Source organism: Devosia sp. (assembly GCF_965229025.1).
In the GTDB taxonomy this organism is placed as follows: Bacteria; Pseudomonadota; Alphaproteobacteria; order Rhizobiales; family Devosiaceae; genus Devosia_A.
This window is the reverse complement of record NZ_OZ245853.1, coordinates 179032-233354: the sequence shown is the minus strand read 5'-3', so window position 1 is coordinate 233354 and position 54323 is coordinate 179032. Positions and strand designations below refer to the sequence as shown.

59 protein-coding genes (2 of these 59 only partly in view) are annotated in these 54323 nt (G+C 63.3%); 27 read left to right on the top strand and 32 right to left on the bottom strand.

Annotated elements, in window-relative coordinates; translation table 11 throughout:
- A protein-coding gene (locus ACO06J_RS01165) for a peptidoglycan -binding protein (RefSeq protein ID WP_421758868.1) crosses the window boundary here: on the top strand, window positions 1–888 show its 3' portion. The gene continues 141 nt to the left of window position 1, outside the view; 888 of the gene's 1029 nt are visible here — the last part of the coding sequence; the start codon falls outside the window, past its left edge; its stop codon occupies window positions 886–888.
- A gap of 7 nt (window positions 889–895) precedes the next feature.
- On the opposite strand, the gene ACO06J_RS01160 is transcribed toward ACO06J_RS01165, so the two are convergent.
- The gene (locus ACO06J_RS01160) at window positions 896–1495 is read right to left on the bottom strand and encodes a GNAT family N-acetyltransferase (RefSeq protein WP_421758867.1); all 600 of its coding nucleotides are present in this window, start codon (window positions 1493–1495) and stop codon (window positions 896–898) included.
- Window positions 1496–1570: 75 nt separating this feature from the next.
- Window positions 1571–3385, bottom strand: a complete 1815-nt coding sequence (locus ACO06J_RS01155; RefSeq protein ID WP_421758866.1) for an ABC transporter transmembrane domain-containing protein — start codon at window positions 3383–3385, stop codon at window positions 1571–1573.
- Window positions 3386–3577: 192 nt separating this feature from the next.
- Between ACO06J_RS01155 and rpmE the strand changes: the two genes are divergently transcribed.
- The gene (rpmE, locus tag ACO06J_RS01150; protein ID WP_421758865.1) at window positions 3578–3799 is read left to right on the top strand and encodes a 50S ribosomal protein L31; all 222 of its coding nucleotides are present in this window, start codon (window positions 3578–3580) and stop codon (window positions 3797–3799) included.
- Between the two features lie 571 nt (window positions 3800–4370).
- Here rpmE and ACO06J_RS01145 read toward each other — a convergent pair.
- Together ACO06J_RS01145 and ACO06J_RS01140 are read right to left on the bottom strand one after the other, a co-directional pair.
- The gene (locus tag ACO06J_RS01145) at window positions 4371–4895 is read right to left on the bottom strand and encodes a DUF1465 family protein (RefSeq protein ID WP_421758864.1); all 525 of its coding nucleotides are present in this window, start codon (window positions 4893–4895) and stop codon (window positions 4371–4373) included.
- A gap of 294 nt (window positions 4896–5189) precedes the next feature.
- Complete coding sequence (locus tag ACO06J_RS01140) at window positions 5190–5372, bottom strand: DUF1192 domain-containing protein (protein WP_421758863.1); 183 nt, start codon at window positions 5370–5372, stop codon at window positions 5190–5192.
- A gap of 56 nt (window positions 5373–5428) precedes the next feature.
- Here ACO06J_RS01140 and ACO06J_RS01135 point away from each other — a divergent pair, with 56 nt between their 5' ends.
- The 5 genes from ACO06J_RS01135 (at window position 5429) to ACO06J_RS01115 (ending at window position 10482) form a co-directional block, all read left to right on the top strand.
- Window positions 5429–6532 carry an NAD(P)H-quinone oxidoreductase gene (locus ACO06J_RS01135; RefSeq protein ID WP_421758862.1) on the top strand — a complete coding sequence of 368 codons (1104 nt, stop codon included), beginning with the start codon at window positions 5429–5431 and terminating at the stop codon, window positions 6530–6532.
- Window positions 6533–6628: 96 nt separating this feature from the next.
- The gene (locus tag ACO06J_RS01130; protein ID WP_421758861.1) at window positions 6629–7345 is read left to right on the top strand and encodes a DUF1013 domain-containing protein; all 717 of its coding nucleotides are present in this window, start codon (window positions 6629–6631) and stop codon (window positions 7343–7345) included.
- A 47-nt stretch (window positions 7346–7392) separates the two neighbouring features.
- Entirely contained in the window at window positions 7393–9279 is a 1887-nt protein-coding gene (locus ACO06J_RS01125) for a monovalent cation:proton antiporter-2 (CPA2) family protein (protein WP_421758860.1), read from the top strand.
- 34 nt (window positions 9280–9313) lie between these two features.
- Window positions 9314–10084 carry a sulfite exporter TauE/SafE family protein gene (locus ACO06J_RS01120; protein WP_421758859.1) on the top strand — a complete coding sequence of 257 codons (771 nt, stop codon included), beginning with the start codon at window positions 9314–9316 and terminating at the stop codon, window positions 10082–10084.
- 8 nt (window positions 10085–10092) lie between these two features.
- Window positions 10093–10482, top strand: coding sequence for a VOC family protein (locus tag ACO06J_RS01115; RefSeq protein WP_421758858.1), 390 nt, complete (start codon window positions 10093–10095; stop codon window positions 10480–10482).
- An 84-nt stretch (window positions 10483–10566) separates the two neighbouring features.
- Here the strand turns inward: ACO06J_RS01115 and ACO06J_RS01110 are convergent, their stop codons facing one another.
- Entirely contained in the window at window positions 10567–10740 is a 174-nt protein-coding gene (locus ACO06J_RS01110; protein ID WP_421758857.1) for a YdcH family protein, read from the bottom strand.
- Between the two features lie 179 nt (window positions 10741–10919).
- Here ACO06J_RS01110 and ACO06J_RS01105 point away from each other — a divergent pair, with 179 nt between their 5' ends.
- The 5 genes from ACO06J_RS01105 (at window position 10920) to ACO06J_RS01085 (ending at window position 13870) form a co-directional block, all read left to right on the top strand.
- Window positions 10920–11135: a YdcH family protein gene (locus ACO06J_RS01105; protein ID WP_421762420.1), complete on the top strand. Its 216-nt coding sequence runs from the start codon at window positions 10920–10922 to the stop codon at window positions 11133–11135.
- 134 nt (window positions 11136–11269) lie between these two features.
- Window positions 11270–11731, top strand: coding sequence for a 5-(carboxyamino)imidazole ribonucleotide mutase (gene purE, locus ACO06J_RS01100; RefSeq protein WP_421762419.1), 462 nt, complete (start codon window positions 11270–11272; stop codon window positions 11729–11731).
- Window positions 11724–12812: a 5-(carboxyamino)imidazole ribonucleotide synthase gene (locus ACO06J_RS01095; RefSeq protein ID WP_421758856.1), complete on the top strand. Its 1089-nt coding sequence runs from the start codon at window positions 11724–11726 to the stop codon at window positions 12810–12812. Before purE ends, ACO06J_RS01095 begins: the two co-directional genes overlap by 8 nt.
- Before the next feature lie 154 nt (window positions 12813–12966).
- Complete coding sequence (gene rpsU / locus ACO06J_RS01090; protein ID WP_421758855.1) at window positions 12967–13209, top strand: 30S ribosomal protein S21; 243 nt, start codon at window positions 12967–12969, stop codon at window positions 13207–13209.
- A gap of 193 nt (window positions 13210–13402) precedes the next feature.
- On the top strand, window positions 13403–13870 hold the full coding sequence (locus ACO06J_RS01085) for a DUF992 domain-containing protein (protein WP_421758854.1): 468 nt from the start codon (window positions 13403–13405) through the stop codon (window positions 13868–13870).
- A gap of 247 nt (window positions 13871–14117) precedes the next feature.
- Here ACO06J_RS01085 and ACO06J_RS01080 read toward each other — a convergent pair whose 3' ends face one another.
- From ACO06J_RS01080 to ACO06J_RS01070, 3 genes are all read right to left on the bottom strand, one after another.
- A complete protein-coding gene (locus ACO06J_RS01080) occupies window positions 14118–14942 on the bottom strand; it encodes an alpha/beta hydrolase (protein ID WP_421758853.1) in 825 nt (274 codons plus the stop codon).
- Between the two features lie 70 nt (window positions 14943–15012).
- Entirely contained in the window at window positions 15013–15666 is a 654-nt protein-coding gene (locus ACO06J_RS01075; RefSeq protein WP_421758852.1) for a DsbA family oxidoreductase, read from the bottom strand.
- A gap of 77 nt (window positions 15667–15743) precedes the next feature.
- The gene (locus ACO06J_RS01070) at window positions 15744–16526 is read right to left on the bottom strand and encodes an alpha/beta fold hydrolase (RefSeq protein WP_421758851.1); all 783 of its coding nucleotides are present in this window, start codon (window positions 16524–16526) and stop codon (window positions 15744–15746) included.
- An 86-nt stretch (window positions 16527–16612) separates the two neighbouring features.
- Between ACO06J_RS01070 and ACO06J_RS01065 the strand changes: the two genes are divergently transcribed.
- On the top strand, window positions 16613–17029 hold the full coding sequence (locus ACO06J_RS01065) for a MarR family winged helix-turn-helix transcriptional regulator (protein ID WP_421758850.1): 417 nt from the start codon (window positions 16613–16615) through the stop codon (window positions 17027–17029).
- Here the strand turns inward: ACO06J_RS01065 and ACO06J_RS01060 are convergent, their stop codons facing one another.
- Complete coding sequence (locus ACO06J_RS01060; protein WP_421758849.1) at window positions 17030–17902, bottom strand: aldo/keto reductase family oxidoreductase; 873 nt, start codon at window positions 17900–17902, stop codon at window positions 17030–17032. It abuts the gene before it with no gap.
- A gap of 91 nt (window positions 17903–17993) precedes the next feature.
- On the opposite strand from ACO06J_RS01060, the gene ACO06J_RS01055 reads away from it, so the two are divergent.
- Entirely contained in the window at window positions 17994–18905 is a 912-nt protein-coding gene (locus tag ACO06J_RS01055) for a LysR family transcriptional regulator (protein ID WP_421758848.1), read from the top strand.
- 25 nt (window positions 18906–18930) lie between these two features.
- On the opposite strand, the gene ACO06J_RS01050 is transcribed toward ACO06J_RS01055, so the two are convergent.
- Complete coding sequence (locus ACO06J_RS01050) at window positions 18931–19515, bottom strand: TetR/AcrR family transcriptional regulator (RefSeq protein ID WP_421758847.1); 585 nt, start codon at window positions 19513–19515, stop codon at window positions 18931–18933.
- Window positions 19516–19640: 125 nt separating this feature from the next.
- Between ACO06J_RS01050 and ACO06J_RS01045 the strand changes: the two genes are divergently transcribed.
- The gene (locus ACO06J_RS01045) at window positions 19641–20672 is read left to right on the top strand and encodes an aldo/keto reductase (protein ID WP_421758846.1); all 1032 of its coding nucleotides are present in this window, start codon (window positions 19641–19643) and stop codon (window positions 20670–20672) included.
- Between the two features lie 53 nt (window positions 20673–20725).
- Here ACO06J_RS01045 and ACO06J_RS01040 read toward each other — a convergent pair whose 3' ends face one another.
- The 6 genes from ACO06J_RS01040 to ACO06J_RS01015 form a co-directional block, all read right to left on the bottom strand.
- Window positions 20726–22132, bottom strand: coding sequence for an NAD(P)(+) transhydrogenase (Re/Si-specific) subunit beta (locus ACO06J_RS01040; protein ID WP_421758845.1), 1407 nt, complete (start codon window positions 22130–22132; stop codon window positions 20726–20728).
- Window positions 22129–22698 carry a hypothetical protein gene (locus tag ACO06J_RS01035; protein WP_421758844.1) on the bottom strand — a complete coding sequence of 190 codons (570 nt, stop codon included), beginning with the start codon at window positions 22696–22698 and terminating at the stop codon, window positions 22129–22131. The genes ACO06J_RS01040 and ACO06J_RS01035 overlap by 4 nt, the downstream gene beginning before the upstream one ends.
- Window positions 22698–23027: a proton-translocating transhydrogenase family protein gene (locus ACO06J_RS01030; RefSeq protein ID WP_421758843.1), complete on the bottom strand. Its 330-nt coding sequence runs from the start codon at window positions 23025–23027 to the stop codon at window positions 22698–22700. The genes ACO06J_RS01035 and ACO06J_RS01030 overlap by 1 nt, the downstream gene beginning before the upstream one ends.
- A gap of 10 nt (window positions 23028–23037) precedes the next feature.
- On the bottom strand, window positions 23038–24192 hold the full coding sequence (locus ACO06J_RS01025) for a Re/Si-specific NAD(P)(+) transhydrogenase subunit alpha (RefSeq protein ID WP_421758842.1): 1155 nt from the start codon (window positions 24190–24192) through the stop codon (window positions 23038–23040).
- A gap of 78 nt (window positions 24193–24270) precedes the next feature.
- A complete protein-coding gene (locus tag ACO06J_RS01020; RefSeq protein WP_421758841.1) occupies window positions 24271–24519 on the bottom strand; it encodes an aa3-type cytochrome c oxidase subunit IV in 249 nt (82 codons plus the stop codon).
- Between the two features lie 23 nt (window positions 24520–24542).
- The gene (locus ACO06J_RS01015; protein ID WP_421758840.1) at window positions 24543–26375 is read right to left on the bottom strand and encodes a M3 family oligoendopeptidase; all 1833 of its coding nucleotides are present in this window, start codon (window positions 26373–26375) and stop codon (window positions 24543–24545) included.
- 120 nt (window positions 26376–26495) lie between these two features.
- Between ACO06J_RS01015 and ACO06J_RS01010 the strand changes: the two genes are divergently transcribed.
- From ACO06J_RS01010 to ACO06J_RS00975, 8 genes are all read left to right on the top strand, one after another.
- Window positions 26496–26780 (top strand): CopG family ribbon-helix-helix protein, encoded by a 285-nt coding sequence (locus ACO06J_RS01010; protein ID WP_421758839.1) that lies wholly within the window; start codon window positions 26496–26498, stop codon window positions 26778–26780.
- Window positions 26768–27055, top strand: a complete 288-nt coding sequence (locus tag ACO06J_RS01005) for a type II toxin-antitoxin system RelE/ParE family toxin (protein WP_421758838.1) — start codon at window positions 26768–26770, stop codon at window positions 27053–27055. The genes ACO06J_RS01010 and ACO06J_RS01005 overlap by 13 nt, the downstream gene beginning before the upstream one ends.
- Window positions 27056–27171: 116 nt before the next feature.
- Window positions 27172–28656 carry a sigma 54-interacting transcriptional regulator gene (locus tag ACO06J_RS01000; RefSeq protein ID WP_421758837.1) on the top strand — a complete coding sequence of 495 codons (1485 nt, stop codon included), beginning with the start codon at window positions 27172–27174 and terminating at the stop codon, window positions 28654–28656.
- Between the two features lie 172 nt (window positions 28657–28828).
- Window positions 28829–30502, top strand: a complete 1674-nt coding sequence (locus ACO06J_RS00995) for a L,D-transpeptidase family protein (protein WP_421758836.1) — start codon at window positions 28829–28831, stop codon at window positions 30500–30502.
- Between the two features lie 311 nt (window positions 30503–30813).
- The gene (locus ACO06J_RS00990; RefSeq protein WP_421758835.1) at window positions 30814–32394 is read left to right on the top strand and encodes a DUF882 domain-containing protein; all 1581 of its coding nucleotides are present in this window, start codon (window positions 30814–30816) and stop codon (window positions 32392–32394) included.
- A gap of 131 nt (window positions 32395–32525) precedes the next feature.
- Complete coding sequence (gene dxs, locus ACO06J_RS00985; RefSeq protein ID WP_421758834.1) at window positions 32526–34454, top strand: 1-deoxy-D-xylulose-5-phosphate synthase; 1929 nt, start codon at window positions 32526–32528, stop codon at window positions 34452–34454.
- Between the two features lie 70 nt (window positions 34455–34524).
- Complete coding sequence (locus ACO06J_RS00980; protein WP_421758833.1) at window positions 34525–36018, top strand: helicase HerA domain-containing protein; 1494 nt, start codon at window positions 34525–34527, stop codon at window positions 36016–36018.
- 128 nt (window positions 36019–36146) lie between these two features.
- Complete coding sequence (locus ACO06J_RS00975; protein ID WP_421758832.1) at window positions 36147–36929, top strand: SH3 domain-containing protein; 783 nt, start codon at window positions 36147–36149, stop codon at window positions 36927–36929.
- A gap of 40 nt (window positions 36930–36969) precedes the next feature.
- Here ACO06J_RS00975 and ACO06J_RS00970 read toward each other — a convergent pair whose 3' ends face one another.
- From ACO06J_RS00970 to ACO06J_RS00960, 3 genes are all read right to left on the bottom strand, one after another.
- Window positions 36970–37377 carry a MucR family transcriptional regulator gene (locus ACO06J_RS00970; protein ID WP_421758831.1) on the bottom strand — a complete coding sequence of 136 codons (408 nt, stop codon included), beginning with the start codon at window positions 37375–37377 and terminating at the stop codon, window positions 36970–36972.
- Between the two features lie 11 nt (window positions 37378–37388).
- Window positions 37389–37886 carry a cytochrome b gene (locus ACO06J_RS00965; protein ID WP_421758830.1) on the bottom strand — a complete coding sequence of 166 codons (498 nt, stop codon included), beginning with the start codon at window positions 37884–37886 and terminating at the stop codon, window positions 37389–37391.
- 203 nt (window positions 37887–38089) lie between these two features.
- Entirely contained in the window at window positions 38090–38365 is a 276-nt protein-coding gene (locus tag ACO06J_RS00960; RefSeq protein WP_421758829.1) for a DUF2312 domain-containing protein, read from the bottom strand.
- 201 nt (window positions 38366–38566) lie between these two features.
- Between ACO06J_RS00960 and ACO06J_RS00955 the strand changes: the two genes are divergently transcribed.
- The 3 genes from ACO06J_RS00955 to ACO06J_RS00945 all read left to right on the top strand — a co-directional run bounded on the left by ACO06J_RS00955 (window position 38567) and on the right by ACO06J_RS00945 (window position 42267).
- A complete protein-coding gene (locus ACO06J_RS00955; protein ID WP_421758828.1) occupies window positions 38567–39262 on the top strand; it encodes a DUF1036 domain-containing protein in 696 nt (231 codons plus the stop codon).
- Window positions 39259–40695: a pyruvate kinase gene (gene pyk / locus ACO06J_RS00950; protein ID WP_421758827.1), complete on the top strand. Its 1437-nt coding sequence runs from the start codon at window positions 39259–39261 to the stop codon at window positions 40693–40695. Before ACO06J_RS00955 ends, pyk begins: the two co-directional genes overlap by 4 nt.
- A 183-nt stretch (window positions 40696–40878) precedes the next feature.
- The gene (locus tag ACO06J_RS00945) at window positions 40879–42267 is read left to right on the top strand and encodes a M20/M25/M40 family metallo-hydrolase (RefSeq protein ID WP_421758826.1); all 1389 of its coding nucleotides are present in this window, start codon (window positions 40879–40881) and stop codon (window positions 42265–42267) included.
- 2 nt (window positions 42268–42269) lie between these two features.
- Here ACO06J_RS00945 and ACO06J_RS00940 read toward each other — a convergent pair whose 3' ends face one another.
- The 3 genes from ACO06J_RS00940 to ykgO form a co-directional block, all read right to left on the bottom strand.
- Window positions 42270–42677 carry an SRPBCC family protein gene (locus tag ACO06J_RS00940; RefSeq protein WP_421758825.1) on the bottom strand — a complete coding sequence of 136 codons (408 nt, stop codon included), beginning with the start codon at window positions 42675–42677 and terminating at the stop codon, window positions 42270–42272.
- Window positions 42678–42732: 55 nt separating this feature from the next.
- Window positions 42733–43545: a hypothetical protein gene (locus ACO06J_RS00935; RefSeq protein ID WP_421758824.1), complete on the bottom strand. Its 813-nt coding sequence runs from the start codon at window positions 43543–43545 to the stop codon at window positions 42733–42735.
- 167 nt (window positions 43546–43712) lie between these two features.
- Entirely contained in the window at window positions 43713–43838 is a 126-nt protein-coding gene (gene ykgO, locus ACO06J_RS00930; RefSeq protein WP_055046235.1) for a type B 50S ribosomal protein L36, read from the bottom strand.
- 211 nt (window positions 43839–44049) lie between these two features.
- Here ykgO and ACO06J_RS00925 point away from each other — a divergent pair, with 211 nt between their 5' ends.
- Window positions 44050–44532, top strand: coding sequence for a response regulator transcription factor (locus tag ACO06J_RS00925; RefSeq protein ID WP_421758823.1), 483 nt, complete (start codon window positions 44050–44052; stop codon window positions 44530–44532).
- Between the two features lie 9 nt (window positions 44533–44541).
- Here the strand turns inward: ACO06J_RS00925 and ACO06J_RS00920 are convergent, their stop codons facing one another.
- The 10 genes from ACO06J_RS00920 to ACO06J_RS00875 form a co-directional block, all read right to left on the bottom strand.
- A complete protein-coding gene (locus ACO06J_RS00920; protein ID WP_421758822.1) occupies window positions 44542–45582 on the bottom strand; it encodes an ABC transporter ATP-binding protein in 1041 nt (346 codons plus the stop codon).
- The gene (locus ACO06J_RS00915; RefSeq protein ID WP_421758821.1) at window positions 45579–46565 is read right to left on the bottom strand and encodes an ABC transporter ATP-binding protein; all 987 of its coding nucleotides are present in this window, start codon (window positions 46563–46565) and stop codon (window positions 45579–45581) included. The genes ACO06J_RS00920 and ACO06J_RS00915 overlap by 4 nt, the downstream gene beginning before the upstream one ends.
- Before the next feature lies 1 nt (window position 46566).
- Window positions 46567–47496, bottom strand: a complete 930-nt coding sequence (locus tag ACO06J_RS00910; protein ID WP_421762418.1) for an ABC transporter permease subunit — start codon at window positions 47494–47496, stop codon at window positions 46567–46569.
- Window positions 47497–47502: 6 nt separating this feature from the next.
- Entirely contained in the window at window positions 47503–48426 is a 924-nt protein-coding gene (gene oppB, locus ACO06J_RS00905; protein WP_421758820.1) for an oligopeptide ABC transporter permease OppB, read from the bottom strand.
- A gap of 111 nt (window positions 48427–48537) precedes the next feature.
- Window positions 48538–50172 carry a peptide ABC transporter substrate-binding protein gene (locus ACO06J_RS00900; RefSeq protein WP_421758819.1) on the bottom strand — a complete coding sequence of 545 codons (1635 nt, stop codon included), beginning with the start codon at window positions 50170–50172 and terminating at the stop codon, window positions 48538–48540.
- Window positions 50173–50358: 186 nt separating this feature from the next.
- The gene (locus ACO06J_RS00895; protein WP_421758818.1) at window positions 50359–50634 is read right to left on the bottom strand and encodes a type II toxin-antitoxin system RelE/ParE family toxin; all 276 of its coding nucleotides are present in this window, start codon (window positions 50632–50634) and stop codon (window positions 50359–50361) included.
- 1 nt (window position 50635) lies between these two features.
- Window positions 50636–50866, bottom strand: a complete 231-nt coding sequence (locus ACO06J_RS00890) for an antitoxin (RefSeq protein ID WP_421758817.1) — start codon at window positions 50864–50866, stop codon at window positions 50636–50638.
- 51 nt (window positions 50867–50917) lie between these two features.
- Window positions 50918–52201 carry an acetyl-CoA C-acetyltransferase gene (locus ACO06J_RS00885; RefSeq protein WP_421758816.1) on the bottom strand — a complete coding sequence of 428 codons (1284 nt, stop codon included), beginning with the start codon at window positions 52199–52201 and terminating at the stop codon, window positions 50918–50920.
- Between the two features lie 3 nt (window positions 52202–52204).
- Entirely contained in the window at window positions 52205–54175 is a 1971-nt protein-coding gene (locus ACO06J_RS00880) for a 3-hydroxyacyl-CoA dehydrogenase NAD-binding domain-containing protein (RefSeq protein WP_421758815.1), read from the bottom strand.
- A gap of 26 nt (window positions 54176–54201) precedes the next feature.
- Window positions 54202–54323 carry the end of an acyl-CoA dehydrogenase gene (locus tag ACO06J_RS00875; RefSeq protein WP_421758814.1) on the bottom strand. Its footprint extends 2362 nt past the window's final position, so only the last 122 of its 2484 coding nucleotides appear in the window; the start codon falls outside the window, past its right edge — the gene reads right to left on this strand; its stop codon occupies window positions 54202–54204.

Here is a 54323-nt window from a genome sequence, read left to right as displayed (position 1 = left end):
ATCACCGGCAAGGACACCGCGATGACGCGGCTCAATGCCCAGATCGCCGAGCTGACCGATCTGCTGCAGCTCGAAAAGGGCAAGTCCAGCGACCTCGAATCGACCATTTCTGGTCTGCAAGCGACGCTCTCCAGCACCAGCGGCGAGCGGGACAAGCTCGCGGCTGACCTCGCCGGTATTGGCGCAGGCGGCGCCGACAAGGACGCGCAGATCGCGGCGCTGAGCACCGAATTGCAAGGCAAGGACGACCTCTCAAAGGAAGCCGCCGCAGAGGTGAGTCTCCTCAACCAGCAGCTTTCGGCGCTGAGGACCCAGATCGCCGCGCTTGAGCAGGCGCTGCAGGCAACCGAAGCTAAGGATGCCGACAACCGCACGCAGATCACCGATCTCGGCCGCCGGCTGAACCTGGCGCTCGCCCAGCGCGTGCAGGACCTCTCAGCCTACCGCTCCGACTTCTTCGGCAAGCTGCGCAAGATCCTCGAAGGCCGCGCCGATGTGCGGGTGGTGGGCGACCGCTTCGTCTTCCAGTCCGAAGTGCTGTTCGGCGCCGGCGAGGCCGCGATATCGCCCGAGGGCGAGGCGCAGATGAGCAAGCTCGCCGAAGCCATCAAGGAACTGCAGACCCAGATCCCCGAGGACGTGAACTGGGTGCTGCGCATCGACGGCCACACGGACAAGCGCCCGATCAACACCCCCGAATTCCCCTCCAACTGGGAACTCTCGGCGGCGCGCGCCATCGCCGTGACCAAGTATTTCGTCGCCCAGGGCATCCCCGCCCAGCACCTCGTTGCCGCCGGCTTCGGCGACAGCCGCCCGATCGACACCGGCGACACCGAAGAGGCGTTCGCTAAGAACCGCCGGATCGAGTTCAAGCTGACGGATGGCTAGGCCACGGCTAGTTCGGCCGGAAGACGCACCACAAGGGCATTGCGTCCAGATATCCCTGGCCCCGGAGCTCGAAGCCGTTGCGGGTGTAGAACCGGAGGCTCTCGGGGTTCGCAGTGTCGAGATAGACGCCCGCTGATTCTGTATCCCTGTGCGAGAGATTGCAGAACGCCCCGAGCAGAGCCTGCCCAGCGCCTTTCCCTTGCGCCGAGGGGTGAATGCCGATCACACCGAGGTAGTAATGCGCGACAGTTGGGGCGCCCTCCTCACAGATCTTGTCATAAGCAGCGAGCCTTGCAGCAAGGCCGGGGACATCGGCTTCGAACTCCTGCCACTCCTCATCGTAGGGGGACGGCCAGGCAGGGCGCGATGAATTGTAGCCCATGGCCGCACCAAGCATTTCGTTGCCATCCTCAAGCACAAGCGCCGGCATACCGAGGGCGAGCCTCACCCTCATCAGGATGGAGAAGAATTCCATGACGCTGGCACGAACGCCCGCCGGGGCGTCAGCAAAGAGATAGGCCATCAGCGGGTCGCCGGCGAAGGCGTCACCGAGCACTGCAACTGCGGTGTCAACGTCCGCAGGTTCGGCAGGCCTGATTTGGAACATGACAAACACCACCCACGATGAAACTGGGTCTCAGCGGCAGAGAGTTCAGAAGTTGTAGCAATAGTCTGGCGATCCCTACTCCGCCACCGCCGGCACAACTTCATCCCTGAACTGCAGCCGTGCCAGTTCGGCGTAGCGGCCGCCTTTGCGGACCAGTTGGTCGTGAGTACCCTGGTCGATGAGCTTGCCCTTTTCGAGGACGAGAATGCGGTCGGCGTCGCGGATGGTGGCGAGGCGGTGGGCGATGACGAGGGTGGTCCGGCCCTTCATCAGCCGCTCGAGCGCCACCTGAACCAGCCGTTCGCTTTCCGCATCGAGGGCGGAGGTCGCCTCGTCGAGCAGCAGGATCGGAGCGTTCTTGAGCAGCGCCCGGGCGATGGCGAGGCGCTGCTTCTGCCCACCCGAGAGCATCACGCCGCGCTCGCCCACGATCGAGTCGTAACCGTTGGGCAACTCGCGCACATAGTCATCGACCAGCGCGGCGGTGGCGGCAGCTTCGATCTCTTCGAGCGAGGCCTCGGGTTTGCCGAAGCGGATATTGTCGGCAATGGTGCCGGCAAAGATCGTCGGTTCCTGCTCGACATAGGCAAACCGGCGCCTGAGATCGACCATCTCGGTCTGCCGTATATCGACGCCATCGACGACGATGCGGCCATCGGTGACGTCGTAGAACCGCTGCACCAGTGCAAAGATGGTCGACTTGCCGGCGCCTGAGCCGCCCACGAGAGCAACGGTTTCGCCGGTGCCGACGGAAAAGCTGACATTCTGCAGCACGCGCTCGTTGTCGCGGGTCTTGTACGCAAAGCTGACATCCTCGAACGCCACCGTGCCCGGAGACGGGATCGGCAGCGGTACGGGGTTGGCAGGCGAGCGGATGGCGGGTTCGGTATCAAGGATTTCAACCAGCCGTTCAGTCGCCCCGGCAACGGTCTGCAGCGTGCCCACCGTATCGGACAGCGAGGTCAGGGCGTTGCTGGCCATCAGGGCGTAGATCATGAACTGGGTCAGTTCGCCCGCCGTAATACTGCCGTCAAACACCAGCTTGGCGCCCCACCAGATGAGGAGCACCAGCGCCGCCGTGGCGAGGAACATCATACTCCCCAGCAGCGTCGCGCGGGCACCGAGGCGGGACATTTCCGCTTCGTAGGAACTTTCCGCCAGCGCGCCATAGAGCCGCGACTGCTCCGGCTCCTGGACAAAGCTCTTGATAGTCTTGGTGGCCCCCAGCGCCTCCGACGTCATTGCCGACATCTCGGCCAGCGCGTCCTGCGTCTTGCGCGACATGCGGCGGAGGCGCTTGGCAAGCAGCAGTACCGGCAAGATGATCGAGGGGACGATGACCACGACGGCCAGCGTCAGGTAGGGGCTGGTCAGCGCCATCAGCACCAGCGCACCGATCAGCGTGATGATGCCACGCAGCGTCATCGAGAGGTTGGTGCCGATAGCACCGCGGATGGTGGCGACGTCACCACTCAAGCGGGAGGTTAGCTCTCCGACACGGTTGAGGTCGTAGAACGAGGCGTCGAGCGTCAGCAGGTGATCGAACACGCCACGCCGGAGGTCGGTCAGGACGCGCTCACCGACGGTCGAAATGAAGTAGAAGCGCGCCGCGCTGGTCGCCGCCATGACCACCGCTACCAGCAGCGCCAGCCCGCCATACTGAGTGACCTGGTCGAGGTTCTTTTCGAGAAACCCCTTGTCGATAATCTTTCCCGCAATCGCCGGAATGCCGAGCGAGGAAAGCGATGCGATGACGAGAAACGCGATCGTCAGCGTCAGCCGCCACGGATACTTCAGCACAAACGGCAGCAATCGCCTGAGGGGCTGCAGGTTTCGGCTCTTGGCACCGTTCCGTCGCTTTTTGGCGTATGCCGGCTTATTGCCTGCCATGTACGTGCTTTCCGAACCGGTTTTCGCGTGTGCCCGATATAGGAGCCTCCCGCGCGCCCCGCAACTCAATTGCCCAGTTGGCAATGCATGAGGCCAGCACTTGCGGAGCCCGTGGTTTTTCTCTATGGAACCGCTCAATCCGAGTTCAGCTTGTCCGGGCGCCGAGGCGCCCGTTTGATTTGAGGCAGCGCCATGAAGAATGACATCCACCCCGACTACCACGTGATCAACGTGGCGATGACCGACGGCACCACCTATCAGACCCGTTCGACCTACGGCAAAGAAGGCGACACGCTGCAGCTCGACATCGACCCCAAGACCCATCCCGCCTGGACTGGCGTGACCGGCAACCTGCTCGACCGCGGTGGCCGTGTGTCGCGCTTCAAGGACAAGTTCAAGGGCCTCGGCCTCTAAGGCCAGTCCGTCTGGATTGCAAAAGCCCGGCCATTGTGCCGGGCTTTTTGTTTTTTGACACGCCCGAACGCCCGACTGGCTCGCGCCATCGAGGCTTGGAAGTAGACGGATCCGGCGTGGCGTTGGCCGACGCGGGTAGACCGCAATTTTGTAGTGACCGTCGCCACGCCGGATCATCGGGGTCTGAGTTAGGCGTTTGACATCGGGGAGCGTACTGGCAAGCACTCATCGCGACTTGTTACCAAGACGGATCCTGACTTGTCGGTCGGTTGCCAATGCCATCGGCCCGCTAGGGAACGACTTCCCTGGCTCCCGATATCCCCCACCGTTCGTTCGTCGCGACCGCGTCCGTGTGGGGGACGAGGCAAACATAGCACCGCTCAAGCGAGTGGGGATAAGTGGTGCCAAGTCACTGACCTAAAACACAAACTCGATGTCATCCCTGCGCAGGCAGGGACCCAACTCTCCATCTGCGCAAGCTGACTCTTGGGTCCCAGCCTTCGCTGGGATGACGTGCGGTGGGAAGGAAGAAGCGTGCCCGACCCACAAAAGGTCAGGTACTACGAAAACTCTACTCGCGCAGCTTACCGAACGCGGCCTTCAGCCTTGCCAATTGATCGGCGATACCGCCTTCGGGGGCAGTGGAATATTCCGGGACGCCGCCGCGTTCGAGCTTGTCGAACTGCTGGACACGGTCGAACAGGCGATCGCCCTTGCCGATGAAGCCGAGCAGCCGCGCCGGGAGCTGGTCGTAACCGGGGCCGCCACGATCGGATGGGGTGGCGGAAAAGCGCACCTTTTCCTTTTCGGTGCGGGCGTTCTCGGCAGTGAGCTCGCCTTCGTTCACCGCGCGCTGCAGCAGCAGCCACGATGCCAGTTGCATCAGGCGCGTGGTCAGCCGCATCGATTCCGTGGCGTAAACGAATGAGGCTTCGCGCGGCAATCCGCGGCTTTCGTCGCGTCCTTCGCCATCGAGATAGGCGGCGACTTCCTCGATCAGGCTCATGCCTTCGCGGTAGAGCATGTCGAACCCGCCCGACGCTACGATGCGCGGGCCGATCGCCACTGCCTGCCGCTTGTCTCTGAAATCGTCCACGCGCCTGCCCGGGCTGATGAGTTGAGGCCGGCACCGGCCGGTCCCTGCACCTTTTTGCGCCCGTCCTTGTTGCTGGAGGCTTAACACGGCCGCCAGCCTGTCGCACAAAAAGAAAAAAGAGCCGTCGAAACGGCTCTCGAAAGTTAACAGGGAGGCGTCAAACAGAGGGAAAACCACTCCGTCAAATCCAGAGAACTGGATAGGTTTTAAGTTAACGCCAACACCTTAATTGCAGGTTAACAGGACTCGTTTTCTTAACCTTGGCAAATAGTAACTACGGGCGACTTATAAGCCCTAGAATTTGAACAGAGATTCAGCGGCAGCTTTGGTTTTTTGCCGATCGGCAATTGCGCTTTCGAGCCGCGCGATCTCGTTGCGCAATAGCCCGATGCGCCGCTCCAGCTCTTCGATCGACATGGTGTCGATCGGCATGCCGACCTCGTGCGCCTTGGTCTTTTTCACTTCCTCGTCGAACATCCAGCGCCTCCTTTGCTTGCGCCAAAGTCTAGCCCTCCCCCGGCCCGGTGCAAGTGATGGCACGATCACGTCTTGCCTTCGAATGGCGCAGCCCCTTAGCTGGCCTGATGACCCAATCCACCATGACCGCAATCGCCATCATCGCGCCCGGCGGCCCGGACATGCTGCAGCCGGTACGGCTGCCGATGCCGCGCCCAGAACGTCACGAGGTTCTGATCCGCGTCGCGGCCGCCGGCCTCAATGGCGCGGACCTCGGCCAGCGGCGCGGCAATTATGCGCCACCCGCCGATGCTTCCCCCCTGCCCGGCCTGGAGGTCGGCGGCGAGATTGTCGAGTGCGGCGCCGATGTCGCCGGCTGGTCTGTGGGCGATCAGGTCGTCGCGCTGACCAATGGCGGTGGCTATGCCGAATATGTGGCGATCCCTACCGGCCAGGTGCTTCCCCTGCCAAGGGGCTGGACCATGGTCAGCGGCGCCGCCCTGCCCGAGACGTTCTTTACCATTGAGCAGACACTCATCAGACGCGCCGGGCTCGCCCGTGGCATGGTGGTGCTGATCCATGGCGCCGCCGGCGGCATCGGCGGCGCGGCCATTCAGTTGAGCCACCTCAATGGTGCGATACCCGTCGCCGTAGTGTCGAGCCCGGAAAAGGCCGCCTATGCCATGCGGTTGGGCGCAGGGCACGTGATTGACCGCTCCCGCGAGGACTTCGTGGCGCGCACATTGGAGCTGACCGGCGGGCGTGGCGCTGACCGGATCGTCGATGTGATCGGCGGCGATGTGCTGCAGGCCAATATCAATGCATCTGCGCGCGGCGGCCATATCGTCCTGGTATCCACCCAGGCGGGGGCAAAAGCCGAGATCAACGCCGCAGCGCTGATGATGAAGCAGCTGACGCTCTCGGGCTCGACGCTGAGGCCGCAATCGCCGGCCACCAAGGCAGCGATCGCGGCCCGCCTGCGTGATGAAGTATGGCCCGCGCTCAACGAAGGCCGCATTGGCCCGCCGCGTATCCGCCTGCTCCCGCTTGAGCGTGCGGCGGCAGCCCATGTGGCGCTCGAACGGCGCGACAATTACGGCAAATTGCTGCTGGTGACCGCGTGGGGAGAAAGCCTGCTGACAACCCCGCTGAATGGCGACAATCCGATTGAATTTGGCTGACCTCCCGCGTATATAGGGCGAAATTCCCCCTCATTTCAGGCTGATCGAGGCGGAGCGGACCGGTAAGACCGGCCGCGCCATAAGGAGAGATTTATCATGGCCACTGCGCTTCTGATGCCCAAGGCGACTGCCGTCTGGCTGGTCGATAACACCGCGCTCTCGTTCGAGCAGATCGCCGCGTTCTGCTCGCTGCACCCGCTTGAGGTTCAGGGCGTGGCCGATGGCGATGTGGCAACCGGCATCATGGGGGCCAACCCGATCCAGAACGGCCAGCTGACCCGCGAAGAGATCGAAAAGGCCGAGGCCGATCCGACCTATCGGTTGAAAATGAGCGAGCCGAAGGTTCGCGTCGCTGCGCCCAAGCGCAAGGGCCCGCGCTACACCCCGATCTCGCGCCGCAATGAGCGCCCCAACGCTATCAAGTGGCTGCTCCGCAACCACCCCGAAATGAAGGATGCGGGCCTGATGCGGCTCGTTGGCACCACCAAGTCGACCATCGACTCGGTGCGCGACGGCACACACTGGAACAACGCTAACATCACCCCGATGGATCCGGTCACGCTCGGGCTCTGCAGCCAGATCGACCTCGATCTCGAAGTGTCGCGCGCCTCGAAGGGCTCGACCCAGGTGGATGACACCGATCACGGCACGATGCTGCTGACCGCCGAGGAAGCCCTGGCGGGCGCCGGTGGCCGCGCCGGCATGGGCGTTGAGGATCAGGAACACAATCATCGTCCTGAACGCGAGGAAGAGCTTGACGCGGACTCCGTGTTCGCCAAGCTCAAGTCACTCAAAGCCGACCCCAACTCCTAACCCAACCCAGCCGCGCCAGGCGCGCGGAGAAATCGTGGGCAGCATCCATGCACGGCAATCTGCTGCTCGCGATCTTCGTGCTCCTCGCCGCCACCGTGCTGCTGGTGCCGCTCGCCAAATGGGCGGGCCTCGGCACCATCCTTGGCTACCTCGTCGCGGGGATCTTGATCGGCCCCTATGGGTTGGCGCTGGTCAGCGACACTGAAATCATCCGCCAGGTGGCAGAGTTCGGCGTCGTCATGATGCTGTTCCTCATCGGGCTTGAGGTCGATGCGGCCGAACTCTGGCGCATGCGCCACAAGATCCTCGGTCTCGGCCTTACGCAGATGGTGGCGACAAGTATCGCTATCGCGCTGCTGTTCAAGCTGATCGGCTTTGCCTGGCCCGCCGCGATCATCGTCGGCCTGGCGCTGGCCATGAGTTCGACCGCCATCGCCATGCAATCGGTGGCCCAGCGCTCGATCACCAAGACCGATACCGGCCGCGCCTCGCTCGCTGTTCTGCTGGTGCAGGACGTCGCGGTGATCCCCATCCTTGCCGCCATCCCGCTGCTGGCGGCGATGACCAGGACACCGGTTGGTGTCCTGGGGGAGCAGGTCGTCGAGGCAGTCGACAACCCGTTCGACTGGTGGCTGGCGCTGGTGGTGGTGGGCGCCTTCATCGCCGCCCTGGCCGGCAGCCGTTACGTCATCCGCCCGCTGATGAAATGGCTGGCCTGGACCAAGGTGCGCGAGGCCTTCACCGCCTTCGGGCTGATGCTGGTGATCGGCGCGGCGCTGTTGACCGAAAGCATCGGGCTGTCGCCGGCGCTCGGGGCCTTCCTCGGCGGCGTGCTGCTGGCCGATAGCGAATATCGCCATGAACTCGAGAGCAACCTCGAGCCGTTCAAGGGCCTGCTGCTCGGGCTGTTCTTTATCTCGGTGGGGATGTCGATCCCGTTCAGCGTCCTGCTGCAGAACCCGGTGCTGGTTTTTGCACTGGTGGTGGCGCTGATCGCCATCAAGATGGCAGTGTTGTTCGGCCTCGCGACGCTGTTCCGCATGCACACGGCTGAGCGCCTGCTGCTCGCCGTGCTGCTGAGCCAGGCCGGTGAGTTCGCCTTCGTCATCCTGCAGTTCGCCCGTACCGCAGGAAACCTGTCGAGCCAGGAAGTCGAGGTGCTGACCGTGGTGGTGGCGCTCTCCATGGCCGCTACGCCGCTCCTCATCTTCCTTTTCGACCGCTTCTGGATGTCGCGGCTCAACGCCACCGATTCGGGCGATGCCGGGATCGATGGGCCGGAAAACGTCGACCCGCGCGGCAAGGTGATCGTCCTCGGCTATGGCCGCTTCGGCCAGATCGTCACCCGCCTGCTGCGCGCTCAGGGCTTCGAGATGACGCTGATCGACGACGATCCGGCGCAGATCGAGCTGGTCAAGCGCTTTGGCGTCAAGGTGTTCTATGGCGACGGGGCGCGGATCGAGATCCTGCGCGCTGCCGGGGCAGATCAGGCACGGATGATCGTCATCGCCGTAGCCGGCGGCGACCGCATCCTCGCCATCGCCGAGTTGGTGCGACGGCACTATCCCGATGTGATCGTCGCCGCCCGTGCCGTCGACCGCTCGCATGCGCATGACCTGATGGCGCTGGGGGTGACGGTGTTCGAACGCGAGACCTTCCGTTCAGCCATCAACCTCGGCGAGCGGGCGCTCACCGCCCTTGGCCATACCCCGGAGGAGGCACACCGGGTGGCGGATGCGTTTGAACGGCATGACACCAAAATGCTCTACGACACCTACGACATGCGCCACGACCAGACCGCCTATATCGGCTATGTCCGCCGCTCGACCGAAATGCTGGATGCCGTGATGCAGGCCGACCGGCTCACGTCTCTTGCCGGCCGGGACGATACCGAAGGCGATATTGACAACAAGCGCCCGCAGGCGTCCGACTGACCGCCCTCACATTCCGCCCGGTTTTCCCCTGATCATGCCCGATATCTACTTCTGGACCGTCGCGGTCCTGGCCATCTTCATTGTCGCCCTGTCCAAATCCGGGCTGGTCGGCAGCCTCGGTATGGTTGGTGTGCCGCTCTTGAGCCTCGTGATGCCGGCGCGCGACGCCGCAGGCATGATGCTGCCGCTGCTGCTGGTGATGGACGCCATCGCGGTCTGGACCTACCGCAAGGACGCCGACTGGCGCATTTTGAAGATCATGCTTCCCGGCGCCATGGTGGGCACCATCATCGGCTGGGTGCTGTGGAGCTTTGTCTCCGACGACATGGTGCTGCTGTTTGTCGGTGTGCTGACCCTGCTGTTCATCCTCGATGCGCTGCTGCCGATCCGGAAGAAACTCCTCGGCCTGCCGCCGTCAAAGCCCTGGGGCACGTTCTGGGGCGGCTTTGCCGGTTTCACCAGCTTTATCAGCCACACCGGCGGCCCGCCGTTCCAGATCTATGTGCTGCCGCAAAAACTGTCCCCAGTGATCTTTTCGGGGACGACGGCGTTCTTTTTCGCCATCGTCAACTCCGCCAAGCTGGTGCCCTATTTCTTCCTCGGCCAGCTCAATGTCGCCAACCTGACTCACGCCGCGATCCTCGTGCCGGTGGCAATCGTGGGGGTGCTGCTGGGGGTTCTTCTGGTGCGCCGCATTTCAGTGAAGCGCTTCTACCAACTGACCTACTGGCTGGTCTTCCTCCTCGCCCTCAAGCTGATCTATGATGGCGCGATGGGGGTGTTCTTCACCTCGCATGTCGCCTGAGGCTCACCATGGCTGTCGCTTACCGGCTTGATCACATTGCCCTTCTCGTCCGCGATCTCGATCAGACGGCGGATTTCCTGACCCGCGTCTTGGGGATCGAGGAGATCCCCAACCCGATGGGCGGGGCGCATGTCCGCTGGTTCGAGATCGGCGGCAACAAGCGCTTTCATGTCCAGGCGGGCGATATCTCGAAGACGCACGTGGAAAAGCGCACCCATATTGCGCTCAGCGCCCCGGATTTCGATGCGGCGCTGCGCCATTTCCAGTCGGTCGGCGCGGTCTATTCCGACATGGCCGGGACGGTTGGCGCCGTCAATGTCCGGCCTGACGGCATGCGGGCGGTGTTTCTACAGGACCCCAACGGCTACTGGTTCGAAATCAACGACTTCACGGTCTAGCCGTCATCGTTCCCGGAAAATCGGCAACAAAAAAAGGCCGCGGTGAGAACCGTGGCCTTGCACCAATTGCAGCCGTTTGCCTGATCAGGCGTCGGCAGTCTGCAGTTTCTTCAGCTCGTCCTTGATCTCGAGCTTCTTGCGCTTGAGCGCAGCGATGTAGAGATCGTCGTGGCTTGGGTGGGTCAGTTCACTTTCGATCTTGCGATCGATTTCCCGGTGGCGTCGCGCCAGCGCTTCGATGTGGCCTTCAGTTGTCATGACAACTCCTCTCCAGCATTGTTCGGGCGAATCTATCGTCACAAAAAATTCACGCTCTGTCGACCCACAAGGGGTTCGCACGTAGTCACAAGTTGAAAAGCAGGTGCAATTCTTAGTGTCTTCAGTTAACCGTTCGTGACGCACAAGTGCACCTGAACTGGGACATTCCGAACGCTCCGATGCTGCCGCTCACCAAGGAACAGGAAGCCGCGTTCGGCCTCGAACTGGCTGCAAAGCGCCAGGAACACGCGGATCTCGACGCCGCCATCCACACGCTTTCAGCCTCCGGCTATGCGGACCAGATGCTGCTGCAGCGCATGAAAAAGCGAAAGCTGGCGCTCAAGGACCGCATCACGCAGCTGGAAAACATCCTGCTGCCCGACATCATCGCCTGACCGGAGAATTTTCCCGGCACGGCCGCAAAACCCTTGCACAATTCCTCCGTCACTCTAGGGATTGTCGCCTGACACGCCCGCGCTCTTTGTTGGGGACCTGCACCGTGCCGTCATCTCCGCCTGTCGCCATCATCATGGGCAGCCAGTCCGACTGGCCAAACCTCCGCCACGCTGCCGAAACGCTCGATGCGCTGAAGATCGACTACGAGGCGCGCATCATTTCCGCCCACCGTACGCCCGAGCGCATGTACGCCTTCGCCAAGGGCGCGCGCGCAGAGGGTTTCAAGGTGATCATCGCCTCCGCAGGTGGTGCCGCGCACCTGCCCGGCATGGTCGCCGCGCTGACGCCGCTGCCGGTCCTCGGCGTGCCGGCCGAGACCAAGGCACTGGGCGGCCAGGACAGCCTGCTGTCGATCGTCCAGATGCCGCCGGGCATCCCGGTCGGAACCCTCGCCATCGGTCGCGCCGGCGCGGTCAACGCCGCCCTCCTCGCTGCAGCGATTCTCGCCCTCAGCGACAACGATATCGCCGATGCACTGGATGACTTCCGCCGGAGCCAGACGGCCTCGATTGCAGATTTCCCCACCGATGAATGACATTTCTCCCCTCCCGCAAGGCAGCACCATTGGCATCCTCGGGGGTGGACAGCTGGGTCGCATGCTGGCGCTGGCCGCGGCGCGGCTGGGGATGAAGACCCATATCTTCTGCCCCGACCCCGAAAGCCCGGCCTTCGAGGTCACTCCGCACAAGACCGTCGCCGCTTATGATGACGAAGCGGCGCTTGCAGCGTTTGCTGCCGCGGTCGATGTTGTCACCTATGAATTCGAGAACGTGCCGGCGCGAACCGCACAGTTCCTCAGCCATCTGAAGCCGCTCCGCCCCGGCGCCAATGCACTGGCGATTTCGCAGGACCGGCTGGCTGAAAAGGCATTCCTCACCATCAACCGCATTCCGGTCGCGCCGTTTGCAGCGATATCCGACCTCGACCGGCTGGAGGCCGAGCTCGAAGAGATCGGCGCGCCCGCTGTGCTGAAGACCACGCGGCTCGGCTATGACGGCAAGGGCCAGCGCATCGTGCGCAACATGGAAGAAGCGGCGCACGCTTTCGAGGTCCTTGTCCCCCACCCGCTGGTGCTTGAAGGCTTTATCGCCTTCGATAAGGAAATATCGGTGGTGGTGGCGCGCAATGGCGCCGGGGAAGTCGCCGCCTTCGATCCTGCAGAGAACCTCCACCGCGACCATATCCTCAAGACCAGCACGGTTCCTGCCGCTATCAGCAAGAAGACCGCTGAAAAGGCGACCAGGATCGCCACCGCGATCGTTACCGCGCTCGACTATGTCGGGGTGCTCGGGGTCGAGTTCTTCGTGCTGCCGGACGGCAAGCTGCTGGTCAACGAGATCGCCCCCCGCGTCCACAATTCCGGCCACTGGACCGAGGCGGTGTGCATCACCGATCAGTTCGAGCAGCACATCCGCGCCGTGCTCGGCTGGCCGCTGGGCGACCCCACGCGCCTTGCCGACGTGGTGATGGAGAACCTCATCGGCGACGAAATCGGCGCCATCCCGCACAAGCTCGTCACCGGCATCCGGCCCCATGCCTATGGCAAGGCCGAGTCGCGCAAGGGCCGCAAGATGGGCCATATCAACCGCGTAGCCGTGAAAAAGCGCGCAAAGTAAGCGTTTTCTGGCGCCGCACAGTGTGGACAAGCCTTTCTGATTGGCCTATATAGCCGCACCAACGTGACCGGCTCGGTCGGTCGGCGCTTGGGTCCTATGGGCCAAGGCGTCTTCATCAAACAACATATGACGATTTTCCGAAGGGCGGTTGCGCTTGCAAGTAGTTGTTCGCGATAACAATGTGGATCAGGCGCTTCGCGCACTGAAAAAGAAGCTTCAGCGCGAAGGCGTCTTCCGCGAGATGAAGCTGCGCAATTACTACGAGAAGCCGTCCGAGAAGAAGGCCCGCCAGAAGGCGGAAGCCGTTCGCCGGGCTCGCAAGCTCGCTCGCAAGCGTGCGCAGCGCGAGGGTGGTCTGCCCGCCCCGACCGCAGTGGCGCGTCCCGCCAGGCCATAAGAGCCTAGCGTTCAGATTGAGTTCAGACACGCCGCCCTACAAGGCGGCGTTTTTGCATCACATCGCCGGAATATTGCCTGAATCTTGCGATTGGTCGGAACTTATACGGGTCTTGTTCCGTTGGCGGCAGCGGATACACTGAGACCCACGGGGTCAAACGAACTAACGTATCAACCGTTGAGGGAAGCTCTCCATGAATAAACTGTTCACCGCGGCTGTTGCCGCTATCTCGCTGCTCGCTATCGCTCCGGCCGCCCAGGCCGCCGCCCAGGTCAAGGTCGGCGTGCTGACCTGCACCGTCGAGCCGGGCATCGGCCTGATCATTGCCTCGTCCAAGGACATGAGCTGCTCGTTCCACCGCGATGGCCACAAGACCGAGCACTATGACGGCAACATCAAGAAGCTTGGCATCGATATCGGCGTGACCGGCGCCACCGAGATCGTCTGGCTGGTATTCTCCGGCTCCTCGACCAAGTACGGCCCCGGCTCGCTGGCTGGCACCTATGTCGGCGGTTCGGCTGAAGCCACCGTTGGCGTCGGCCTTGGCGGCAACTTCCTCGTTGGAGGTTCGAACAAGGGCTACGCTCTGCAGCCGTGGAGCATTCAGGGCCAGGTCGGCTTGAACTACTCCGTGGCCTTCGCTGGCCTGACGCTCAACTAATCTGACCAGAATCAGACTTCTGAAGCGCCGGTCCGCAAGGGCCGGCGCTTTCGTTTTGGGTGTTGGATTGCGGAACTGGGGTTTTTCCAGAGCGAGAGAAGGCCCCCTCACCCGACGCTACGCGTCGACCTCTCCCCAAGGGAGAGGTGAGCTGAGGCACGATCACGCCATCTCGTTACCTCTTCCTCTGGGGGAGAGGTCGGCCCGAAGGGCCGGGTGAGGGGGCCTTCTTTTGCCTTAGCCTACCCTACCGCCCCAGCTTCGCTTCCGAGCGGACAAAGAACGCTTCGGCCCGTTCCCAGATGCCGCGGGCCCAGAGGTCAGTGTGATCGGCACCCGGTTCGATCCAGAGCTCATCCTTGTTCGGCGCCAGCGCATAGACGCGCTCGCCATGCGCGACACCGATTGTGCGGTCGGCAGTGCCGTGCGCCACATAGACCGGCTCGGTCACGTCCTTGATCCACTGGTCGACATGGTACTGGTCGCTCATCAGCAGATCGACCGGCAGGAACCCATAACGGTCCCCCGCCACGGCCACTGCGGAATCAAACGGTGTCTCGAGTAGTAGGGCATCGGACTCACGCTGGCTCGCGACATAAGTGGCAGGGCCCGAACCGAGGGAACGTCCCCAGATCACGATGGGATAGCCCTTCGCCTTCACCCAGTCATACGCCGCAAGACCATCGGCCAGTACATGCGCCTCTGTCACTTCGCCGGGCGAGGCGGGAAAGCCGCGATAGTCGAAGGCGAGGAACCCATAGCCCGCCTGCACGAACGCCTCGTAGCGCTCATGCTCGCGCGAAAAGCTCTGCGCATTGCCGCGAAAGTAGAGGATCAGCAGTTTGCCGGCCGCCGGCGGCTGGTACCAGCCGGTAATGCTCGAGCCATCGAGATTGGGGATGGTGACGAGTTCGGCGCCACTCAGCTTGGTTTCGCTGAGTTCGAACACCCGGCCGGACCGGTCGTACTGCAGATCGCGCTGGAACACGTAGACAATGGCGAGAATGGCCACATAGACCACCACCACCGCCACGAGGACGCCCACCAGCGCCCGTCGCAGCCATTTATTCATCCGCACTGCCACGACACCCGTCCTCCCGGTTCCCCAGGGGAGTGAACCTAGTGCAGTGGGCGCCTGATCGCTAGGCGTTGACCGGCTTTTCGGGGTGCACCGCGAGATCCAGCGCCCGGTCGAACACCTCCGCCGGCTGGCAGCCGGAGACCGCAAAGCGGTTGTCGAAGATGAAGAACGGCACGCCCTGGATACCCTGCTGGGCGGCGGAAACCGCCAGTTCGTGGGTGATCTGCAACTCAGCCGGATTCCGCACCGCCGCCAGGGCCTCGTCACGGGTGAACCCGTGCTCGACCGCGATATCGGCCAGCACCTCATCGTCATTGATCAACTGGTGATCCATGAAATAGGCCCAGGCGATGGCATTGGAGAGCGCGTGCTGGGTGCCTTTGTCCTTGGCAAGCCGCACCAGCGTGTGGCCCTTGCGGGTCGGAAACGACCGAGGCTGCTGGCTGAGATCGAGCTCGATGCCAGTGCTTTTGGCCTCGCTTTCGACCCGCGCCCACATCTCCCTGGGGTCGCGCCCGTATTTTTCGCGCAACATGTCGGCGACCACGACACCTTCGTCGGGCGTATTGGGATCAAGATAGAACGGATGGTTTTCCACCACCACTTCCACACCCTCAGGCAGGCGCGCAATCGCCTGGTCGAGCCGCTCGGCGCCGACGAGGCACCACGGACAGACAGTGTCGGTGAACAGATCAATCTTGACGGTTTTGGTCACAGCGCGCGCCTCGGCAAACGGGAAGCGCCACAAATGGCGTCTCTCCCCACAGGGTGCAAGTACGCACTTTGATGTGCCTAGGAGAGTGATGCCTCGGCGAGAAACGCGTCAATCGCTGCGAAAGTCTGCGCCGGCTGCTCGATCTGTGGCAGGTGGCCGGCTCCCTCGATGAGAGCGAACCGGGCGTTTCGCAGCCCGTCCGCCAGGGCGCGGCCATAGCCCGGGGTAAAAACTCGATCACTCTCTCCCCAGAGCACCAGCGCCGGGTTGCCGATGTCGCGCAGCCGCAGTCTGAGCTTCGGATCGTGCATGTAGGGCGCACCAGCGAGCGCCCGCAGCGTTGCGATATTGGCCCGCACTGCCGCCACGCGCTCTGCCGGTAAGCTGGCGGGATCGACGAAGAATTTTTCCGGCTCGTGGTAGGAGTGCTCGGCTATGCCGCGTGGGTCGAGGGCGAAGAAATCGACCATCGGGTGCTCGGCCACGTCAATTCCCGCCGCATCGATCAGCACCAGACGCCCCACGAGGCCGCCATGGTCGCGAAACGCCATCTGCATGGCGATCCACCCACCCACTGAGGAGCCAACCACGAGGACGTCCTTCAGGCCGCGCTGGGCGAGCAAGCGGAGATAGAGCATCGCCACCTCGTCGATACTATCGAGCCAAGGCGGGCGCGCCGTGCCATTCCACCCGGGATGGGTGGGGACGATGACCTCACCGGCCTGTGCCAGATGGTCTGCCAGACTGGTAACAGTGGCGGGCCCGCCCCCGCCGTGGAGCACCAGAATGGGCCGCCCGATGCCCTGAAGTCTGAAGCTGATGGAAAGATCGGAGAACACTTGCGTCTCGGTGGCGGGCATGGCACTTCCTTGGTTTCTTATCAATATACGTATATCAATATGTTGATATGTTCGCAAGCCTGCAGAACGCACACGGAGTTGCCGCGATGACGACGGATCTCGAGCCCCTTGGACGCGCGATAAAGGCAGCACAGCATCGGCAGCACCGCACCCTCGAACGGGCTCTCGCAGCCGTTGGGTCCACCGTGGTGCAATGGGATGCCCTGCGCGCCATAGACCGCACCAAAGGCGCCTCCGCCCACGATCTGGCCGCGGCTACATTTCAGTCCGACCAGGCCTTTGGCACGCTCGCAAATCGGCTGGAAGCGCAGGGCCTCATTGAACGGCGGGCCGGAGCGGGGCGGAAGATCGAGCACCGGCTCACCCCGAACGGCGCGCGGCTGCTGGAGGAGGGCAACGCAATTGCGGGGCAAGTGCGCACCGAACTGTTTGCCCCGCTCTCAGAGACGGACCGGCAGGCCCTGCAGCGCATCCTGCAGCACCTGCTCGGGTCCGAAGGCTAATCAGGCCGCCGCCGCAACTCCATCCAGCGCCGCCATCTGCTCATCGGGCACGACCAGATCCGCCACCGCGAGATTCTCGCTCAAATGCGTGACGGACGATGTGCCGGGGATGAGGAGGATATTGGGTGACCGCCGCAGCAGCCAGGCCAGCGCGACCTGCATCGGTGTCGCGCCCAAATCTGCGGCCACCTCGGTCAGCACCGATGATTGCAACGGTGAAAAGCCACCCAGCGGGAAGAACGGCACATAGGCGACACCGTCGCGGGCGAGCGCGTCGATCAACGCGTCATCGCCCCGGTGCGCCAGGTTGTACTGGTTCTGTACGCAGACGATATCCGTGATCTTCCGGCCCTCTTCAATTTGAGCCGCCGTGACGTTGCTGAGCCCGATGTGACGGACCAGCCCCTGCTGCTGCAGTGCAGCAAGGGCGGTCAGTGGCGCTTCGATCGAGCCTTCCGCCGGGCCGTGCACGCTGAACATCACCCGCAGGTTGACGACGTCGAGCGCCTCGAGCCCGAGATTACGGAGGTTATCATGCACCGCCTCGGTCAGCGCCTCGGCCGAAAATGCCGGGTTCCACGAACCATCGGGCCCGCGCGTCGCACCGATCTTGGTGACGATCGTCAGGTCATCGGCATAGGGGTGGAGCGCCTCACGGATGATCTGGTTGGTGACGTGCGGACCGTAGAAATCGCTGGTGTCGATGTGATCGACGCCGCGCGCCAGGGCCTCGCGCAACACCGCAACTGCCGCAGCGCGGTCCTTCGGCGGGCCGAAGACGCCGGGGCCGGCAAGCTGCATGGCGCCGTAGCCGAGCCGCTTCACATTGCGATTGCCGAGGCGATAGGTGCCCGCTGTTTCGATACTGGACATAGTGCTCTCCTGATTGGGCACCACAGTTAGGCGCTGTCTCGCTAAACGATAACTGGTTACAATAGACACGGGCTGTGCAGGAGCGCGCACAATGAATGCCGATCTCGGTGACCTGACTTCCTTCCTTGCCGTCGCCTCCGCCGGGGGGTTCCGGCAGGCAGCGCGCTCGAAAGGCACCAGCGCTTCACATCTGAGCGCGGCCGTCCGGCGCCTTGAGGCGCAACTGGGGGTTCGGCTCCTCAATCGCACCACCCGCAGCGTAGTGCCAACCGAAGCCGGCCAGGGCCTGCTGGACCGGCTGCGGCCGGCCATGCTGGAGGTCAAAGCTTCACTCGATGCGGTGAACAGTTTTCGCGACCGGCCCGCCGGATTGTTGCGGCTCAATGTGCCTGTGAGCGCCGCGCGTCTGGTCCTGCCGGCGATCGTCCCGGCGTTCCTCACCGAGTATCCGGAGATCCGGATGGAGGTTCTCACCGATGAGAGCTTTGTTGATGTGATCGCAGCCGGCTGCGACGCGGGTATCCGCTATGAAGAGCGTCTCGAGCAGGACATGATTGCGGTGCCAATCGGGCCGCGCACACAACGCTACGCCACCGCCGCGTCACCTTCCTATCTCGACCGCCGTGGCCGGCCGCAACACCCGCGCGACCTGCTGCAGCACGCCTGCCTCCCAGGCCGCTTTGCCGGCCGAGCCATCTGGCCTTGGGAATTCGAGCGCAACGGGGAGGTCGTCCGCATCGACCCGCCTGGTCCGCTCGTGGTGCAGGCTGGCGGCGGCACCGAACTCGCCATCGATGCGGCAATAGCCGGGCTGGGCATCATCGGGCTATTCGAAGACTGGCTGCGCCCCCATTTGCTGAGCGGCGCGCTGGAGCCCGTACTGGAGCCATGGTGGCTGCGCTTTTCGGGGCCGTTCCTCTACTACCCCGGGCGTCGGCTCGTTCCCGCCCCACTGCGGGCCTTTGTGGATTTCATCAAGCGGCCAGTCGGGCCGAATGCGTGAACGCGAGGGTAAGGTCAGGAGGCCCTTAGGCGCCCTTGCCCGCTCCGTACCTGAGCCCATCCAGCAGCAGCGCCACCATCCTCCGCCCCTGCTCCACGTCGCTGTGGGCGAGGTGGGCAGCAGCGGTGAGAAGATCGGCAGGGTCGATGTCGGGGCGCATCTCGCCTGCAGCAACCGCAGCGTCGAGCAGTTGCTCGAGCGCTGGGTGGAAGCGCTCCTGGAAGTAGCCGGGCAGTGAGGCGAAGGCCGGATCGCCGGAGTGCAGTGCGGCGGCAAGACCGCGCTTTGTGCCGATGAAATCCACAAAGCGCTGCATCCATTGGGCCACCGCCTCACCCGGCGGGTACTGCGCGGCGACCACCGGTGCGGCATCGGCGGCGGTGTCAACGGCGCCGCGGAATACCGCAACGATGAGGTCGGACCGTTGCGGGAAATGTCGATAAAGCGTGCCAACCCCAACCCCCGCGGCCTCGGCGATTTCGCGCACCGGCGCATCAACGCCGGAGCGGGCGAACACCTCACGAGCAGCAAGGAGCAGTGCGTCAATGTTGCGCTGTGCGTCGGCGCGCGGCGCGCGACCTCGCCTGTCGCCGGACGTGCCGGTGCTCAATGTGCCATGCCTCTTGCAAACGGAACGTTGTTCCGTATATGAATACGGAATGCTGTTCCGCTTATATGACACCGCGCCGCACCTGCGGCAACGGGCGGCACCTCATTTTCTGAAGGATAGGCAAAATGCAGTACCGCACGCTGGGGCGCACCGGCATCAAAGTGAGCCCCTATGCGCTGGGCGCGATGATGTTCGGCAAACTGGGTAACCCCGACCACGAGGATAGCGTCCGAATCATCCATCGAGCGCTCGACGCCGGGATCAATTTCATCGACACGGCCGACCGCTACAGCAACGGCGAGAGCGAGGAGATCGTCGGCAAGGCGCTGGAGGGCCGACGCGACAAGGTCGTGCTGGCGACGAAATTCTACGCGCCGATGGGCGAGGACGTAAACCAGCAGGGCGGCTCGCGCCGCTGGATCATGCAGGCAGTCGACGGCTCGTTGAAGCGGCTCGGCACCGATTACATCGATCTCTACCAGCTACATCGGCCGGTACCGGACACCGACATTGAGGAGACACTTTCGGCGCTGACCGACCTGATCCGCGCGGGCAAGGTGCGGGCAATCGGTTCATCGACATTTCCCGTGTCCGAGATCGTCGAGGCGCAGTGGGTGAGCGAGAAGCGCGGGCTGGCGCGGTTCCGCACTGAACAGCCGCCCTACTCCATCCTCGATCGTGGCATCGAGCGTGACATGCTGCCGACCGCGCAGCGTTACGGCATGGGGGTGATGGTATGGAGCCCGCTGAGCAAGGGCCTGCTCACCGGCCGCTACCGCAAAGGGCAACCGCTGCCCGATTCGATTCGGGTGAAGTTTATGCCGAAACAGATGAGCAACGAGCGCAGCCTTGATGCCGTCGAGCAACTCCTGCCGCTGGCGGCGGAGGCCGGCATGTCGCTCACACATTTGGCGATGGCCTTCGTGATGGCGCATCCGGGCGTAACCTCGGCCATCCTCGGACCGAGGACCATGGAGCAGCTCGACGATCTGCTGGCAGGGGCAGAACTGCGGTTAAGTGACGAAGTGCTGGACCGGATCGACGCCATCGCGCCTCCCGGCTTCGATGTCGGCATCAACGAAGCCAACTACCAGCCGCCTGTGGTGACCACACCGACACTGCGGCGGCGTCCGGCCGGGGAACGCGCCGCGGCGTGAGTCATGCAAAGGGCCGCCACGAGGCGGCCCTTTGCATTCGAAGAACTGAAGGCTCAGTGCCCCAGCGCCTTGACGATGTCCTCGGTGACCTTCTTGGCGTCGCCGAACAGCATCATGGTGTTGTCGCGGAAGAACAGCTCGTTCTGGACGCCGGCATAGCCCGCCGCCATGCCGCGCTTGATGAACAGCACCGTGCCTGCATCCTCGACGTTCAGCACCGGCATGCCGTAGATCGGCGAGGTCTTGTCGGTCTTGGCGGCAGGGTTGGTGACGTCATTGGCGCCGATGACGAAGGCCACATCGGTCTGGGCGAACTCGGAATTGATGTCCTCAAGCTCGAACACTTCGTCATAGGGAACGTTTGCTTCGGCGAGCAGCACGTTCATGTGCCCAGGCATGCGTCCGGCCACCGGGTGGATGGCGTATTTGACCGAGACGCCTTCAGCCTTGAGCAGATCCGCCATTTCGCGCAGCGCGTGCTGGGCCTGTGCCACCGCCATGCCGTAGCCGGGGACGATGATCACCTTGCTGGCGTTTTTCATGAGGTAGGCCGCATCGTCTGCCGCGCCCTGCTTGACCGGGCGCTTTTCTTCCTCGCCCGAAGCGGCCGCGGCGGTGTCGCCGCCGAAGCCGCCTAGGATCACCGAAATGAAGCTGCGGTTCATCGCCCGGCACATGATGTAGCTGAGGATAGCGCCCGACGAGCCGACCAGCGCGCCGGTGATGATCAGTGCGGTATTGCCCAGCGTGAAGCCGATGCCCGCTGCGGCCCAACCCGAATAGGAGTTGAGCATCGACACCACCACCGGCATGTCGGCGCCGCCGATCGGGATGATCATCAAGACGCCGAGGACCAGCGCCACGATGGTGATCAACCAGAACAGCACCGGATTGGCCGTCGAAAAGAACGCCGCGATCAGCACCAGAAGCACCACCCCGAGCGCGATGTGGATGGAGTGGCGGTTGGGCAGCATGATCGGCTTGCCGCTCATGTTGCCGTTGAGCTTCAAAAACGCGATCACCGAGCCGGTGAACGTGAACGCGCCAATGGCGACGCCGAGGCTCATTTCGATCAAGGAGGGTGGATGGATATGCCCCACCTCACCAATGCCGAACGCCGCAGGCGCGTAGAGCGCCGCAGCCGCCACGAACACTGCAGCAAGGCCGACCAGCGAATGGAAGGCCGCGACCAGTTGCGGCATGTCGGTCATTTTCACCGTGCGCGCCATATAAGCGCCGATGCCGCCGCCAATGGCGAGGCCGCCGATGATCAGCGCCCAGCTGAGCGGATCGGTCGGCCCGGCGACGGCAAGCGTCGTCAGGATCGCAATGCCCATGCCGAACATGCCGAAGCGGTTGCCCTGCCGGGCGGTGGCGGGGCTGGAAAGTCCGCGCAACGCCATGATGAACAGCACACCTGCAACCAGATAGAGCAGCGCGGCGATATCAGCGGAAATCATTCGGTCACGGGCTCCATCGCGCCTTTGGGAAATTCCACATCGGCAAATTCGGGGTAGATTTCCTTCAGCATCTGCACCTGCTGGCCGTCTTCGGTGCGCACCAGATACCAGGTGTCACCATCGAGCAGCCCGAGGGTCGACGCCGTGGCGCGCATCTTGCCGCCATTTGCCCCGAGGTCCATCACGGTCTCGGTGGGGATCAGCGCATAGGGGGCACCGGAAGCCAGCACAAAGAAGGTGGCGGACTCAAGGTCCATCTTGAAAGAGACGAACGTCACCGTCTTCATCACCTCGGTAAACTGCTCCTGGGTCGCAGCCACCAGTTGCTCTTTGGTCACGCCGTAGGTTGTGGCGATCTTGTCGAGCACCTTGGGCGGCACCACACCCATGATCTGCACCATGTCGCCAGCTTCCATGGCGGCGTTGAAGCTGTCGATGCGATTGACCAGCGCAAAATACTGCGCTGACTCAAGCCGATCCTTCGGCGACAACGTCTGTGCAACCGACGGGACTGCCAGAAGGCCCAGGAGCCAGGCCGCCGCCGCGAGGCGAAGAAAGCGCCGCATCAGTGCCCCCCGGCCGGCTTCGCCGGACTGTCCTTCTTCTTGTACATCGCCAGCATGCGCTGGGTAACAAGGAAGCCACCGAAGATGTTTACGCTGGCCAGGATCAGAGCAAAAAAGCCAAAGATCTTGCTGGCCCAGCTGGGCTCGCCAACCTGCGCCACGCCAACCGCAAGCAGCGCACCCACGACGATGACCGACGAGATCGCATTGGTCACGCTCATCAGCGGCGTATGGAGCGCCGGGGTCACGGCCCAGACGACGAAATAGCCCACGAATATGGCGAGGACAAAGATCGCCAGTTGGAAGACGAAGGGATCGATCGCGCCCATCTCTAGCTCCTCAGCCGTTCTGTGCCGCTGCCGGCACTTTGATATTGGGGTGGACGACAGCGCCGCCGCGAGTGAGCACGGTGGCCTTCACCAGCTCGTCGTCCCAGTTCACGGCAAGCTTTTTTTCCTTCTTGTCGATCAGCGTCTCGAGGAAGGAACTGAGATTGCGCGAATAGAGCTGGCTGGCTGACGTCGCCACGCGGCCGGGCACGTTCGTGTAGCCCACGATGGTCACGCCGTTGGCGGTGACGAACACCTGCCCGGGCTGCGTCAATTCGACATTGCCGCCGCGCTCGGCCGCGAGATCGATAATCACCGAACCTGGCGCCATCGACTCGACCATCGCCTTGGTGATCAGCTTGGGGGCCGGGCGCCCCGGGATCAGCGCGGTGGTGATGACAATATCCTGCTTGGCAATATGCTGCGCCGTCAGCGCCGATTGCTTGGCCTGATACTCGGGGCTCATCTGCTTGGCGTAGCCGCCGGCGGTCTCGGCCTGCTTGAATTCTTCGTCCTCGACGGCAATGAACTTGCCACCGAGAGACTCGACCTGTTCTTTGGCGGCAGGGCGCACGTCGTTCGCCGAAACTACGGCGCCAAGGCGCTTTGCCGTCGCGATGGCCTGAAGACCCGCAACGCCCGCGCCCATGACGAACACCTTGGCCGGGCGCACCGTACCTGCAGCGGTCATCATCATCGGCATGGCGCGGTCGAACTGCACTGCAGCATCGATCACGGCCTGATATCCAGCGAGGTTGGCCTGGCTGGAGAGAATATCCATGACTTGAGCGCGGGTGATGCGCGGCATGAACTCCATAGCCACCGTGGTGACGCCTGCACCGGCGAGGGCAACGATGTCACCTTCATTGCCGTAAGGGTCCATGATGCCGATAACCAGCGCGCCATCGGCGACACCGGCGAGGTTCGACGCGGCGGGACGGCGCACCGTCAAAACGACGTCGGCACCCTTGAGCACAGTCGCAGCGTCTGCCTCGACTGTCGCGCCTGCGGCAGCGTAATCCGCATCCGGGAAGCGAGCCAGGGCCCCTGCCCCCGCCTCGATGGAAACGCTCGCGCCAAACCCGATCAGCTTGCCGACAGTTTCGGGCGTTGCCGCGACGCGGGTTTCGCCATCAGCGCGTTCGCGCAGCACTGCAATCTTCATGAACGTCTCCAGATGCAATCCGGCACCGGCGACTTCACGGCGACGCCGTGGAACCCCGGCGAAAGCTTGGTCTTGCGCTTAGGCGCTGCGGCGCGATCCCATCACCGTCGCCCCGACAATCCCCACGGGAATCAGCAGCAGCAAAATAACGCCGACGAGCGGCTGGTGCCCCTCGATAAAGGCATAAAGCGCGAGCACGATCAGCGCGACAGACGCGATGCCGTACTTCACCATGCTCATGAAGCCGGCATAGGTGGCGTTGTGCTGGGCGTAGTCCATGGACGGGGGAAGGGCGTCGGCATGGGCGGTGGCAGGTTTCTTGGCCATCAGATCCTCAATAGCGTCTCAGTTCAGTTCGGGTCGGTCGCCTCGAGTTCGGCGATCAGGCGCTCGATCATCGAGAGCCCCAGGGACCAGAATTTGGGATCGCGCGCATCGAGCCCGAATGGCTTGAGCAACTCGGAATGGTGCTTGCTTCCCCCGGCCTTGAGGAGCTCGAAATACCGCTCCGCAAAGCCCTCATTTGACTTCTCATACTGGGCATAGAGCGAATTCACAAGACAGTCGCCGAAGGCGTACGCATAGACGTAGAACGGCGAGTGGATGAAGTGCGGGATATAGGCCCAGAACACCTCATAGCCCTCGTTAAGCTTGATCGACGGCCCCAGGCTCTCGGCGCTGATATCGAGCCAGATCTGGTTGAGATCCTGCGTCGTCAGCTCGCCCGCCTTGCGCCGCGTGTGCACTTCGCGCTCGAAACTGTAGAACGCGATCTGCCGCACCACGGTGTTGAGCATGTCCTCCACCTTGCTCGAGAGCATCGCAAAGCGCTGCTTCTTGTCGGTGGTTTTGCTGAGCATCGAGCGGAAGGTCAGCATCTCACCGAACACCGATGCGGTCTCGGCCAGCGTCAGCGGCGTTGGCGCCATCAGCGCGCCCTGCTCACCCGCTAGCACTTGGTGGACACCATGGCCGAGCTCGTGCGCCAGCGTCATCACGTCGCGGGCTTTGCCCAGATAGTTGAGCATCAGATACGGATGCGCCGATGGCACGGTGGGATGCGCGAAAGCACCGGGCGACTTGCCGGCCTTGGTCGGCGCATCGATCCAGCCATTTTCAAAGAACGGCGCTGCGATTTCAGCGAGCTTGGGCGAAAACGCACCATAGGCGTCGAGCACGGTGCTCTTCGCCGCCTGCCAGTCGTAGATACGCTCGTCGCTGGTCGGCAGCGGTGCATTGCGGTCCCAGGCGTTGAGCTGCGCCTTGCCGAACCACTTGGCCTTCATTGCATAGTATTTGTGGCTGAGCCGGGGATAGGCCTCGCGCACCGCAGCCTGCAGCGCGTCGACGACCTCGCGCTCGACCGAGTTGTCGAGGTGGCGGCTATCGGCAATATCCTTGAACCCATGCCAGCGGTCGGAAATTTCCTTGTCCTTGGCCAGCACGTTGGTGATGTGGGTAAAGAGCCGCTCGTTCTGGTGCAGCGTCTTCGAGAGCCCGGTGAACCCTGCCTCTCGCAGCGTCTGGTCGCGATCGGAGAGCAGGTTCAGCACGCCTTCGAGATTGAGCTCTTCGCCATTGGCCTCGAACTTGAGGCTCGCCATGGTTTCATCAAACAGCCGGTTCCAGGCCGAAGCGCCGGTTACCGACTTTTCGTGGAACAATTCTTCGATCTTGTCGTCGAGCTGGTAGGGCTTCGCCTTGCGCAGTTCGGCGAACCACGGCCGGTAGCGGCCGAGCGCAGAATTGCTCGCGAGAGCTGCTTCCAGCACTGCGTCGTCGACCCGGTTGAGTTCCAGCCCGAAAAAGATCAGCCCGGTGGAAAGATCCGTCAACGCCTGGCTGAGATCGCCGAGGAATTTGACCTTGTCCGGGTCCTGCGTGTTCCGCACGTACTGCAGGAACGCGTAGCTGCCGATGCGGCCCGAAAGATCGCTTAGGGCTTCATAGCGGCTGATCGCCTCGATCAGCTTGCCGGCCTGCGCCGTGGCTTCGAGCTTACCCTTATAGTCAGCCTCGAACGCCTTGGCCTCGGCTTGCGCTTTGGCGAGATCCGCCTTCAGTTCCAGCGCGTCGTTGCTCGAGTAAAGGTCGGCAAGGTTCCACTCCGGCAGCGCGCCAAACTGGTTATGCCCCTTCTGGGCCGAAACTTCAGGAGCGCGTGGCAGCGGGCGGGACGACATAGATCACCTCAAGGCAATTCAAAGCGGCGCGACCTTAGCCATCGTGCCGATGGATGTGAAGCGGCTGGTTTGCGGTGAGCCGTCCGGCGTGGTAGTAATAGGTGTTACCGGGAGGTTTCAATGGCAGGCAAGGCGACGACCAGCATAAAACTCGACCGGGACGTCAAAGACCGGCTCGACCATATCGCTGAGCGCCAGCAACGCTCTGCCCACTGGCTCATGAAGCAGGCGATCAGCGAATATGTCGAGCGCACGGAACGGCGCGAACAGTTTGCCCGGGACGCCGACGATGCCCTATTGGAGTACGACCGCACAGGGCTTCATTTAACGCACGTCGAGGTCGAATCCTGGTTCGAAAAAGTTCTTTCGGGCGAAAAGACCGACCTGCCTGAATGCCACAGCTGATCTGGTCTCAGCGCGCGCGACGCGACCTGTCGGAACTCTATGATTTTCTTCAGCCGCATAGCGACCTTGCGGGACGGCGGGCTCTCCAGACCATCCGCGAAGGCGTCAACCTGCTGTTGCAGTTTCCGGAAGCCGGCCGGCCAGTTGAAGACTCACTCGATGTCAGGGAACTGCCGATTGCCTTCGGAGCCAGCGGCTACCTGGTGCGCTATCGGTTCGCAGACGATGTCGTCGTGATCGCGGCTATCAGGCACATGCGCCAAGCCGGGTACTGATACCGAATTCCTTAGCCTTAATCGCCCCTTAACTCCCGCAAACCATGCTGGGTCAAAACGGCACAGCACGATTCGACCGCGAGGTTGATCGGGCAAAGATAATACCCAAGGGGCTCATGACGCGCGTTCTGATAGTTGACGATGATGTGGTGCAGTTGCGCCTGACTGCCGAGCTCGCGAGCCGCGCTGGCTATGCCGCCGTAACGGCAACCAGTGGCCGGCAGGCGCTGGATTTTCTCCGTGCTGACCCCGGCATCGGCGCCATGGTGCTCGATCTGGTGATGCCCGATCTTGATGGCATGGCCGTGCTCGAAAGCATGCGCCGCGAAAACCTCACCACCCCGGTGATCGTCCAGACCGCGCAGACGTCGCTCGATTCGGTCACCGCCGCGACCCGCCACGGCGCCATCGATTTCATCGTAAAGCCGGTGATGCCAGAGCGCCTCCAGGTCTCGCTGCGCAATGCGCTGAAGCTCGGTGAACTCGAAAGCCTTGTCCGCACCGACCGCAGCCGCCGCACCGGTACGCTCAGCCTAACCGATGTCGTCACCAATGCTCCCGGCATGGATCGCGTTGTCTCGCTCTGCACCAAGGCCGCGCGGGGTACGATCCCCGTGTTGCTCGAAGGCGAGCCCGGTGTCGGCAAGCAGATGCTGGCGCGCGCCATGCATGGCTCGGGCGACCGCGCCGGCAAGACCTTCGTGGTGGTCAATTGTGCGGCGCTGCCCGCCAACCAGATCCATTCGATTCTGTTCGGACACCGCCGTGGCGCCTTCACCGGTGCGCATGCCGATCAGCCTGGCAAGTTCGTCGAGGCTCACAACGGCACCATCTTTCTCGACGAGATCGGCGAACTGCCGCTCGAAACTCAAGCCGAACTGCTGACGGTTCTGCAAAAGGGCGAAGTGCACCCCCTCGGCGCGGAACGGCCGATGCGCGTCAATGTCCGCGTCATCTGCGCCACCAACCGGCGGCTGCTGAACCTCACCAAGGCCGGGGCGTTCCGCGAAGACCTGTTTTATCAACTCAATGTGTTCCCGATCTACGTGCCGCCGCTCCGTGATCGCGCCGAGGACATCGCGCCGCTGGTCAGCCACCTTGCCATCCGGCTCGCCGCCGAAGCAGGCAAGCGCGTCGCCGGCGTCTCGGAACCTGCATTGGCACTGCTCAAATCCTATGATTGGCCGGGCAATACTGCTGAGCTCGAAAGCGTCCTCTACCGGGCGGTGATCCTCGCGGAGGGTCCGGTGCTGGAGCCGGTGGATTTCCCGCAAGTCCTGTCGCGCACCCAGGGTAGGCCCGAACTCCTCACGCTTACCCAGGCGGCAACCCGCTCTTCAGCCCCCGTTCACATCGACACCGCTAGCACACAGCAACGCGATGGCGTGCGAGTGGACAGCGTCCCGGATCGCTTCATCGCCAGCGATGGCCAGGTTGCAGCCCTCGCCGATGTCGAACGCGACCTGATCGTGTTTGCCCTCGCCCACTACGGCAACCGCATGTCACGCGTGGCCCGCGCTCTGGGGATCGGTCGCTCGACCCTTTATCGCAAGCTGCGTGAGTATGGACTGGACGAAGATTTGGTGAGCGATGCGGCCTGAGAGCGGCGACAAACCGTTGCTCTAAATCCACAGACCGCTCTCACAAAATCGCGAGGAATTGTCAGCGTTAAGGAATGTGGGCTAAGCAAAATCATTGTGAGGGCCAAGCGCCTCCTCCCCCGCGGCGCGCCCCAATGTTTTTGCCAGCCCTAAAAGGGCACGGAGCTGTTTGATGTCTGGATTGAAGGCGTTTCTGTTGGCGGGTGGCGTAGCGCTGATGACACCCCTGTGCGGATACGCCCAGGAGGTCGTTACAGTCGCCGGCATCGAGGCGACCCGCGTCGTCATCGCACCACCACAGACGCCGCTGGCGCGCATCATCAAGGCCGGGCTCTCGACTGCGTACTCTTCCGCCGAAAAGGGCACGCGCACCTACGACCAGACTCAGAAGCTCTACTTCTTTTATGGCGCCCGCCATTTCGAACCGATCTGGCTGAAGCAGGAAGCCGACGGCAAGGTGTCGTTCTCGCCCAACGCCGAAAAGATTATCGAGGTCTTCAAGAACGCCGAGCGCGAAGGCTTCCGGCCGTCCGACTATCTGACGCCCGCGCTTGACGTCACCGCCGCCGGCACCGACCCGACCAAGCTCGCAGAGCTCGAAACCGCCTTCTCCGCCGCCGCGATCAAGTATGCGCAGGACGCCTATGGCGGCCGCATCAACCCGCGCGATGTCGACAAAGAATGGTCGATCACCCCCAAGCGCATCAACGAAGCCGAAATCCTGGTGCAACTGGCCGCCAGCACCGAGCCGGACAAGATCCTGCTCGGCTTGTCGCCGACGCAAAAGGAATTCCTCGGGTTGAAGGCGGCGCTCGCCAAGTTCTACGATGAGACGGTGATCGATGCCGCTGTCGTCATCCCCGATGGCAAGCTGCTGAAGCCCGGCATGAAGGACGAGCGCGTCACCCTGCTGCGCCAGCGCCTCAATGTCGCCGAGCCCGATATTCCGGAGACCGCCGGCACCACCGCCACTGTCGATATCAACTACGACGACGCGCTGGTGGCGGCAGTGAAGGATTTCCAGGAGGGCCTCGGTCTCAACGCTGACGGCGCGATCGGCCCCGCGACGATCGCTGCCCTCAATGGTGGCTCAGCGACCACCAAGGAAGACATCATCGCCAATATGGAGCGCTGGCGCTGGGAGCCCAACGATTACGGCGATTTCCAGGTCACGGTGAATATCCCCGAGTTCCGCCTCTGGATCATGGATCACGGCCAGGTGGCGCATACCACCCGCGTCGTCGTCGGCCGCCCGCAGAACCAGACGCCGGTGTTCAACGACGAGATCGAGCATATCGTCGTCAACCCCTACTGGAACGTGCCGCCTTCGATCGCCACCAACGAGATCAAGCCGCACCTCTTGGCGAACCCGGGCTATCTCGACAGCCAGAACATGGAAATGCTGTCCGGCGGCAAGGTGATCAACGCCTCGGCGATCGACTGGACGCAGACCAACATCAACAATTTCCACATCCGGCAGAAGCCGGGTGGCGGCAATGCGCTGGGCCAGATCAAGTTCCTGTTCCCCAACGAGCACGATGTCTACTTGCACGACACGCCATCCAAGTCGCTGTTCGCGCGCTCCTTCCGTGCCTATAGCCACGGCTGTGTGCGCGTTGAAAATCCAATGGATTTCGCCGCTGCCCTGCTGGCGCTCGAACCCGACATCAAGGTCGCCACGATTGAAAAGATGATCGGCGACAAGGAGAAGTGGCTCAACCTCCAGAACCACATCCCGGTCCACATCTCCTACTTCACGCTGCGGGTCGATGAAGACGGCAAGATCCGCTCCTATGGTGACGTCTATGGCGCCAACAAGCGGTTGATAGAACTCCTGAACCAATAGGCGTCCGCTCACTACGGGCCTAAGATCAACGGGTCAGCCCTCTCACGGGCTGGCCCTTTTTCTTGGTATCCGGACCCAAGCGTTTACGACTGCTTAGGAATTGAGCCTTGGTTCGGCCGCGTTTTATTCCTATGTAAGAGTTTGTAGGGGGCTGCTGAGGGCGGTTACCCGGCGTTAGCGTTAACAATTCCTCATCGAGTTGGCGCTATGTTGAGTGCCTATCGACTGAGTAGCAACGGGTTGTTCGGGGCGTGTCGGGAAGTTTGATATCCACTCTGCGGAGACTGCCGAGGCTGCTGTTTGCGGCCGTGATGGCTTTGACCGTATTGCTCCCCCCGAGCGTCGTGCCCGCTACAGCCAATGGCGGCTCGCAGGTCGACAATGGCGGCACCCGCACCCTCTATCTGCACCACACCCATACCGGCGAAACGGCCTATTTTACCTTCAAGCGCAACGGCAAGTACGACCAGGCCGTCCTGAAGCAGATGAACGTTTTCCTCGCCGACTGGCGCACCAAAGACCAGATCAAGATGGATCCGGCCCTGTTCGATCTCCTGTGGGAGGTTTACCAGGAAGTCGGCGCCACCCAGCCCTACAACATCGTCTCATCCTATCGCGCCCCCAAGACCAACGCGATGCTGCGCGCCAAATCGTCGGCAGTGGCGGAAAACAGCCAGCATATGCGCGGCAAGGCGATGGACGTATTCATCCCAGGCGTGAACCTTGCCAAGCTCCGCGCCACCGCGATGCGCCACCAGGTCGGCGGCGTCGGCTATTACCCCACGTCCGGCAGCCCCTTTGTCCACATGGACACCGGCAATGTGCGTGCCTGGCCGCGCATGACCCGCGCTCAACTGGAAAAAGTCTTCCCCGACGGCAAGACCCTGCATCTGCCGGTCGACGGCAAGCCGCTCTCGTCCGCCGGCCGTGCCTACGCCCAGGCGCAGTGGACCAAGTGCCACACGGTCCCGTGTGATGGCGGCATCACCTTCGATACCAATCCGGGCATCATGCTTGCCAACAATTCCGGCGAGATTGCCCCGATCCCGGCCGACAAGCCCGAGAACCTCTATAACGGCACTGCCGAAGTGCTGCTCGCCTCAGCCGAAATGCCGGCGCAGCGGCAAGTACAGAGCATTGCGGTAGCAGCGCCAGTTCCAGTGTTCCGGCCCAAGACGCTGGCTGTCGCCTCGGCTGACGGCGATTACTCCAAGTGGGATCAGCTCGGCGCGCCCGTACCGGCGGTCAAATCGCCGCGCATCAAGCTCGCCACCCGCTCACCGCTGGGTGCAGATGATGGCCAGACCGCCCTTGCTGCGCTCACCGCTCTCGAGGCACCCGCCCCGGCGCAGGCAGATGACCTCGTCGCAGCTTATGCTCCCGCTAATCAGGAGCCGGGCGCTGAACTAGCGCTCAAGATGATCATTGAGCGCGAAACCACCGCCTCGCTGCCCGACCTGCCCATGAAGAAGTCGCAGCCGCTTGACCCCGGCGCGATGCAGACCGCCTCGCTCGGTGACACCAAGGGCCTCAACGGCCTGAGCGGCATGTTCGACAAGACCTTCAGCGCCCTCAGCGGCGCCGGCGCGCCCACACTGATGGCCGATGCCCTTGAGGATCTCGTCGCCCGCCGGCAGTCAAACGCCTCAATCGAACTGCGCGATATCGAACTCGTCGCCCCAGAGATCGACCACGTCAACGAGACGCTGGTGCAGCCGGTCGAAATGCAAACCGCCTTCTGGGCGGAAATGACCGAGGCCGAGGGCTACCTCGAAAAGACCACCGAGCTCGGTCCGCTCACCGGTCGTGTCGCCTTCATCCCCGTTGATGCCGCAATCCCCGCCTACGATCACTTCGTAACGGGCACGCCGCTGCTGGTTGCAGGCCTCTAGTCAGTAGCCGTCATCGACAAGAGTGATCCAGCTTTTGCTTGCGCGCCGCCGCTTGCCGTTGCAATGGCAGGCAGCAATCTCTAAGTCTCTATCGCAATGTCCCGCGGCGGCGGGGCCAAGGAAAATGCTTCGTGGACAAGCCGCTGACCCCGCTTCTCGACCAGATCGCCGCTCCCGCGGACCTCAAGGCTTTGTCGCGCGACGAGTTGCATCAGCTTGCCGATGAGCTGCGTTCTGAAGTGATCGATGCCGTGTCTGTCACCGGTGGGCATCTTGGGGCCGGGCTTGGCGTGGTCGAACTGACCGTCGCCCTCCACGCCGTGTTCGATACGCCCCACGACCGTCTGATCTGGGACGTCGGCCACCAGGCCTATCCGCACAAGGTGCTGACCGGCCGCCGCGACCGCATCCGGACCCTCCGCCAGAAGGACGGCCTCTCCGGTTTCACCCGCCGCGCCGAAAGCGAATATGACCCATTCGGCGCCGGCCACTCCTCCACCTCGATTTCGGCCGGCCTCGGCATGGCGGTGGCGTCCGATCTCAAGGGCGAAAAGCGCAACGTCATCGCCGTGATCGGCGACGGCGCCATGTCCGCTGGCATGGCGTACGAGGCAATGAACAACGCCGGCGCCATGGATGCGCGGCTGATCGTCATCCTCAACGATAACGACATGTCGATCGCCTCGCCCACCGGCGCCATGCGGTCTTACCTCGCCCGGTTGGTCTCCGGCCCGCTCTACCAGGGTGTGCGCCGCACGGCGAAGCAGATCGTCGAGGCGCTGCCGCAGTTCTTTTATGAGCCGGCCCGGCGCACCGAGGAATTCGCCCGCGGCTGGTGGACCGGCGGCACGCTGTTCGAAGAACTGGGCTTCTTTTACGTGGGCCCGATCGACGGCCACGATCTCGACCAGCTCATCCCGGTCCTCCAGAACGTTCGCGATGATCGCGACGGTCCGGTGCTGATCCATGTCGTGACCAAAAAGGGCAAGGGCTATGCCCCCGCCGAGAACTCGGCTGACAAGTATCACGGCGTCAACAAGTTCAACGTCATCACCGGCGCCCAGACCAAGCCGCAGTCGAACGCGCCCTCCTACACGTCGGTATTCGGCCAGAGCCTGATCGCCGAAGCCAAGGCCGACGAGTGCATCGTGGCCGTGACCGCCGCCATGCCCAACGGCACCGGGCTCGACAAGTTCGCCGAGATCTTTCCCTCGCGCCTGTTCGACGTCGGCATCGCCGAGCAGCACGCCGTCACCTTCGCGGCCGGCATGGCGAGCGAAGGGCTGAAGCCGTTCGTTGCGATATACTCGACCTTCCTCCAGCGCGCCTACGACCAGGTAATCCACGACGTCGCCGTGCAGAACCTGCCAGTCCGCTTCGCCATCGATCGTGCCGGCTACGTCGGGGCGGACGGGCCGACCCACGCCGGCAATTACGATGCGGCTTATCTCGGCGCTATTCCCAACATGGTGGTCATGGCTGCCGGCGATGAAGCCGAACTCAAGCACATGGTCGCGACCGCCGCCGCCTATGAAGACGGCCCGATCGCCTTCCGCTATCCGCGTGGCGACGGCCTTGGCGTCGAAATGCCGGAACGCGGCTCAGTCCTCGAAATCGGCAAGGGCCGGATCCTGAAGCAGGGCAAATCCGTCGCTCTTTTGAGCTTCGGAACGAGACTCGGCGAAACGCTGGCCGCCGCCGAACGCCTCGGCGCCTTCGGCCTCACTCCCACCGTGGCCGATGCGCGCTTTTTGAAGCCGCTGGATGAAGCTTTGGTACGACGCCTCGCCCTTGGGCATGAGGTGCTGATCACCATCGAAGAGGGCGGCCTTGGCGGCTTTGGCAGCCACGTCGCGACATTCCTCGCGCGCAATGGCCTCCTCGACGGCAAGCTGAAATTCCGCCCGCTGATGATCCCCGACGTCTTCACCGAACAGTCGAGCGTGAACGACATGTATGCGGACGCCGGCCTCGACCGGGCGGGCATCGTCAAGACCGTGCTCGATACGCTGGGCATCTCCAGCGAGTCGAAGCTGTTGGGCAACTCGCCCACCGCTTAATTCTCCCACCCGACTGGGGAGAACAAAGACCACGTCCTTCCCACCCCAGCGAATCTGTTAGTCAGGGCCCATGCAAGTTGGCATCGACATGGGCGTGGCGCAGGGCGGGTCGGAAGCGCTCGTCGACCTCGAGGAATTGCTGGCGACGCGCCTGCTGGTGCAGGGCAATTCCGGCTCGGGCAAGTCGCACCTCCTCCGTCGCCTCCTCGAACAGAGCGCCCCCTGGGTGCAGCAGATCATCATCGACCCCGAGGGTGACTTCGTCACTCTCTCCGACAAGTTCGGGCACATCGTCGTCGACGCCTCGCGCAGCGAGGCCGAACTCCAGGGCATCGCCGCCCGCATCCGCCAGCATCGCGTTTCCGCCGTGCTCAATCTCGAAGGTCTCGACGTCGAGCAGCAGATGCGCTGCGCCGCCGCCTTCCTCGGCGGGCTGTTCGATGCCGATCGCGACCACTGGTATCCGGTGCTGGTGGTGGTCGATGAGGCGCAGCTCTTTGCCCCGGCGATTGCCGGCGAAGTCTCCGACGAAGCGCGAAAGCTCTCCCTTGGTGCCATGACCAACCTGATGTGCCGCGGCCGCAAACGCGGCCTTGCCGGCGTCATCGCCACCCAGCGCCTCGCCAAGCTGGCAAAGAACGTCGCTGCCGAGGCCTCGAACTTCCTGATGGGCCGCACCTTTCTCGATATCGACATGGCCCGCGCCGCCGACCTCCTCGGCATGGAACGCCGCCAGGCTGAAATGTTCCGCGATCTGCAGCGCGGCCACTTCATCGCGCTCGGGCCGGCCGTGTCGCGACGGCCGCTGCCGGTCGTGATCGGCACTGTCGAAACCTCCGCCCGCTCCACCAGCCCGAAACTGCTGCCTTTGCCCGAGGCGAGCGAAGGCACGCACGATCTGATCTTCACCCGCGACCCCGAGGAAACGCGGGCCCCGCGTCGTCCAGCGCCGCGCCCAGTTCCAGTTTCGACAGCGGACCTCCTTGCGCGCGTCGCCCGTCCGCGGCCGGTAGACAGCAAGCCGCAGGAACCGCTGCTCAGCGATGCCGAGCGCGATAGTGCGATTGAAGGTGTCGTGCGCGAACTGCTCGATGACCCGGAAGCCGCGTTCCGCTCGGTCGCCGTGCTCTACCAGGATTTCCTCGTCCGCTGCCGCATCCGCCGGGTCGGCGGCGACGCCCTTGCACTCCCGGCCTTCCGCCGCAAGCTCGCTGTGCTGCGCGCCGGGATCGGCATCGATGACGCGACCTCCGAGGTCTGGCAGAAGGCGCTGAGCCTCTCGCAAAGCCTCGCCGATGATGTGCAGGGCGTGTTCCTCATCGTAGCCGAAGCTAGCGTCACCGGCGCCCCCTGCCCCTCCGACGCAGTGCTCGCGCGTGCCTATGGCACCCACTCGACCGGCCGCGCCCGGCGTCTCCTCACCTATTTTGAAGAGCGCGGCCTGCTCGTGGTCCGCATGGACCTGCGCAACAAGCGGGTCGTCGCCTTCCCCGATCTTGGCACCGAAACCGCCCCTGGCGACCCCAATGCTCCGGACGAGCTCGGCCGCACTGCTGCGGAGTAGACCGGCCGGTGCGGCGAATCGGACATTTTGGCGCACCGCTTGCCCCATTGCGGTCGCTTTGCGACCGCACTCTCAGCATGCTTGTCCAGCAGAACGGGCGTCATGGAAACCAGCATCAGGGAGGCGACATGACCCTTGTATCCCGCCTCAAGACCACGGGCCCGGGCATCGCCATGGGCGCGGCGGCAGCGACCACAGTCCTCGCCATTCTCGGCATCGCCGGCACAGTCATGAGCATGCATTGCGCGCCAGACGCCGTTGCGTGCGGAACCACACCCGCGGCGGTTGTCGCGTCGACGCCGGCGCCGCCCGACAAGGATCAGGAGCGGCTGGCGACAGCCCTGCCCCCCGCTCCGACGCCTGCCGCCATCCCGGCCACTGCCGGCTCCGATCAGGTGATCGCCGTCGCGCGCAACGACATGATCATCGGCACCTTCGATATGCTGACCCAGCCGCTGGTGCCAGCAACGAAGCCTGCAAAGGCCGAGGCCGTCGCCGAGGCAGCGCTGCCCAAGGTGGACTTGCCGATGGCTGCCGCAGAGACGCACGAGCTGGTCGCCAAGCGTTCAACAGTCGCGATCGACAACAGCGAAGCCGCCAAGGCGATAGACCGTGAACTGGGCGGCAATGCCCCAACCGAAACCACGCTGGCCTACGCGCCAGCCACCGTCCCCAAGGCTGCAGAACCGGCCACTGAACCCGTAACAAAGTCACTCGCCAGTGCCGACCTCCGCACCGTCGGTGGCGCCGGCGTCAACGTGCGCTCGGGCCCGGGCAAATCGAGCGGCAAGCTGTTCGCGCTCGCGGGCGGCGCAGAGGTGACTGTGAAGGAAGATCGGGGCGGCTGGCTGCACATCATCGACGCCAAGGGCCGCAGTGGCTGGGCCTACAAGACTTTCCTGACACCCTGATCGAAAAGGCGGCGGGCAGCCTTCGCCGCCCGCCCCAATCTCATTTCTTCTGTCCGAGCCCGCTGCGCTTGGCGATCTGCGAGCGGATCTTCGAGTAGTTCGGCGCCACCATGGGATAATCCTGTGGCAGGCCCCATTTCTGCCGGTAGGCATCGGGCGTCATGCCCAGCCCGGCCAGATGGGCCTTCAGCGATTTCACAGCCTTGCCGTCTTCGAGGCAGATCAGATGATCCGGGGTGATAGAGCGGTGCACCGGCACCGCCCCCTTCCGCTGCTGTGTCTGAGGATGGTGGAGCCCCGAAAGCGTCGAGTGCACCGATTTCAGCAGCTCAGCCACGCCCGAGGCACCAAGCGGGTTGTTGCTCACATAGGCCCGCACGATCTCGCTGGCATAGGTGACGACATCGTCATTGCTGGCGGCAGGAGCCGCAGTGATAGCCTTGTTCATGGACAGTTTCCTCATCTCGCGGGCTTCAGCATGCGCATCAGCGTGCCGTCTTTGAGCACGAACTGGTTGAACAGCGCGGCACCGGCATGGATCACGATGAGGACGATGAACACTGGCTTGGCCAGCGTGTGGATCTGCCCCCACGGGTCGCCGAAATAGTAGCCGAGCAGCCCGAGCACCGGCACCGCGAACAGCAGCACGTAGAACAGCCAGTGCATCGCAGTCGCCGCAAGCTGCAGCATCGGGTTGGCATCGCCGGCGTGCTCGGGCGCACCAGTGCGAAGGCGCACTGCGAAGCGCGCAAGCGCCAGGACGAGGATCGCAATCCCGACCCAAAAATGCGCGGTGCCCAGAATCTGGTCCGGAACCGAGACGGGGCCACCCTCTTCGGCGGCATCGATCACGGCGGTCATCGACTCGCCGAAGACCAGTTGAAAGAAAACCATTGCCGCAATCAGCCAATGTAGACCGATCTGTACGCCAGTATACCCGCCTGCTTGTCTGTCCATTCCGCCCACGCTCCTGCTAGCAATGCGGAGGGGCCCCCCGCTTCTCACGGGCTTGTGACAAGCAAACCTGACACGGAACTGAAGGCGACTTGCTGGCGCTACTTGAAACGCATGAAACGTGGCGCCTGCGACAGTCCGCCGCGCGGGCAAATGAAAAGGCCGCCCAGCTGGGCGGCCCATCCGGCTTCAGACGTCAAATCCACTTATTCTTCGTCTTCAGAGGGCGCCGCCGCCATGCCGAGCGCCGACATGTAAAGCTCGAGCAGTGCTTCCTGCTCCATGCGCTCGGCATGGTCCTGCTTGCGGATGCGCACGATGGTGCGCAGCACCTTGGTGTCGAAGCCGTTGCCCTTGGCTTCGGCATAGACTTCCTTGATGTCGCCGGCGATCGCCTGCTTTTCCTCTTCGAGCCGCTCGATGCGTTCGATAAAGGCGCGCAGCTGGTCCTGCGCAACGCTGTCCGGGGAGACGGTGGCCATGGTGTATCCTCTTCAAATCCGGCCCCCGTTCAATCGTGTTGAGCCGCTCAACTCAAGCCTATTCGACCGCAATCCACACCGCGCCGCCCTCATGCCCGCAATTCCGCCAAAACCGGCGTTTAGCAATTGACAGCGCACCGAGTGGTGCGCACAACACCAGCGCGCTGCAAACGATTGCAGGCCCTTCGCCGGACCGGACCATTGCGCTACATCCTGGCCACCACTGGTGTGATTGTTGCCGCCCTCATCGCTGTCGTGATCTGGATGGTTCTGCCCCATGCCGGCGGCAATCAAGCTGCGATCGCCCAGGATCAACCAGCTGCTGCCGCTCCTGCAACGCCTGCTCCCGCCCCAACCGCTGGCGATGATGGCAGCCTGCGCGTCTGCAACCAGACCGGCAACCAGGTCTCGATCGCGCTCGGCTACAAGGCCGCCAAGGGCTGGCAGTCCGAAGGCTGGTGGGTCGCAAAACCCGGCGAATGCAAATCGGTCTATAACGGCAAGCTCGATGCGCGCTATTATTACATCTTCGCAGCCGACGACATTGGCGGCGGGGTTTGGGACGGCACCAACTTTATGTGCACCCGCGATGAGACCTTCACCATTTTTGGGGTAGAGGATTGTCTGGCGCGCGGCTACGAACGCACAGGGTTTTTCGAAGTCGATACCCAGAGCAAGAATAACTGGACACTGCAGCTGACTGAAGGGGAGGTCATCAGCGGCGGTGATAACAACCAGGACGAAGCGGTGCCGCTTGAGGGCGACCTGCCGAGCGATGGCACTGTCAACCCGCAGGATCAGCCCAACCCCGATGATGGGGTGACCGATGGAACCGATTCAGGCGCCGACCCCGGCGCCACAGACACTCCCACTGATGAAGGTGCAGTAATCCAATGAGACGCTTGAGACGTGTGAAGATCGTCGCCACCCTGGGCCCGGCGTCCAACGATGAGGCCACGATCGAGAAGCTGGCCCGCGCCGGCGCCGACGTGTTCCGCATCAACATGAGCCATGCCAGCCACGACCTGCTGAAGCAAACCGTGACCCGCATCCGCTCCGTTGAAGAACGGCTCCGCCATCCTCTCGGCGTCCTGGTCGACCTCCAGGGCCCCAAGCTCCGCGTCGGCAAGTTTGCCGATGGCGCGGTGCAACTGACCAGCGGCAGCAAGTTCACGCTCGATAGCTCCGATACACCGGGCACCGTCGAGCGCGTCTTCCTGCCCCACCCCGAGATCATCGAGTCAGTGTCGGTCGGCGATCGCCTGCTGCTCGACGACGGCAAGCTGCAGCTCAAGGCCATCCGCGTCGGCGGCGGCGCCATCGAGACTGAAGTGATCTATGGCGGCAAGCTCTCGGACAAAAAGGGCGTCAGCCTGCCTGACACCCTGCTGCCCGTCGGCGCGCTCACCGAAAAGGATCACGCCGATCTCCTCAAGGGTCTCGAGAACGAGGCCGACTGGATCGCGCTGAGCTTCGTGCAGCGCCCTGAGGACATCATCGACGTGCGCAAGATAGTCCAGGGCCGCGCCGGTGTTATGGCCAAGATCGAAAAGCCGCAGGCGATCGAGCGGCTCGACGAGATCGTCAAGCTCTCCGACGCCTTCATGGTGGCGCGCGGTGACCTCGGCGTCGAACTGCCGATCGAAACCGTGCCGGGCCTGCAAAAGCGCATGATCCGCCTCGCGCGCCGCTACGGGAAGCCCGTGGTCGTCGCCACCCAGATGCTCGAATCGATGATCACCTCGCCGGTCCCGACCCGCGCCGAAGTCTCGGACGTTTCGATCGCCGTGTTCGAAGGCGCCGACGCCATCATGCTCTCGGCCGAAAGCGCCTCGGGCATGTATCCGGTCGAAGCCGTGACCATGATGAACAAGGTCGCGGTTGCCGTCGAAAACGACATCAACTACCGCGGCATCATCCGTGCCCAGGCGGCAGAGCCTGAAGCGACCGCTGCCGACGCCATCTCGGCCGCGACCCGCCAGGTCGCCGAAACGCTCGATCTGGCAGCGATCGTCACCTACACCTCATCCGGCTCCACAGCGATCCGTGCGGCGCGCGAGCGGCCCAACAAGCCGGTCCTCGCGCTCTCGCCCAACCTCCGAACGGTGCGCCGTCTCTCGGTGGTCTGGGGCATCCACTGCGTCGAATCGCCTGACGCGGTGAACCTCGACGACATGGTCGATCGCGCCTGCGTCATCGCCTACCAGGAAGGGCTTGCCCGTCCCGGCGACCGCATCGCCATCACTGCCGGCGTCCCCCTCGGCACCCCCGGCGCCACCAACATGCTGCGCATCGCGTTTGTGCGGCAGGACGGGGCTGGGTCGTCGTAAGCGACTAAAGAAACGCGCAAGGCCCCCTCACCCGACGCTTCGCGGCGACCTCTCCCCCAAAGGGAGAGGTGGTGAGGCGGCAGGATCGCGCCACAAGGTCACCTCTCCCTTTGGGGGAGAGGTCGGCCGTAGGCCGGGTGAGGGGGCCTTTCCTCGCCACAAACACTCGCCGGAGTTTGACCCATGCCAGCCAATCTCGATGCCGTCCTCGCCCATGTCGATGCCCATCTCGACCAGTCGGTCGAACGGCTGAAGGCACTTGTCGCGATCAAGTCGATCTCCACCGATCCGGCCTTTGCCGGCGAGGTCAAGCGCGCCGCCGAGTGGCTTGCTGCCGATATCGGTGCCTTGGGCTTTGACGCCTCGGTCCGCCCGACGCCGGGCCACCCCATGGTTGTCGGCAAGGACCACGCGGCCGCTGGCCCGCATGTGCTGTTTTACGCCCACTACGACGTCCAGCCGGTTGATCCGCTCAACCTGTGGACCACCGACCCGTTCACGGCAACGCTGGTAAAGACCGCTGACGGCGACACCCAGATCGTCGGCCGGGGTACCTCCGACGACAAGGGGCAACTGCTGACCTTTGTCGAGGCCTGCCGCGCCTACAAGGCCGTGACCGGCGCCCTGCCCCTCAAGGTCACGCTGTTCTTTGAAGGCGAGGAAGAATCGGGCGGCAAGTCGATGGCCGGGTTCCTCACCGCCAACCAGGCGGAACTCGGCGCCGCCGACATCGCGCTCGTGTGCGACACGGACCTCTGGAACGCCACCACACCTGCCATCGTCACCATGCTGCGCGGCATCGTCGCCGAAGAGCTGGAAATCACCTGCGCCAGCCATGATCTCCATTCGGGCATGTATGGCAATGCCGCTCGCAACCCCATTCAGGTGCTGAGCGAGATCATCGCCAGCCTCCGCAACCCCGATGGCAGCGTCGCCATCGACGGCTTTTATGACGATGTCGCCGAACTTCCTGCCGACATCGCCGCTCTCTGGCAACGCCTCCCCTATGACGAGGCCGCCTTCATGGCCGGCGCCGGGCTCACCACCCCAGCGGGTGAGCAGGGCCGCTCCGTGCTCGAACAGACCCGCTCGCGCCCGACCTGCGAGATCAACGGCATCACCGGCGGCTATACCGGCGACGGCTTCAAGACAGTGATCCCCGCCAAGGCCAGCGCCAAGATTTCCTTCCGGCTGGTCTCGGGCATGGATCCCAAAAAGATCAGCGACGCCTTCCGCGCCCACGTCCTGGCGCGCCTCCCCGCCGACGCCAAGGCGAACTTCAAGCCCCATGGCGGCAGCGCTGCCGTGACGGTGCCGGCTGACGGAGCGTTCCTCCGCAAAGCCGCGACGGCGCTCGGCGAGGAATGGGGCAATGAGGCCGCACTGATCGGCTCGGGCGGTTCGATCCCCGTCGCCGGCGACTTCAAGCACCTGCTTGGTCTCGATACCCTGCTGATCGGCTTTGCCCGCGACGACGACCGCATCCACTCGCCCAACGAGAAGTACAACCTCTCGAGCTTCCACAAGGGCATCCGCTCCTGGGTGAGAATTCTGGCGGCGCTGGCGGACTGACGTCAGCGCAGTTCCAGCAGCACCTTTGCGGTCTCGAGGTCGGCGCGCACCCACTCAAGTTCCGATGCCACCTGTTCATCGGTGGCACCCTCTCCCGCAAACAGTCCGTAAGTTAGGATGGCGCCGTCGCCCGCCGGAATTACGCGCATCGGCACGTATCGCACCATAATGCCATCGCGAAACACTTGGTGGTCGAGCACACCAAGCTCGTTGCGCGCCGTGAACCGCATTACCAATGGCCGGTCACCGACAGTGGGCTTTTCCGCGATCCATTCCAGCGCACCGAGTTGCCGGAACACAGGTCCAAGCACATTGGACCAGTTGGCATAGTTCTCCGGCCGGGACAGGAAGTCGTAGACCTCCTGCCATTGCCGGGCGATCGCCACGCTCACCGTCTCAAATCTGCTCACCAAACACTCCCCCAAATAGCCCAGGCGCCGGTCGTTGCCAGCGCGCTGTCAGCCCTCAAATCTCCGCCACGCTCTGCAGCGTCAGGAAATCGCTGGTGATCCATTCCAACGTCGACAGATACTTTTCCTCGGATGTTCCCGGACGTTGGAAGCACACGTAGGTCACGATCGAACCCTCCGCGCTGGGCAACACCCGCATCGGGTTCACCAAGGGCGTCTCGCCCTCCGCAAACACTGCCTGATCGGCAATGCCAAAACTGTTGGGCGCATGAAAGCGCACAATTCGCGGCCCGGCCGCCGTGTCAAACAGCCAGTCGAGCCCGCCCTGGTGCACCATCCTGTTGCTGGTGATCGCCGCCCAGCGCATGAACGGGATGGGCTCGATCAGATAGGGCAGCACCTGATCCACCGGCCGCTTGATGGCAACGCTGATGACGCTGGATTTCAGCATGTTCGGGGTCGGCAAGTCGCCCTCGAGATACGACTTCAAGCGCAGAAGATCGGCTTCAATCCATGCATTTTGGGAATCGAACTGCTCCGCGCTGATCCCAGGCGCAGCGATATGACAGAAGACGTAGTCGCAGCCGTCCTGGTTAGGGGTGAGCCGCGCGAAATTGCGAAATACTCCGGCCGTTCCAGGAAGCGTCGTATCGACATCCAGCACGCCATAGCCATTGGATGCGGTCGTCCTCAGGCTGAGCGAGGCTCCGTCGATCTGGACGCCCCAGGCGCCGTCCTCCAGCGCCTTGATCTCGGTTCCAGGATCGATACCGCCCCACAGAGCAAGGTTGCGCAGATCCGAAAGAAACGCGTACGCATCAGCGAAGCTGCGCCCGATCGTCACCTTGATGATCTTGAAATCTGGCACGACCGGGACCCATCTGCGCGCGCGTAACGCTCAAGTGGAACAGTCTAGCGCCTGCTCGTTAATCGAGCATGAGCGCCGCCACCTTAGGGTATCAACGCGCAGCAAAAAGCCCGCATTGCAGCGGGCTCTTGTCAGATCGATCGACCAGTAAACTGGCCGGCGCGCAATCAGCCCTGGCGGGCCTTGTAGCGCTTGTCGACCTTGTTGATGATGTAGACGCGGCCGCGACGGCGCACCAGCTTGTTGGCACGATGACGGCCCATCAAAGCCTTGAGCGAATTGGTGACCTTCATGTGAACCTCAACCGAAATAAAAAGAGGCGCCGTGCGCCTTCCGAATTGAGGGTGTCATTAAGGGGAAAACCCACGCCTGTCAACGCTTCCGGCCATAGCTTGGGGCTCTTGTGCGCCCATTGTTTCAAGGCACTTGCATCAGCCCGGTTAACGGAGCGGCAAGCCCCGCGCGTCACACTGGCAAGCGCCCCCTCCAACCGGTCACGAGGCCATGACAGAGCTCAGCTTTCGCAAACTCGATATCCTCGTTGCCGATCCGTCCAACCACATGGCATCGCTCGTGGCTCAAATGCTGTGGCACCTGAAGGTGCATGACGTCGCCGAGGCGGTCACCTCGGATGCGGCGCTCGTGCTGCTGCGTGCCCGCAAGTTCCACGCCGTCATTCTGGATGACCTGCTCGGCCCCATGGATGGTATCGCGCTCACCCGCGCCCTGCGGAGCTCCGCCGATAACCCCAATCGCGACATCCCGATCATCATGATGTCCGCCACCCCCGAGGCGACGCGCATCGTCGAGGCGCGCGATGCCGGCATCACCGAGTTCCTGCGAAAGCCCTTCGCCGCCCAGCATGTCGCCACACGGCTACAGGCCATCATGAAGGCACCGCGCCCGTTCATCACCGCCGAAGCCTATGTCGGCCCTGACCGGCGCCGCAGGAAGCTCGACGTCGACGGCCCCGAGCGCCGCCACTAACACCTCATTTCAGGCGTTGCGCAGCGGCGCCGCATCCGCCCCGGCAATTGCCGCCACCCCGATCTCCCGCCAGCGATGACAAGCGACCAGCCGGTCACCCTCAATCGCTTCGAGAGGCGGCCGGCGCTCGGCACAGAGTTCGATCGCATAGCGGCAGCGGGTGCGGAACGTGCACCCGGACGGCTGGTTGATCGGCGACGGAATCTCGCCCACCAGCCCATCGATATTGCGCTGCCGCGCCCGCTTAGGGTCGGGGATCGGCACCGCTGTCAGCAGCGCCCGCGTATAGGGGTGCTTGGAATCCTGGTAGAGATCGTCGCCGCTCGCCAGCTCGACGATCCGCCCCAGGTACAGCACCAGGATGCGGTCCGACACGTGCCGCACGACGCTCAGATTGTGCGAAATGAAGATCAGCGTCAGCCCGAGCCGCTCCTTGATCTCGCTCAGGATGTTGAGAATCTGCGCCTGGATCGACACATCGAGTGCCGACACCGGCTCGTCGCAGACAATCAGCTTGGGGCCGTTGATCAGCGCCCGGGCGATCCCAATGCGCTGCGCCTGCCCGCCGGAAAACTCGTGCGGATAGCGCGTGATCATCTCGGGCCTGAGCCCCACGCCCTGCATCATGTCGATCACCCGCTCACGCCGCTGCGTGGCGTTGAGATCGGGCCGCAGTGTCCGCAGCGGCTCGGCAATGATCTCGCCCACCGTCATGCGCGGGTTGAGCGAGGCCTGCGGATCCTGGAAGATGATCTGCAGGTCGCTGCGCATCAGGCGCATCTCTTCGCCCTTGAGCGGCACCAGATCCTCGCCCATCCACAGCACCTGCCCGTGATCGGGCTTCAGCAATTGCAGGATGCAGCGCCCCAGCGTCGATTTCCCGCAACCGCTCTCGCCCACGATCCCCAGCGTCTCGCCGCGCTTGACCGAAAACGAGATGTCCTGCAGCGCCTTGAGCTCCAGCTTTTTCTGGAACATGCCGTTGTCGATCGAAAAGCTCTTGCTCAGACCCTCGACGCGCAGCAGTTCTTCGCCAATCTCCACGCTCATGCTGCGCTCTCCGACTTGACCAGCGCCGGACCGTAGAAACAGGCCTTGGCGCGGTTGCCCTCAAACTCCCGCAGCTCCGGCCGCTCCGCAAAGCAGCGGTCGAACCGGAAGGCGCAGCGCGGATGGAAAGCACAACCATCCGGCAGGTGTTCGAGATTGGGCGGCGCCCCGGTGATCGGCGACAACCGCCGCTCGCGCTTGTCGATGTGCGGCGTCGAATGCAGCAGCCCCAGCATGTAGGGGTGCCGCGGATCGTAGAATAAGTCATCGACCGGCCCGCGCTCCACCACCCGGCCGCCATACATTACCATCATCCGGTCGGCGATGCCGGCCACAACGCCCAGATCGTGCGTGATCAGCACCAGCGCCGTACCGAAATCATTGGTCAGCGTCTTGAAGAGATCGAGCATCTGCGCCTGCACCGTCACGTCGAGCGCCGTTGTCGGCTCGTCGGCAATCAGGATCTTGGGCTGGCACAGCAGCGCCATCGCGATCATCACCCGCTGCCGCATCCCGCCCGACAGCTCATGCGGATAGGCATTGGCGCGCTTGACTGGATCGGGAATGCCAACCCGCTCCAGCATCTCGATCGCCGCGCGATTGGCCTTCACCTGATCATACTGCCGGTGCCGCACCAGCACTTCCGAAAGCTGCGCGCGCACCCTGAGTGTCGGGTTGAGCGAGGTCATCGGATCCTGGAAGATCATCGCGATGTCCTTGCCGCGATAGCGGTCAAGCTCATGCGGCGTGAGCCCGATGAGGTTGATATCCCCCATCATCGCCCGCCCGCTGACCCTGCCGTTCTTAGCCAGAAGCCCCATGATCGACATGAACGCCTGGCTCTTGCCCGAACCGGATTCCCCGACCACGGCAAGGGTCTCGCCCGCCGCAACGGTCAGCGACAGGTCAGACACCGCCTTCACTTCGGCCTCGTGCAGGGCAAATGTAACGTCGAGATGCTCGACGGTGAGAACATTGGTCATCTCAACGGTCCTTGGGGTCGAGCGCGTCGCGAAGGCCGTCGCCGATAAAAAAGAAACTGAACAGCACGACAACGAAGAACCCCAGCGGGAATCCCAGCTGCCACAACTCGCCATACTGCATGGTCTGCGCGCCCTCGCTGATCAGCGCACCGAGCGACGTATTGGGCTCCTGAATGCCAAGCCCGAGGAACGAGATGAACGATTCAAGCAAAATCATCTCAGGGATCAGCAGCGTCGCATAGACCACGACAATGCCGAGGAGGTTCGGCACAAGATGCCGGAACACGATCGCCATTGGCTTGGTGCCCGACGCCACCGCCGCCTCGATGAACTCGCGGTTCTTCAGCGACAATGTCTGCCCACGCACCACGCGCGCCATCCCCAACCACGAGATCAGCCCGATGCCGATGAACAGCATGATGAACGAGCGGCCGAAAATGATCAGCAGCAGGATCAGGATGAACATGTAGGGGATCGAATAGAGGATATCGACGAACCGCATCATCGCGCTATCGAGCCGCCCGCCGAAATAGCCGGCAACAGCGCCATAGAGCGTCCCCACCACCACAGCGACGGCGGACCCTAGAATGCCGACGATCAGCGAAATCTGCGTGCCCTGGATAACGCGCGAATAGAGATCGCGCCCCACTTCATCGGTGCCGAAGAAATGCCCGGTCTCAAGCGACGGGATGCCCTTTTCGGCTACCATGCCGAGAACGTTCCAGTCGACCTTTTCGATCGACCACTGGCTGAAAACCGGCCCGATCAGCGTGAACAGCACCACGGCGACCAGCGCCACGACGCTGACCACGGCGGCCTTGTTCTTCAAAAACCGCCGCCAGGCATCCTGCCAGAGCGAGCGTCCTTTGATGAGTTCGGCGTCCGAACTCGCCTCCGCGAGGCGTTCGATGCGACTGTCTGCGAGCATCAGTGCCTCCTATAGACGGATTTTGGGGTCGATCCACGCGTAGAGGATGTCGCACACCAGATTGCCAGCAATGGTAAGCGCACCCAGAAGGATCGTGACGCCAAGAATGGTGGAATAGTCGCGGTTGAGCGCGCTGTTGACGAACGCCTGCCCAATACCGCCGGTGGAGAAATAGAGGTCAACCACCACCGAACCGGTGATCATGCCCACGAAAACCGGCCCCAGATACGAGACCACCGGCAAGAGTGCCGGACGCAGCGCATGCTTGAAGATCACCTGGTAGCCGCGCATGCCCTTGGCCCGGGCGGTACGGATGAAGTTGGAGTTCAGCACCTCAAGCATCGAGGAGCGCATGATGCGAGCGATGTTGGCGAGATAAGTGGCCGACAGCGCGATCACCGGCAGGATGATGTTGGACCAGTGCCCATCGTTCCAGCCGCCGCCCGGCAACCAGTGCAGCCACAGCGTGAACACCAGTACGAGGATCGGCGCCAAAACGAAATTCGGCACCACCTGCGCCCCAATGCTGACCCCGACCGCGAGGTAGTCGATCCAGCTGTTCTGCCGGATTGCTGCAATCGTCCCGAGCGCAATCCCCAGCACCGATGCCGCAAGAAAAGCCCAGAATCCGTAGGTCAGCGTCACCGGGAATCCCTGCGCGATGATGTCGTTGACCGTCCGGTCCTTGTACTTGAACGATGGCCCGAAATCGAAATGCACCACCACGTTCCACACATACTCGAGCAGCTGCTGCCACTCGGGTTTGTCGAGCCCGTAGCGGGCATAGATGTTGGCCATCACCTCCTTGGGCAGCCCCTTTTCGCCGTTGAACGGATTGCCGGGGGCAATCTTCATCAGGATGAAGGAGATGACGATAAGGACCAGCAGCGTCGGGATGGCGATCCCAAGGCGCTTCAGAATGAACATCAGCATAAGGAAAACTTCCGGTCAGGCATCAGGTGACCCCTCTGCGCGATCCAACGGATCGGGCAATGGCTGAAGCCCCGCGCTTGGCGCGGGGCTCCCCAATTCGGGACGGATCGCTTACTCGGCGACCTTGTACATGTCCTTGGCGTACCAGACCTGCTCGACGTTATCGAAGGGCCAGCCCTTGATCGTCGGCTTCTGCAGGAAGACCTTGGCGTAGAAGTAGATCGGCACGATCGGCACGTCCTTGGCGACCTGCTCTTCGATCTGCTTGTACTGCGCGTTCGGGTCCTTGGACGTGCGGGCCTCGACCAGCCACTTGTCGACGTCGGCGTTCGAATAGCCGGAATTGTTCTGCGACGAGTTGGTGTCCATCAGGCCTTCGAAGGTCGAGGCCTCGTTATAGTCACCGCACCAGGCGTCACGGGCCACTTCGAAATTACGCTGGTGGCGCATGTCGAGCAGCGACTGGAACTCCATGTCCTGGAGGTTCATCGTCATGCCGAGCTTTTCCTTCAGCATCTGGCTAACCACGGTTGCGACCTTCTTGTGCGCTTCCGAGGTGTTGTAGATGTAGTTGAAGGTGATCGGTTTGTCGGGACCGTACCCGGCTTCTGCCAGAAGTTCCTTGGCCTTGGCATCGCGCTCGGCCTGGGTCAGCTTGGAATAGCCGAGGTCCGGCGGCTGGAACCCGGCCGTCGCCGGCGGGGTAAAGAAATACGCCGGCTGCTGGCCGCCCTGCAGCACGTTGTTGACGATCACATCACGATCGATCGCATACGAAATCGCCTGCCGGACGCGTACGTCCTTGAGGGCCTCGGGTGCACCCGAAGTCATGTTGATGTCGAAATAATACGTGCAAAGCTGCGGCACCGAGATCGCCTCGGTGGGGTACTTCGACTTCATCGACGGGAACTGGCCGGCCGGAACGTCGGTCTGGTCGACTTCGCCAGCGAGATAGCGGGTCACGCCCTGGTTCTCGTCATTGATGGTGAGGAAGTTCACCGTCTCGATCACCGTCTTGGCGTTGTCCCAATAGTTCGGGTTGCGCTTGACCGTGACGCGCTCGCCCGGCGAATTCTCGGTGAGGATATAGGCGCCGTTGCCGACGATGTTCTCGGGCTTGGTCCAGTCCGCGCCGAACTTTTCGACCACTGTCTGCGGGATCGGGAACAGCGTCGCGTGTGCGGTCATGCGCACGAAATACGGGATCGACGCGTTCAGCGTCACTTCCAGCGTCTTGTCGTCAATCGCCTTCACGCCGAGTTCGGTCGGAGCCATCTTGCCCGCGACGATGTCGTCAGCGTTCTTGATCCCGGCGAGGCCGAGGAAATAGGCATAGTTCGAGGCAGTCTTGGGGTCGACCGCACGCTGCCAGCTGAACACGAAATCGCTGGCCTTCACCGGGTCGCCATTCGACCACTTCGCGTCGCGCAGATGGAAGGTGTAGACGGTGTTGTCGGCATTGGCCTCATAGCTTTCGGCCACGCCCGGCGCCGGCGCACCGGTCGGGTCTTCGTTGTAGAGGCCTTCGAACAGCTGCGAGACCACGTAGGACGTGTCCACGTCCTCAACGATATCGGGGTCGAGCGAATTGATGTTATCAAGCACGCGATAATTGAAAGTCTGGTCGGCAGCCAGCTTGGCATCCGCGGGAACTTCGGCAGCAACGAGCGCGCCGGTGGTCAGCGCGGTGGCGCCAAGCAAGGTCACGGCCAATGCCGCTGCCCTCAAAAGTGTATTGGTTTTCATTATCGTGCCATCTCCTTGAACTAAGTTTTCCTGACGAGCGCGGCTTTTAGAACGCCATGCCTGATTGTTAGCCCCGACTGGTCGAAACTGCCGGATTGGGTACGGACCCTAGGGCATCGGGTTTTCGCTGACAAGCTGGAGCTTGACGTATGCGTCAAGAGATGTGGAAAGCAGGAAACGCTGGGATCACGGATATTCCTGCCGGGCGTGGACCACATCGGCAATATCAACGGCGTCAGGCAGCACCCGGTAGATCACGAGGTAGTTCGGATGGGCAATGAGTTCCCGCGTTCCGGGCGCCCGGCCGATGCGACCAATCTCAGGATGTGAGCGGGCAGGCTCAACTGACGCCATGATCCGGCCAAGCATCCGAACTGCAGCGGCCGGGTCCCTGTCCGCAATGTACCCGATGAGTTGGTTAAGTGCCGCCTGCGCTTCTGGTCGCCAGACGACGTCTAGCACTTCAGGCGCGCTTTTTGTGGCGCGCTTCGGCGCGAGCGATAATTGCCTCGGCTTCGGCCATAACGTCGGCGTGCGGAATTGACGGACGCGGATCGGCCAAAGACTTCTGAACCCTCGCAATCAGCCACTTCTCGTAGCTGGCCTCAGCCGCCGAGTTGGGAAACTCTGAAACGAGCGGGTCGTATTCGACCACCGGAGGGTCGCCCAGATCGGACTTTTTGCCTTCAGTCATCACATCGCTCTCCACGAAACCGCCTCAACATAGCGCTCGGCCGCGTTCCTGTCAGCCCGCCCGCTCGACGAGCGCCGCCACGCCCATGCCACCTGCGGTGCACACCGAAATCAGCGCCCGTCGCTTCTGCTCGGTCTGCAGCAGCTTGGCGGTCAGCCCGAGAATGCGCGCCCCGGTAGCCGCAAACGGATGTCCATAGGCGAGGCTCGAGCCCTTGATGTTGATCTTTGCCGGGTCGATTTCGCCGAGCACCTCGTCGCGCCCCAGCACATCGCGGTTGTAGACCGGGTCGCGCCAGGCCTTGAGCGTACACAGCACCTGCGCTGCGAAGGCCTCGTGGATCTCGAACAGGTCGATATCGGCGAACCCGAGCCCCGCGCGCCGCAGCATGTCGCTCACCGCCAGCGTCGGCGCCATCAGCAGCCCGTCTCCATGTGCAAAGTCGTTGGCGCCCACCTGCCCCATGGTGAGGTAGGCGAGCACGGGCAGTCCACGCGCCTTCGCCCAGTCCTCGCTGGCGAGCAGCACCGAAGCCGCCCCATCCGTCAGCGGCGTCGAGTTCGCCGCCGTCAGCGTGCCCTTGCCCGAAGCCTTGTCGAAGGCCGGCTTCATCGCCGCCATCTTTTCAAGGCTCGTGGCGCCCCGGACATTGTTGTCCTTCAGCACCCCGGCGAATGGCACCACGAGGTCGTCGTGAAAGCCCTCGTCATAAGCCCGCGCGGCATTGAGATGGCTCTTCAGCGCCAGATGATCCTGGTCCTCGCGCGAAATCTCCCAGGTGCGCGCCATCAGCTCGCAATGCTGCCCCATCGACAGCCCGGTCCGCGGTTCCTGCGTCGAGGGCGCCACCGGCGCCAGCTCTCCAAACGAAAACCCCTTGAACGCCTTGAACTTCTCGCCCGTCGTCCGCGCCCGGCTCAGCGCAATGGCGCGGTGCTGGAATTTATTCCCGAACACCACCGGGCTATCCGACACCGTGTCCGATCCCGCCGCGATCCCGCTCTCGATCTCGCCGGTCGCAATCTTCGCGCCCAGCGCTAGCGCTGCCTGGAGGCTGGTGCCGCAGGCGATCTGCACGTTGGTGCCCGGCGTCCGCGGCGACAGCCCGGCATCGAGGCTCGCCTCACGCGCGAGGTTGAAATCGCGGCTATGGGCCAGCACTGCCCCCGCCATCACCTCGCCTATGGCTTCACCCTTCAAATTGAACTTTTCCACCAGCCCGCCAAGCGCCGCGCCCAGCATGGTGAGGTTCCCCTCTTCGGCATAACCGGTATAGGCCCGCGCGAACGGAATGCGGGCGGAGCCGACAATGGCGACACGTCTCAGTTCAGCCATCGTCTAAGCCCTTCCATGCTTGCGGGCCTGCAGCGGCCCGCCGAGGAACGGCGCAAAGCCGGTCCCCAAAATCACCCCGATATCGGCCAGATCATCGCTCGCCACCACGCCCTCGGCCGTGGCGTTGATTGCAGTCTCGACCAGGGGATGCACCAGTTCGCGCCCGAACCCCGCAAGGTCAGCGTGCGGCGGCACCTCGCCTTTCACCGGCTTGCCGTCCACCCATTTGTAAAAGCCCTCACCAGTCTTCCGGCCAAGCTTGTTTTCCGCAATCAGCCGCATGAACTGGCCTTCGGACGGCACCTTGCTGCCCAGCTCCTCGGCGACGGCGCGGCCCACATCGAGGCCCACCGTATCCATCAGTTCGATCGGCCCCATCGGCATGCCGAAGGCGACAGCCGCCGCGTCGATCTGTTCCTTGCTGGCCCCTGCTTCGACCCGCTGCACCGCGCCCAGCATATAGGGCATCAGCACGCGGTTGACCAAAAAGCCCGGCGCCGATTTCACCACCACCGGCGACTTGCCAATGGCCAGCGCAAAGCTCGCGCCGCGCGCAATATCGAGGTCGGTGTTGAACTTCGATCGGATCACCTCGACCAGCGGCAATTGCGCCACCGGGTTGAAGAAGTGGAGCCCGATCAGCCGGCTCGGATTGACCAGCCCTTCGGCAATCCGCTCGAGTTCGATGGAGGAGGTATTGGTCGCAAGGATCGCCCCCGGCCTGGTCCGCGCTTCTGCCTCAACGAAGATCTTGTGCTTGATCTCCAGCTTTTCGACCACCGCCTCGATCACCACGTCGGCGCGCGCCAGGCCCTTGCCGGTCGGGTCGGCCTCGAGCCGCGCCACCGCGTTGTCGATCTCGGTCTTCGATTTGAGCCGCTTGCTGAACAGCTTCTTTGCTCGCACCAGCGCCTGCGCGATCCGCTCCATGTCGAGGTCCTGCAGCGTCACGCCCATGCCGCGCAGCGCGCACCAGGCCGCGATATCGCCACCCATCACGCCCGCGCCAATCACATGCACGCGGCGGAACACCGGCTTGTCGACCCCGCGCACCCCCTGCTTCTTGAGGCCCTCGGAGAGAAAGAACACCCGCCGCAGGTTGCGCGCAGTGTCGTTGGCCATCAGCGGTACAAACCCCGTCGGCTCGCCCGCGCTCATCGCCTTCCAGTCATCGCCGGATTTCTCGAAGAGATCGATCAAGGCGAAGGGCGCCGGATAATGCTCCGGCCGTGCCTTCTTTGACGCCTCGGTCCGCATGCGGCCGGCGACATAGGACCGGATCGGGTCCCAGGCCATCATCCGCTTGGTCCACGGCGCCTCGCGGCTCGCCGATTTCGCCAGCACCGCCTGCCGGCCGGCCCAGCGCAGCCCATCGCGGTGCCGCACCAGCTTGTCCACCAGCCCCATGCGCTTGGCGGCGCTGGCCTTGACCATCCGCCCGGTCAGCATGATCTGCATCGCATCCACCGGACCAGCCCGCCGGATCGAGCGGCCAGTGCCGCCAAAGCCTGGAAAGATCCCGAGATTAACCTCGGGGAACCCCACCCGCGTCTTGTCGTCGTTGACCGCGATCCGGTACCGGCAGGCCAGCGCCAGCTCCAGCCCGCCGCCGAGGCAGAACCCGTGGATCGTCGCCACCATCGGCGCTTTCAGCGCCTCTATCCGGTGCATCAGCGCATGCGCGCGCCCCAGCGCCGCCGCCAGGACGCCCGGGTCGGACATGTCGTCGAACTCGGTCACATCGGCGCCCGCAATAAACCCGCTGTCCTTGGCCGATTGCAGCACCACACCGATCAACTCACCCGACGCGATCAGTTCCTCGAACCGCTCGACGAACCTGTCGAGCTCGACAATCGCCTCGCGGCTCAGCGTATTGACCGGCGCCTTGGGCGTATCGATGGTCAGCCAGCCGATCCCCTCGATATCGATCTCGAAGCGCCAGTTCCGGCTGGCCGGCATCTGCGGTTGGGCCATTTTTGGCTCCTCGTTTGTCGCGGAGTTTATTCCGCTGCCTCGTCCAGCTTCGGCTCGCGCCGCACCTGTCGTGAGCTCAACTCATCGAACTCGAAATCGTCCACCCGGATCGCCCGGTCGGTGGCCTGGTCACAGAGCCGGAGCGTTG

Bases quoted from the DNA above. Each gene is read 5' to 3' on its own strand.
- rpmE (WP_421758865.1), top strand. From the start codon at position 3,578: ATGAAGAATGACATCCACCCCGACTACCACGTGATCAACGTGGCGATG.
- ACO06J_RS01130 (WP_421758861.1), top strand. From the start codon at position 6,629: ATGGCCACTGCGCTTCTGATGCCCAAGGCGACTGCCGTCTGGCTGGTC.
- ACO06J_RS01125 (WP_421758860.1), top strand. From the start codon at position 7,393: ATGCACGGCAATCTGCTGCTCGCGATCTTCGTGCTCCTCGCCGCCACC.
- ACO06J_RS00945 (WP_421758826.1), top strand. From the start codon at position 40,879: ATGCCAGCCAATCTCGATGCCGTCCTCGCCCATGTCGATGCCCATCTC.
- ACO06J_RS01095 (WP_421758856.1), top strand. From the start codon at position 11,724: ATGAATGACATTTCTCCCCTCCCGCAAGGCAGCACCATTGGCATCCTC.
- ACO06J_RS00915 (WP_421758821.1), bottom strand. From the start codon at position 46,565: ATGACCAATGTTCTCACCGTCGAGCATCTCGACGTTACATTTGCCCTG.
- ACO06J_RS01045 (WP_421758846.1), top strand. From the start codon at position 19,641: ATGCAGTACCGCACGCTGGGGCGCACCGGCATCAAAGTGAGCCCCTAT.
- ACO06J_RS01035 (WP_421758844.1), bottom strand. From the start codon at position 22,698: ATGCGGCGCTTTCTTCGCCTCGCGGCGGCGGCCTGGCTCCTGGGCCTT.
- pyk (WP_421758827.1), top strand. From the start codon at position 39,259: ATGAGACGCTTGAGACGTGTGAAGATCGTCGCCACCCTGGGCCCGGCG.
- ACO06J_RS01080 (WP_421758853.1), bottom strand. From the start codon at position 14,942: ATGAATAAATGGCTGCGACGGGCGCTGGTGGGCGTCCTCGTGGCGGTG.
- ACO06J_RS01060 (WP_421758849.1), bottom strand. From the start codon at position 17,902: ATGTCCAGTATCGAAACAGCGGGCACCTATCGCCTCGGCAATCGCAAT.
- ACO06J_RS01160 (WP_421758867.1), bottom strand. From the start codon at position 1,495: ATGTTCCAAATCAGGCCTGCCGAACCTGCGGACGTTGACACCGCAGTT.
- ACO06J_RS01120 (WP_421758859.1), top strand. From the start codon at position 9,314: ATGCCCGATATCTACTTCTGGACCGTCGCGGTCCTGGCCATCTTCATT.
- ACO06J_RS01065 (WP_421758850.1), top strand. From the start codon at position 16,613: ATGACGACGGATCTCGAGCCCCTTGGACGCGCGATAAAGGCAGCACAG.
- ACO06J_RS00880 (WP_421758815.1), bottom strand. From the start codon at position 54,175: ATGGCCCAACCGCAGATGCCGGCCAGCCGGAACTGGCGCTTCGAGATC.
- ACO06J_RS00980 (WP_421758833.1), top strand. From the start codon at position 34,525: ATGCAAGTTGGCATCGACATGGGCGTGGCGCAGGGCGGGTCGGAAGCG.
- ACO06J_RS01000 (WP_421758837.1), top strand. From the start codon at position 27,172: ATGACGCGCGTTCTGATAGTTGACGATGATGTGGTGCAGTTGCGCCTG.
- ACO06J_RS00975 (WP_421758832.1), top strand. From the start codon at position 36,147: ATGACCCTTGTATCCCGCCTCAAGACCACGGGCCCGGGCATCGCCATG.
- ACO06J_RS01055 (WP_421758848.1), top strand. From the start codon at position 17,994: ATGAATGCCGATCTCGGTGACCTGACTTCCTTCCTTGCCGTCGCCTCC.
- ACO06J_RS01025 (WP_421758842.1), bottom strand. From the start codon at position 24,192: ATGAAGATTGCAGTGCTGCGCGAACGCGCTGATGGCGAAACCCGCGTC.
- ACO06J_RS00960 (WP_421758829.1), bottom strand. From the start codon at position 38,365: ATGGCCACCGTCTCCCCGGACAGCGTTGCGCAGGACCAGCTGCGCGCC.
- ACO06J_RS01020 (WP_421758841.1), bottom strand. From the start codon at position 24,519: ATGGCCAAGAAACCTGCCACCGCCCATGCCGACGCCCTTCCCCCGTCC.
- ACO06J_RS00920 (WP_421758822.1), bottom strand. From the start codon at position 45,582: ATGAGCGTGGAGATTGGCGAAGAACTGCTGCGCGTCGAGGGTCTGAGC.
- ACO06J_RS00885 (WP_421758816.1), bottom strand. From the start codon at position 52,201: ATGGCTGAACTGAGACGTGTCGCCATTGTCGGCTCCGCCCGCATTCCG.
- ACO06J_RS01155 (WP_421758866.1), bottom strand. From the start codon at position 3,385: ATGGCAGGCAATAAGCCGGCATACGCCAAAAAGCGACGGAACGGTGCC.
- ACO06J_RS00970 (WP_421758831.1), bottom strand. From the start codon at position 37,377: ATGAACAAGGCTATCACTGCGGCTCCTGCCGCCAGCAATGACGATGTC.
- ACO06J_RS01105 (WP_421762420.1), top strand. From the start codon at position 10,920: ATGCTGCCGCTCACCAAGGAACAGGAAGCCGCGTTCGGCCTCGAACTG.
- ACO06J_RS01040 (WP_421758845.1), bottom strand. From the start codon at position 22,132: ATGATTTCCGCTGATATCGCCGCGCTGCTCTATCTGGTTGCAGGTGTG.
- ACO06J_RS01115 (WP_421758858.1), top strand. From the start codon at position 10,093: ATGGCTGTCGCTTACCGGCTTGATCACATTGCCCTTCTCGTCCGCGAT.
- ACO06J_RS01140 (WP_421758863.1), bottom strand. From the start codon at position 5,372: ATGTTCGACGAGGAAGTGAAAAAGACCAAGGCGCACGAGGTCGGCATG.
- ACO06J_RS00965 (WP_421758830.1), bottom strand. From the start codon at position 37,886: ATGGACAGACAAGCAGGCGGGTATACTGGCGTACAGATCGGTCTACAT.
- ACO06J_RS00990 (WP_421758835.1), top strand. From the start codon at position 30,814: ATGGCTTTGACCGTATTGCTCCCCCCGAGCGTCGTGCCCGCTACAGCC.
- purE (WP_421762419.1), top strand. From the start codon at position 11,270: ATGGGCAGCCAGTCCGACTGGCCAAACCTCCGCCACGCTGCCGAAACG.
- ACO06J_RS01070 (WP_421758851.1), bottom strand. From the start codon at position 16,526: ATGCCCGCCACCGAGACGCAAGTGTTCTCCGATCTTTCCATCAGCTTC.
- ACO06J_RS01030 (WP_421758843.1), bottom strand. From the start codon at position 23,027: ATGGGCGCGATCGATCCCTTCGTCTTCCAACTGGCGATCTTTGTCCTC.
- ACO06J_RS00890 (WP_421758817.1), bottom strand. From the start codon at position 50,866: ATGACTGAAGGCAAAAAGTCCGATCTGGGCGACCCTCCGGTGGTCGAA.
- ACO06J_RS01015 (WP_421758840.1), bottom strand. From the start codon at position 26,375: ATGTCGTCCCGCCCGCTGCCACGCGCTCCTGAAGTTTCGGCCCAGAAG.
- ACO06J_RS01005 (WP_421758838.1), top strand. From the start codon at position 26,768: ATGCCACAGCTGATCTGGTCTCAGCGCGCGCGACGCGACCTGTCGGAA.
- ACO06J_RS00900 (WP_421758819.1), bottom strand. From the start codon at position 50,172: ATGAAAACCAATACACTTTTGAGGGCAGCGGCATTGGCCGTGACCTTG.
- ACO06J_RS00925 (WP_421758823.1), top strand. From the start codon at position 44,050: ATGACAGAGCTCAGCTTTCGCAAACTCGATATCCTCGTTGCCGATCCG.
- ACO06J_RS01085 (WP_421758854.1), top strand. From the start codon at position 13,403: ATGAATAAACTGTTCACCGCGGCTGTTGCCGCTATCTCGCTGCTCGCT.
- ACO06J_RS01110 (WP_421758857.1), bottom strand. From the start codon at position 10,740: ATGACAACTGAAGGCCACATCGAAGCGCTGGCGCGACGCCACCGGGAA.
- ACO06J_RS01010 (WP_421758839.1), top strand. From the start codon at position 26,496: ATGGCAGGCAAGGCGACGACCAGCATAAAACTCGACCGGGACGTCAAA.
- ykgO (WP_055046235.1), bottom strand. From the start codon at position 43,838: ATGAAGGTCACCAATTCGCTCAAGGCTTTGATGGGCCGTCATCGTGCC.
- ACO06J_RS00995 (WP_421758836.1), top strand. From the start codon at position 28,829: ATGTCTGGATTGAAGGCGTTTCTGTTGGCGGGTGGCGTAGCGCTGATG.
- ACO06J_RS01135 (WP_421758862.1), top strand. From the start codon at position 5,429: ATGGCACGATCACGTCTTGCCTTCGAATGGCGCAGCCCCTTAGCTGGC.
- oppB (WP_421758820.1), bottom strand. From the start codon at position 48,426: ATGCTGATGTTCATTCTGAAGCGCCTTGGGATCGCCATCCCGACGCTG.